Source organism: Candidatus Acidiferrales bacterium (assembly GCA_035934015.1).
In the GTDB taxonomy this organism is placed as follows: Bacteria; Acidobacteriota; Terriglobia; order Acidiferrales; family UBA7541; genus DAHUXN01.
In genome coordinates, this window is the sequence record DASYYH010000020.1 from 1 (window position 1) to 57,671 (window position 57,671).

Genomic DNA, 57,671 nt, shown 5'->3' on the forward strand with positions numbered 1-57,671 from the left:
ATTTGCCCTCAAAAACTCAATTCTAATCGCTTGTCCTATGAAGAATTAGAACTGACCGTAACTCGCACAAAACAAACAACCGGACATCGTTCTAATCGCTTATTCTTTCGATTTTTTGAAAAATTTTACGATTTCGGACACTGCCCCGAGGATGGGCGGAAGCTAGGCTTTCAGGGCGTGGCGATGGATGAAATCCTAAGCCGTGACTGGGCTGGCTTGAAGCGGCAGGTTCGCCGATTCCCACGCAGCTATCCCGCCGGCGATTTCGCTGACGCGGCTGAAACCCCCGCGCTGCAGCAAGCTGGCGGCGATGGACGACCGGTAGCCGCCCGCGCAAAAAACCACCAGGTTGCGATCCTTCGGCAGCTTTTCGAAATTCTCCGCCAGGTGATTCAGCGGAATGGGCATGCTTCCTTGAATGTGTTTCTGCGCGCGTTCGGTGGGCGTTCGAACGTCGATAGCCAGCGGCGGTTCCTTCGAGGACAAAAGTTCAGCAGCAAATGGGGCGCTCAGGCGCTCCGTCGAGACAGTCAGGTCCGGCCGCGATTTCAGGCTCTGCAGTCCATCCTTCAAATAGCCGACGATGTGATCGAAGCCGATTCGGCCCAGCCGCGTGGCCGATTCGTTTTCCCGGCCCGGGTCCGCGATGATGACGATCGGATGATTTTGATCCAGCACCGTCCCCGCCCACGTGGCGTATTGCCCGCTGAGGCCGATATTGATGCTGCCCGCGAGATGCGCCGATGCAAATTCGCCTGGGTCGCGCGTGTCGAGGATTTGTGCGCCGGAAGTTTGCAAGGCGAGCACGCCATCGAGCGTCATCGGATTCAACCGGGCAAGCGCTTCATCGAGCGTGGGCCGCTCCTGGCTGTTCAGTACGGCGTCATACGTGAAATACGCGGGAGCTTCCGGCTGATCGGCTGTCACAACTTTGATGAACGCTTCCTTGCTCATCGGCTGCAATGCGTAATTCGAGCGGCGCTGTTCGCCAAGTGTCGAAACCGTTTCCTTGCTGAGCGCCTTGCCGCAGAGCGAGCCGGCGCCGTGCGCGGGATAGACAAGGCTTTGGTCGGGCAACGGAAGCAGTTTCCTGTGCAGCGAATCGAAAAGCATGCTGCCGAGGTCCGCGGCGGACCACCCAAGCGCAACGCGCAAATCGGGGCGTCCAACGTCGCCGATGAACAAAGTATCGCCGGTAAGAACCGCGTGCGGCTGAGTATCGCTTGCATTGAGATCGTAGACGAGGATGGAGACGGATTCCGGCGTGTGGCCCGGTGTTTCGAGCGCCTTCAACCGCACGCGGCCGAATTCAACAATGTCCCCATCGTGAAGCGGAGTGAATTCATACGCGGCTTTCGCGGCGGCGCCGAGATAAATTTTCGCGCCCACTCGATCGCGCAACTCCAAATGTCCGGCGACAAAATCAGCGTGGAGATGCGTGAGAAACACGTGCTGGATCTTGAGTCCGTGCTCGGCGCAAAAAGCGATGTACTGATCCGTGTCGCGCTGCGGATCAACGACGGCCGCTGTGCCTGTCGCTTCGTCTCCGATGACGTAGGAAGCGTGCGCCAGGCACGGCAGATAAAACTGCTTCAGGATCACGCAACACCGTCCTTGCCCGCTGGCCTTTTACTTCGGTTGCGCAACGATCCGCAAATACGGCCGCGGGGACTTCCACCCACCCGGATATTTCTGCTTGGCTTCCTCATTCGAGACGCTGCCGCTGATGATGACATCGTCGCCGGGTTTCCAGTTCACGGGAGTAGAAACCTGGTGTTTCGCTGTGAGCTGGATCGAATCGAGCACGCGCAGCACCTCATCGAAATTGCGGCCAGTGCTCATCGGGTAGCTCAGCATCAGCTTGATTTTCTTGTCAGGCCCAATCACAAAGACCGTGCGAACTGTGGCGTTCGTCGCCGCCGTGCGTCCTTCGCAACTGTCGCCCGCGTCCGCCGGAAGCATATCGTAGAGCTTGGCGACTTTCAGTTGCGGATCGCCGATCATCGGATACTTCACTTTGTGGCCCTGCGTTTCTTCGATGTCCACGGCCCATTTCGCGTGGCTGCTCACAGGGTCCACACTCAAGCCAATGATTTTGCAATTGCGTCTTTCGAATTCCGAGTGTAGCCCGGCCATGTAGCCGAGCTCCGTCGTGCACACCGGAGTGAAGTCCTTCGGGTGCGAAAAAAGGACGGCCCAGCCGTTTCCAATCCACTCGTGGAAATTAACCGGGCCTTGCGAAGTTTCGGCCGTGAAGTTCGGAGCTTCATCATTGATTCGTAATGACACCGCGTTTCTCCTTAGTTTTGATTCACGTTCCTGCGATGCTGCTTTTTTCTTAGATCGCTTGGCCCGACTGTGGATTCGAGGTTACCAAATTTTCTTATCCCCGAAAACGGAAATCGAAATTGCGATGAGACCAGGCGGCTTATGTGGAATTCGGAGATTCCCTGCGCACCAGAGCTCGCGGTTGACTGGCCGTCGCGAATTCTTCACACTCCCACAAAATATCTGCGCCGCCCAATCGTCTACAACAGTAGATGACGCCAGCGCTGAGCACAGGCGAGATGGCAGAAGAACAGGATCGGCGGATCTCGGAAACCTTCGTGCGAGAGCAGGCTCGGCTGCGAAGCTTCATTCGCAGGCGAGTTCCGGACCGCAGCGACGCGGAAGACATTCTTCAGGATGTCTTCTCCGAATTCGTGGAGGCCTACCGCCTGATGAAGCCGATCGAACAAGCCGGCGCGTGGTTGTTTCGCGTGGCGCGCAATCGCATCATCGATTCGTTCCGGAAGAAGAAGCCGGAGGCGCTCGCGGACCAAGCGAAGCAATCAGCCAATGGCGAATCGCTCGCACTGGAGGATTTGCTGCCGTCACCAGAGGCCGGGCCGGAAATGGCCTATGCGCGAGCGATCTTGTTCGAAGAATTGGAGGATGCGCTCGATGAATTGCCGCGAGAGCAGCGCGAAATTTTCATCGCGCACGAAATCGAAGGGCGCAGTTTCAAGGAGCTCGCAGCGAAAAGCGGACACAGCGTGAATACGCTGCTTTCGCGCAAGCATTACGCAGTGATGTATTTGCGCGAACGGCTCCGGGATATTTATGACGAAATCAGCGCGCAATCCAATGCGCGAAGGAGATAAGACATGACACCACAATCGGCGGAAGACTTCACGCGCGATGCCACACATCGCGCCACGCATCGGTTGACCAGGCTGGTGATGTTCGGCATCTTTGCCACCGCCGCATTTTTTCTGTTCGGCGAATTTGTGCACCTTTTGTGGAATTGGCTGATGCCGGCGCTCTTCCATCTTTCAAGCATTACGTATTGGCAGGGGCTCGGCGTAATCGCACTGAGTTGGATATTGTTCGGAGGACTGCGCGGCCACCGCGGGCGGTGCGGCCATGGCCATAGCCACAGCGATCCGTGGCGTCGCCGCATGCAGGAGCGCATGCGCGAGCGGTGGCAACAAATGACTCCCGAAGAGCGCGAAAAGTTCCACGAATGGATTCGCGGCCAAGACGCGCAGGCCAAGGCGTGAATGAAAGGAAGCACGGCGATTTGACAGGAGAAACTTGGGCAGATATGCTGCATCTAACTGAGTTGAGGCATGAGCGAAATATGCGACCTCAATAACAGAAATAACAGAAATGTCTGCCGCATTCTATTAGCGCTCCCACTTAGACCCTTCCCAGGGCCGTTGGCGTAGTCTTTTCAACCGTTGTTTGCCGTTTCTGAGGTTTCCATTTTCCACTCCAATTCCCGCTTCATTTTGCGGGATCGCGTTTCACGGGAGCTCGCGATGAGCAATCTGAATATGTTTCAAAAACTCGAGCAGATCGAGGCGCGCTTCGAGGAACTGACAAAGGAACTTTCTTCGCAGGAAATCCATGCGGACTCGGGCCGCTACCAGAAAGTGGCGAAGATGCACGCGGAGCTTTCCGCCATCGTGGAAAAATATCGCGAGTGGAAGCAGGTCGAAAAAGGGATCGCGGGCGCGAAGCAACTGATCGCCGAAGCAGAAGACCCGGAAATGAAACAGATGGCGCACGAAGAGGAACACGCACTCGAGGCGCGGCGCGAAACCGTGGAGCGCGAGCTGAAAGTGCTGCTGCTGCCGAAGGATCCCAATGATGAGAAAAACGTCATCGTGGAAATCCGCGCCGGCACCGGCGGGGACGAAGCGTCGCTTTTTGCCGGCGAGCTGTTCCGGATGTACTCGCGCTATGCGGAAACGCAAGGCTGGCGCGTCGAGGTGCTCGAAAGTTCGGCTTCGTCGATTGGCGGCGTGAAGGAAATCATTGCGTCGATCCAAGGGCAGAAAGTTTACTCGAAGCTGAAATACGAAAGCGGAGTGCACCGCGTGCAGCGCGTCCCGGCGACGGAGCAGCAAGGGCGGATTCACACTTCGGCGGCGACGGTTGCTGTGCTGCCGGAAGCAGATGAAATCGACATCAAAATCGAGGCTAAGGATTTGCGCGTTGACACGTTCTGCTCGTCGGGGCCGGGCGGACAATCGGTGAACACGACCTATTCGGCCGTGCGCATCACGCACATTCCCACGGGGCTCGTGGTTTCGCAGCAAGATGAAAAATCGCAGATCAAGAATCGGGGAAAGGCCATGCGCGTCCTGCGCGCGCGGCTCTACGAAATGGAGCAGGAAAAGCAGCACCAGCAAATCGCGGCGGAGCGGCGCGGGCAAATCAAGACGGGAGACCGCTCGGAAAAAATTCGCACGTACAATTTCCCGCAGAATCGCGTCACCGACCATCGCATCGGACTGACGATTCACCAACTGACCGAAGTGATCGATGGAAAACTCGGGCCGCTGGTCGACGGGCTTGTGACGTACTACGAAGCGGAGCGATTAAAACAGGAGTTGAGCGACAACGGCGATAGCGGTGGAAAATCCGGCGGAAAGAGTGAATGACGGCGAACGCAAAAATTGATGCAACGTTGACGGTGCGCAGCGCGCTGCGGGACGGGATAGCGCAATTGCAGCACGCAAATACGCCGTCGTATGCGCTGGCGGCAGAATTGCTGCTCATACACGCGATCGGGCAGAACCGCACGTGGATCTACGCGCATCCGGAAGAGCCGCTTGCAGCGGAGACGGCTCGAAGATTTTTCGAACTCGTGGCGCAGCGCGGGCGCGGAGTGCCAACGCAATATCTGACTGGCAAGCAGGAATTCTGGGGAATTGAATTCAAAGTCACGCCCGCGGTGCTGATCCCACGGCCGGAAACCGAACACGTCATTGAAGTGGCAATCGAACGGATAGGAGAGCGACGAAAAGCGGAACGGCTGCGCGTTGCGGATATCGGCACGGGATCGGGCTGTATCGCAATCGCGCTGGCGCAGGAGTTGCCGCACGCTGAAATTATCGCGACGGATATTTCTGCTGCGGCTCTGGAAGTCGCGCGGCAAAATGCTGCGCGGCACGGGACGGCTGAGCGGATTCGCTTTCTCAAATGCAAATTGCTGGATGCAATCATCCGCGAAGCGCATGAGAAAGGTGATGATGCCCGGCTCTTTGATCTCATCGTCAGCAATCCGCCATACGTTGCGCGCGACGAAGAATCGCAATTGCCGACGGACGTTCGCGAACATGAGCCCGCGCGCGCGCTTTTCGGCGGAGCATCGGGTACGGAAATTTATGCGCCACTTGTGGCGCAAGCTGCGGAGTTGCTGCGCAGCGGCGGTTTGCTTGTCGCCGAAATCGGCTATGGGCAAGCAGAACGCGTGCGCGCATTGTTCGATGACACAGTGTGGAGCGGCGTTCGCGTGACGAACGACTTGGCCGGGATTCCGCGAGTTCTCTCCGCCGAGCGCGTGTAAGAGTCCGCCTGCCCTACAGCGCGACAGCTGCGCTTCCCTGCGTGTATCATTTTCGATAAGAGTTCATCGTGCCGAAACTTGCGCAATATCGCGCCAAGAAAAATGCAGCGATCGGTAGAGCGCCTGAGAATGTTTCGATTCTGCACGTCGATATGGACGCGTTTTTCGTTTCGGTGGAGCTGCTTGACCGGCCAGAACTGCGCGGCATGCCCGTGGTGGTGGGCGGACAGAAAAATCAGCGCGGAGTGGTGACTTCGGCGAGCTACGAAGCGCGCAAGTACGGGATTCATTCGGCGATGGCGCTGCGGACGGCCGGAAAACTCTGCCCACACGCGATTTTTCTCGACAATCGGCACGAACTTTATTCGCAGTGGAGCGACCGCGTGGCGGTGATTCTGGCGAAATTTTCGCCGGTGGTCGAAATGGCGTCGATTGACGAGGCGTACATCGATCTGAGGGGCACAGAGCGGTTGCTTGGGCCTGCGTTTGCGGCGGCGGACAAGCTGCTGCGCGAAATCACGCGCGCGACGGGACTGCCGTGCTCGGGCGGCCTCGCGAGCACGCGGCTGGTGGCGAAAGTCGCAAGCGACCAGGCGAAGCCGCGCGGGCTCGTCTGGGTGCCATCGGGGAGCGAGGAGATTTTTCTCGCGCCGCTCAGCGTGCGCAACATTCCGGGCATCGGGAAAGCGACAGAAGCTGCGCTCAACGCGCTGGGCATCGAAAAAGTGCACCAACTCGCAGCGGTTTCTCTCGAGCGGCTGGAAGAACTTTTCGGGCGATGGGGAACGGCGCTGCACCGCAAGGCGCTGGGGCAGGATACGTATGAATTTTTCGTCGACGCCGAGCCGAAATCGATTTCGCACAATTGCACTTTTGGGGAGGACACGGCGAATCGCGACGCGTTGGAATCGATGCTCAGCCTGCTGACGCAAAAGGCGGGCAAGCGGCTGCGCGATGCGGGACTATTCTGCCGCACGATTACGCTGACGCTGCGCTACACGAATTTTCAGACCATTACGCGCGGCCACACTCTGACGGAGCCGACGAATCTGGATGCAGCGATCCTCGCAACGATCCAAGAATTATTTCGCGCAACGTGGAACGGCACGGCGAAGATCCGCCTGGTGGGCGTGGCACTGACTTCGTTTCTTGCCGCTTCGTCGGCGACGGGGCAGCTCGAATTGCTGGACACGGGACGGCGCGAAAAGCTCGAACGGCTGGCAAAAACGGCTGACCGATTGCGCGACCGTTTCGGTTTTTCGAAGATTCAGCTGGGCGGCTCGCTGCGTGCGTCACGCGACGATTAATTCTTTAATCCATCGGCGAAAACGAGGCGCCGGAAAACGCGGACTAAACGTTCCTTCAAAACACGAAGATGGCGAAAGTTTCGCACCGAGGAATCACGTATAATCGCTCGACAATGAGTGCCACAGGAACAAATTATTCCGCGCCCGGGAATCGGCCGCCTCAGCGGGGTTCTTTGCGCGATTTTTGGCAGCGCGTCACGGAAGGGATGAAAATCCAGCAGCTCTGGGGGCAGATGAAGGCGGACGCGCGTTCGACGTATTCGTTCTATGCGCACGACGTGGATTGGGAATCGGTAAATAAAGGCGGACGATTGAGGCGATTTTTCCGCGGGGCGTGGGCCCTTTTTCAGGCCATGCTGATGAAGCTTACGCCGGCGCGGCGCGTGCTGCTGCTAATCGCGTGCGTTTTCCTTTTTTTGGATTTCCGATTCAACTTTGGCAATCTGCAATACGCTATCGATTTCGGCGGATTCGGCACATTCATTTTGTTCGTCCTGCTTGCGCTGGAGCTGGCGGATCGCGTAACGATGAAGCGGGACCTGCAAATCGCAAGAGAAATTCAAAACTGGCTCGTGCCGGATCATCCGCCGGTAGTTCCCGGCGTGGACATTGCTTTTGCCACGCGGCCGCAGAATACGGTGGCCGGCGATTACTATGACGCTTTTCTGCGCAGCGGGCCGGAAGGACACGCAGGGCAGTCGCTATTGCTCGTGGTCGCCGATGTCGCGGGTAAAAGCGTGCCTGCGGCGATCCTGATGGCGACGTTTCAGGCCAGCATTCACTCGCTGGCGGCGCGGCCGGGCAGCCTGGACGGGCTTGCGCGTGACCTGAATCGTTATGCCTGCGATCATAGCCTTTCGGGAATGCGCTTCACGACGGCGTTTCTTGCGGAATACGACCCCTCATCGCGGCGCATGGGTTACATCAATGCAGGACATAATGCGCCATTTCTTCGGCGCGCTTCCGGTGCGATGGAACGGCTGAGCCAGGGCGGGGTTCCCTTTGGCATTGATCCGTCTGCCGATTGCCGTTCGCAGGCCGCGGAGGTTGGCCGGGGCGATCTGCTGGTGATTTTCACCGATGGGCTGCCAGAAGCGGTAAATACCGCCGATGTGGAATATGGCGAAGAGCGAATCGAGCGACGCGTCGCGACGCTGGCGCATGAATCGGCAGCTTTGGTGTTGTCGATGCTGATGAATGACGTCGATACCTACGTGGGGCCGGCGCGGCAGCACGACGACATCACCTGCATGGCCGTACGCTTCCTGTAGACATCTTACACACATCCAGATTTGCGTGGGCCGAAGCTCAGGCAGATAATCCGACTATGAATGCGCGCGACACCGCCGAACGGATTTGCGCAAGACTGCGCGAGGCAGGCTATCAAGCGCTGCTCGTGGGCGGCTGCGTGCGGGATCTCATTTTGGGGCGAGAGCCGGCCGATTATGACGTGGCGACGGATGCGACGCCAGAACGCGTGCTGGAGCTTTTTCCAGGCAGCCTGGCGGTGGGAGCCCAGTTTGGTGTCGTGATTGTGGTGGAAGGCGCGGTGCAGGTGGAAGTTGCGACGTTTCGCGCCGATTTGGGCTATGAAGACGGGCGGCATCCGGTCCGCGTGGAATTTTCTTCTTCACCGAAACAAGATGCACTGCGGCGAGACTTCACGATCAATGGGCTGATGATGGATCCGCGCGACGGGCGCGTGCTGGATTTTGTCAAAGGGCAGGAAGATCTGCAGGCGCGGATCATCCGTGCGATTGGAGATCCCAAGAGACGATTTGAAGAAGACAAACTGCGGATGGTTCGCGCCATCCGGTTCGCGTCGCGCTTCGGTTACTCCATTGAAGAAAGCACGCATGCAGCGATCGTCTTGCGCGCGGCACAGATCTTGCAGGTGTCGCAGGAACGGCTGCGCGACGAGCTGACGAAGCTGCTGACCGAAGGCGCGGCGCGGCGGGCGTTCGAGTTGCTGGACAGCACGCATTTGCTCGAACCGCTCCTGCCGGAAATTGCGCGCATGCAAGGAGTCAAACAGCCGCCGCAATTTCATCCGGAGGGAGACGTCTGGACGCACACGCTGCTGATGCTCGAAAAGCTTCCGGCGGGCGTATCGCCGACGCTGGCATGGGGCGTGTTGCTCCACGATGTGGGCAAACCGCCGACATTCACGCCGCCTTCAAATCCGGCGGACCGCATCCGATTCAATGAGCACGTGGAGGTGGGCGTACGGATGGCCGAGCATATCTGCCGGCGGTTTCGCTTTTCGAATGACGACACAGAACAGATCTGCGCGCTGGTGGCAAACCATATGCGGTTCAAGGATGTACAGCAGATGCGCGCGTCTACGCTTAAGCGACTCGTGCGCCTTCCGCAGTTCGAGGAGCACCTCGAACTGCACCGCATTGACTGCCTTTCGAGTCACGGCGGCCTGGAAAATTATGACTTCGTGAAGAAATTCCTCGCACAAACGCCTCCGGAAGACGTGCGGCCGCCACGGTTGCTGACCGGCGAAAACTTAAAGGATTTAGGATACGCGCCGGGGCCGGTATTCAAGGAAATCCTGCAGGCTGTAGAGGATGCACAATTGGAGGGAGCAATCCACAGCCGGGACGAAGCGATCGAGTTCGTAAAGAGCCAATTAAGACGCAAATCCGTCTAAAGCTGGCGCATGGGCATTCCGATGATGGGCGATTGAAGATACGAGAAGAAGGGATGATTTTTTAGAAACATAAAGAAACAACTAGGGTTAGACTGAGGTGGAAAAATATTAGTATAACATGCTAAGATTTATTGATAGCTAGCCTATAGAGCGGTGTAACGCATGGGAGTGTGGATGCATCGAAGTTAAGTGGACCTGCCGCCTCGGGGGAGTTTTCCGAGCCGGCAAGGAAGGTTTGATTTATGGTTAAAAGGCCTACAAAAACAGTCCCGGCGGAACTGCCGATTTTGCCGCTGAGAGACACGGTCTTGTTTCCCGGCGCGGTGATGCCGCTGACGGTGGGGCGAGAGAGTTCACTGGCGCTGCTGGATTCCCTGCAGGGCGACGACAAAGTGCTGGGCGTGGTGGCGCAGCTTGATCCGCGCATTGAAGATCCGGTGGGTACGGACCTGCATGCCGTGGGCACCCTGGGCAAAGTGCACAAGATGGTGCGCACGCCCGGGGGCAATGTAGTGGTTTTCCTGGAAGGCGTGACGCGGATTCGCGTGGTTGAGATTTTGGGGATCAAACCGTTTCTGCGCGCGCGTGTGGAGGAAATGGCGGATGTAACCAATGACGTTCCGGAGGCAGAGCTGACGGCGCTCTATCGCAACTCGCAAGAGTTGTTTCGCGAAGTTGTCGCGCGGTCGTCACAGCTTTCCGATGATTTGCAAGGCGTGGCTGCGAACATGGAATCGCCAGCAGCGCTGGCGGACTTCATTGCGGGAACCTTGCCGTCGCTGACGACGCTGCTGCGGCAAGAACTTCTCGAGACGGCCAGCATTCGGCGCAGGCTGGAAACGCTGATCCGCGAGCTGACCAAGGAAAAAGAGGTTCTCGAGCTGCGCGCCAAGATTCACGAGCAGGTGCAAGAGCAAGTGAACCAGTCGCAGCGTGAATTTCTGCTGCGCGAGCAGCTCAAGGCGATTCAAAAAGAACTGGGCGACGCGGACGACAGCGGAGCGGAAGTTTCCGAGCTGCGCGAGAAAGTGGAATCTTCGGGGATGTCTGCGGAAGCGAAGAAAGAGTGCGAGCGCGAACTCAAACGGCTTTCGCGCATGACCCCGGCTTCCGCAGAATACATGGTTTCGCGGACGTATCTTGAATGGATGACTTCGCTGCCGTGGGCAAAAACCTCTGGCACGGAGGACATCGACATTTCCAAAGCGCAACAGATCCTCGATGAAGATCACTACGATCTCGAGAAAGTCAAACAACGGATTCTCGATTACCTGGCGGTGAAGAAGCTACAGCCGGGGATGAAGGGTCCGATTTTGTGCTTCCTTGGGCCTCCGGGAGTGGGGAAAACTTCTCTCGGCAAGTCCATTGCACGGGCCTTGGGACGGAAATTCGTGCGCATTTCGCTCGGCGGTATGCATGACGAAGCGGAAATCCGCGGGCACCGCCGCACGTACATCGGCGCGCTGCCGGGGCAAGTCATTCAGGGAATCCGGCGCGCGGAGACGACGGACCCGGTCTGCATGCTCGACGAAGTGGACAAGCTCGGTCGCGATTTCCGCGGCGATCCCTCCGCGGCGCTGATGGAGGTGCTGGACCCGGAGCAGAACTCGACATTCCGCGATCATTATCTGGACGTTCCGTTCGATCTCTCGAAGGTTCTGTTCATCGCCACGGCGAACTGGATGGATCCGATTCCCGAACCGCTGCGCGACCGCATGGAGATCATCGAACTTCCTGGCTACACGGAGGAAGAAAAGATTCACATCGCCAAGCGCTTCCTGGTTCCGCGCCAGTGCGCGGAAAACGGACTGAAACCGGGCGAGCAGATCGAATTCAGCGACGAAGGGCTGCGCGAAATCATCCACGGCTATACGCGAGAAGCAGGCGTGCGCAACCTGGAGCGCGAAATTGCGACGCTCGTGCGCAAGCAGGCGCGGCGCATCGCCGAGGGCAAGACGGACAAGCTCATGGTCACGCCGGAAGTCGTGCGCGATGTGCTGGGCGTCCCCAAGATCCGCAACGAGAAAGAAGTCGAGGAGCGTGTGGCGCGGCCAGGCGTTTCGGTGGGACTGGTGTGGACACCGGTGGGCGGAGATATCGTCTTCATCGAAGCGAGCACGATGCGCGGCGGAAAGCAGTTCACGATGACCGGGCACCTGGGCGAAGTGATGCAGGAGTCCATGCGCGCGGCGCTATCGTGGGTGCGGTCGAACGCCGAGATGTACGGCATCGATCCGGACTTTTTCCGCAAGCAGGACTTGCACATCCACGTGCCGTCGGGGGCGATTCCGAAAGATGGGCCGTCGGCGGGCGTGGCGATGGTGACGGCGCTCGTGAGCCTGCTGAGCGGACATGCAGTGCGGCCGCGGGTGGCCATGACTGGAGAGATTTCGCTCACGGGAGTCGTTCTGCCGGTGGGTGGGATCAAGGAAAAAGTGCTGGGCGCGAAGCGGGCGGGAATCAAAGAAGTGATCCTTCCCGCGGAAAACGAGGCGAACGTGAGCGAGGATCTGCCCACTGAACTGCTGGGAGATTTGCAGATTCACTGCGTGCACAACATCGACGAAGCGCTGCGCATCGCCCTCGGGCCGATCGAGCCGTGGGCGCAGCCGGTATCCGCGCCGCGCGAGAAGCGGCCAGCAGCAAGCCCGGTTCACTGAGCACAAAAAAATAAGCGGAAGCGTTGCATAATGAGGAGCCCGGAGGACGTTTGCCGGGCTCTTCCTTTTTTTAACAGAGTTCATGGGAGTCTTCTTGGCGTCGCGAAAGCACAAGCTTCGACGTAAACGCGCGCTGCGCACAAAGCGCACGGGGCGCATGCGAAAACGATCTCCCTCGAAGAGAATCTCTCCACGGAAAGTCAAAGCGCGAAAGCCTGCAAAGCGAAAAACAGAATTGCACCAGCGGGGATTGCCCGCGAAACGCAAGGTGCGCGCGGCAGCTTTGCTTCGTCCACGGCAGGTGGCGATTCGCGCGCAGGAAACGGCGTTTTCGGTGCTGGCGGCGCTGGACCGCGGCGGGCTCGTGCCGGAATTCTTGCGGCGATACGCCATCGAAAACCAGCGGCCCGGGCGCATCGCCAATCCGCTGCGCTACCGCGAACTGGTTGAAACGGTTCGCCGGGAAGCGTTGCTGGTTCTGGCACTACAGATCGACGATGAAATGCCGCAACGGCTTGGCGTGCGCATCGCACAAAAAATTACTCCCGCACAAAAGGAGCTGGTGAACCTCTTCCGCGATGAGTTTTTCGTAACGCTGGGCCGCAGCCTCAACTGGGGGGACGAGGAATTTCAAGCGTTTTGCAATGACCTTGAACTTTACCTTTCGCTGCGCGCGGCTGTGGCGCGGTCTTCGCGACATCGAGAAGCTTCGACTCCACCCGCCGGGCCGTTCGCCGACCGCTGCGGATTCCTGATTGACGCGCCGATGCTCGACCAAGGGCGGCGAGCCGCTGCGCGATTCGAAGCGGAACTGATTGCCACAGCCTCGCGAGTCCTGAAGAAAATCTTCTCCCAGCGCGGTTTCTGAACCGTAATCTCACCTGTCCGAAAGAACAAATGACTCATTGACGTCGCCCGAGCTGTTGACCATTGGCTGAGGCAAGGAATCCGCTATGCTGAGGGCAGATGCTGACGCTTTTCTACATTCTCGTCTGGCAGCAGATCGCACAGGGCCTGGTCTCGCTATGGGACGGCTGGAAATGGTTCACATCGGTACGCGGGCGGCTGACCGCGCATTCGGGCTTTTATGCTCCTCGCGTGGCCGTGATTTGCCCATGCAAAGGGTCGGAGACCGGCCTAGAGCCTAATCTTTCGGCGCTGGTGAATTTTGACTATCCGACGTACGAGGTTTTCTTTGTGGTGGCGAGCGCGCTGGATCCGGCGCGGATGGTCATTGACCGCGTTTCCGCGACTGCCAAAAAACCGACGCACATTCTTGTCGCCGGATCGCCCAAGGAATGCGGCGAAAAGGTGAACAATTTGCGCGCGGGAGTGCGTGAAGCAGGCGACAAGTTCGACGTGTATGTTTTTGTGGATTCCGATGCGCGGCTTTCGCGCGGATGGCTGACGCACCTGGTCGCGCCGCTGGCCGATGCGCACGCGGGCGCGGCCACGACGTATCGCTGGCTTTTCCCGAACCACGGAGGTTTTGCCAGCGCGCTGCTTTCCACGTGGAACGCGGCGATCGCCACGCAGCTCGGCGACCACGACCACAATTTCTGCTGGGGCGGGGGCACGGCCATACGCCGCGAAGCATTCACAAAAGCCGGTATTCTCGAAGCATGGCAAGGCGCCGTGAGCGACGATTGGGCGGTCACAGCGGCACTGGAGCGCGCCGGACTGCGTATTCTTTTCGTGCCGGAATGCCTGGCGCCAACACTCGTGGACGTCAATCCGGAGCAACTTATCGAATTTACGAACCGGCAGATGATCCTGACGCGCGTTTATTCACCGCGACGCTGGGGAATGGCGGCGCTCACGCATCTTTCATACTGCGTTACGGTGCTTTTTTCGATCTTCTTTATTTTCTATCGCATGCTCACGGGCGATTCCTGGACGGGGATTCTGCTGCTGGCGTTTTTTGTGGTCCTGCTAGCCGCGGGCAAAGGCGCGATGCGCGCCGTGGCGATTCAAGACCTGCTGCACGAATGGCGCTCGAAATGCGAAAGCTGGAGCTGGGCGTGGATCGCGCTTGCGCCGGTCGTGCCATTTCTCTTCCTTTGGAACTTCTCCATCTCTGCGTTTGAGCGCCAGATTCGCTGGCGCGGCGTGCGCTATGAGCTCATCTCCGAGACGCAGACGCGCGTCCTTTCGCACTAGATTCAGATTCAAAGTTCAGCGCGCAATGCTGCTGAGAAATGGGTAGTGCTCCGCAGCGGCCATGAAAAAAAGCATCGGAAACGAAAGCCAGAATGCCGTGCGCGAAGCGAAGCTCGCAAACTCCATCATCTTGGCCGCTTTCCCCGGAATGGGTGTGCCGTTTTCGGCGTTGGCGCGCGTCCACTGAATCATGCGCTTCTGCACGCGCCAGACGATGCCCCAGACGTTCATCATCATGATCAGCCCCAAACCTCCGCCGATGCTGATGGAGAGATGCGCGTTGGACACGCTGGAACCGGCATTCCACTCCAGCATCAGCCACGATGCCGCAACAACGACCACAGCGATCAGCATTGCACGCAGCCAGCCGCTCCCGGCTGGCCAATTCAGTGGCATTTGCAGAGCGTAGACGACGGCGTAAGCGAGAATCCAAACCAGGAACCATTCGCCGAACCAGCGCCACAGAAGGCCCGGATCACCGGCATTGTCGGCATCGGCTTGAAGCAGAATCGTGTAGTAACGCAGACCGACAAGAACGGTTACGAGAGCGGACCAGCGGAACCACGCCATCCCGCGAGATATCAGCGCAGGATAAATTTTTGAACGCGTGGCGCTGTCGAGAGTTTTCATAGCCGGCGTGCCGACCAGATTGAAAAAGTAGAGCAGGCCAATCCACAGGATGCCGGACACGATGTGGATCCAACGCAGGACGATTTCTTCGTTGGAAGTGGCGTTTTCGGGAAAGCTGAAGTGGGGATGAAATGCGATGGGATGAAATGCCAGCGAACTCGCAGCGATCATGATTCCTCCAAAAAGGCGTACTATCGCCAGTGCAAAATAGTCTAAAAATTCCGCTAAGACAATCCATCCGAGCGCGGCGCGGAATCTCGCAAACGCAATTGTTCGAGCGCCCAGCGAGCATGCTCGGCGATGATTGCATCCTCCAATTTGGAAAGCGCTTCCAGCCGCGCGGAGATTCCGGCGAACGCGGGACTTTTGCGGGTCAGATGCGAATTCCCGGCGGCGATACAGGCATTGCGGATCAGACCGCGAAACTTGGCGCGCTTCACGGGACTGCCGTGAAGGGCGATTCGATATTCTTCTTCGGTCAGCGAAAGCAGCCAATCAAGGCGTGGAGCAAGGAGCGTTTCGGAAGAACCCGGTGAAACGGCGCGCGGCTGAAATTCAGGAATCGTGGCTGCGGGCGCTCTGCGATTCCACGGACAAACATCCTGACAAATATCGCAGCCGAAGACCATCGATCCCATGGAAGCGCGGAATTCCTGAGGAATCGGGCCGCGAAGCTCAATGGTCAAGTACGCAATGCACCGGCGCGCATCGAGGACATAAGGCTCGACGAAAGCGTTCGTCGGGCAGGCATCAATGCAGCGGCTGCACGTGCCGCACATGTCGCGCGGCGGCGCCTCGGCCGGCGCCAGACTGGGAGTCAATTCAAGATCCGTGAGAATGACGCCCAGGAAAAGCCACGAGCCCATGCGCTGATTGATGAGACAGGTATTTTTCGCCAGCCAGCCGAGGCCCGCGTATTTCGCGGCAACACGTTCGAGAACCGGACCTGTGTCCACATATTCGCGCGCAAGAAAATCCTCGCCGAATTCGGCGCGCATCCAGGCTAGAAGAGTTTTGAGTTTGGGGCCAAGGACATGGTGATAATCGCTTCCCCATGCGTAGCGCGAAATCCAACCGCGAGGACTGTCAGCGTTTGCTTCGCTGCCAGCGCCCGCCGAAGCGGAATCTGCGGCAATGGCTGTCGAATATGGCGCCGCGGTATTATAGTTCAACGCGCAGACAATCACGGAGCGTGCGCCGGGCACGACGACTTCCGCGTGCATGCGCCGGTCATCCTGCAAATAATGCATCTCGCCCGCGTAGCCCCGCGCGAGCCATTCGGGCAGCTTTTGCAGCTCGGGAAATTCTTCCGCACGCGCAACGCCGCACAAATCGAATCCAATGGTTCGCGCCTGCTCGATAAGGCGCTCGGTCCTTTCGCCGCGCATGGCTTTTGCCAGCATGAAACTATCATGCACTAAAATTCGCGTGGCTGCTCTGGAATGCCTCGCCGAGCGTTGATACAATTCGCAGATATGGCAAACTGGCGGCAGATTCAAGGACGCATCCGGCGGGCGCGCACGAGCGGAGACCCCGTCGCCAAGCTCACCGAACTATTTCAAAAGACGCGCGACGCGATGGTGGCATTCGAGGTCGGCTCGCTCGAAGAGAAGGCCGGCCACAACGATGAAGCAATTCGCTGGTTCAAAGCCGCTGCGGAACGCTTCCGGCGCGCGGATTGGAAAAAGAAAGCTGCGGACGCACTGACGCGTCTGGGCGCGGCAGTGCCCGAAGGACTGTCCGCGCGCGCGGCGGTTTCCACCGAGGCGACTGAACACGCGGCAAACGAAGGCGGAGAAAGCCTCGTTGAGGAAGAGGACGTGCAAAATTCGGAAATGATGGGAAATTTGGAAACGGAGAAACTAGGCGTGAATCTTGAGCCGGAAGTGATTCACGAAGATCCGCAAGATCAGATCTTCAACCGCGAGCAGCCGCCGAGCGCCGTAGCGCGCGCGGCAAGCCAACGGCAGCCCGCCACCGAGCGCCGGGGACGGAGGCGCGGGCGGCGCGGAGGCCGAAGGCACAAGCGCCACGGAGAGGCTGGCAAGCCGGGAATGGAGCGTCCGACCGTGACGCCCGCAAGACCACCGGTGGAGCGAACATCCCGCTCCGGCATGGACGAGCGCGTGTATGCGCAGTCGGGCCGTCAGTCGCCGGCGGCACAGATTTCCGCATCTGCCCCTGTAGAAACTCCAGAGAGCGCGGCGACGCCCGCTTCGCGGTTTGTGCCGGAACCGAGCGGACCATTCGTGGAACGCACTACGTTCATCCGCGCGGGCGATCCGGCGCTTGCTTCGCGCTTCGCGCAACTGGAATCGCTTTTGCGGCGGTTGATTTCCGCGCCGCTGCATCGCATCGATGAGATCGCTGAAGCGCCCGCCGGACCCGGCGTCTTTCTTCTTTCGGATTCTGATTTGATGACCAATTACTACGTTGAGGCATGCCAGACGCTGCGCATCGGGACGAGCCAGCTGGCGCGCGCAGGACGCGCCGGGCGAGGGGCGCGCGCGGAAGGGAAAGCTTCCCTTCGGGCGCAACTTGCTGAACATCTGGAAATCAACGACACGCAAGTGAACGACTACCTGAAGAAGCACTGTGTGGTCCGCTGGCTGCAGCTCGATGAAGACGCACCGCACGTGGCGCATTTTGCCATCGCCGTGCTGCGGCCGGCGCTGAACACGCAATGAGGGGAATGATCTGACAATACAAAGTGAAAGGCGGCGCTGTGAATGCACAAAATAAAAAAGGCCCCCGCGGGGACTGCTGCAGGGGCCTTTTGATCTTCTGTGCGCTCTTTGCGCTGCGGAACGCGCTCCTTAGAACGTCAAATGCAGAGCCATGGAAATAAATCGTGGGCTTCCGAGCGCGTTTTGAATGAATCCTTCCCCCGGAGGCACCATGTTATTCCCAATCATCCCGGAGCTGCCAACTCCTGCCGTCGCTCCATACCACTGACAAACAAAACCATTTGAAATCAAGAAGTTGTTGGGGCTTGACTGGATGTTCGGCCCAAAACAACCGTCGAGGCTGAAGTTGTTCGAAGGTGCGTCAAAGCTGGGATGATTGAAGAGATTGAAAAACTGCGCGTCGTAACGCAGGCGGAAGCGTTCATTGATCTTGATGTTCTTGAACACGCCAAAATCAAAGCGGGTCTGAAACGGTCCGCGGAAGGGGTTGCGAGGTGCATTCCCCGTTGCGAAACCGCTTTCAGAGTAATCGCACGCCGCAGTTGGATTCGCGGGCTCATCCGTGGTGGGACCGCACGGAGGAACGCCGTTCGTTCCCGGAGCATTCAGGTTTGCACCAAACGCCGCCCCGTTAATGACCGGATTATTGGGATTCACGCCCGTCGTGCCCTGGAGCTGGACGCTGTGAACACTGCCGTTGATGATCGTAAGGAGCGGATTGGTGATGAAATTGTCTCCGGCGCCAAAATATTGGGACGCCACGTCGCCAGAGAAGTCATAGATGCTGTACGGATTGCCGCTCTCGGCCACGGTGACGCCACTAATTCCCCAGTCGTTGAGCGCCTTCGCCGCAAAACCTTCTGACTTGATCAAATTGGGCACGTTGTAAACGTAATTGATGGTCAAAACATGGGTACGGTCATAACCTGCGCTGCCGTAACCAGATCGGGGGTCCAGAGGGTTATTGCCGTTATAGAAAAGTCCTTCCGCGAGTCCGCTGCCCTCGTCGAGGGCGTGAGACCAGGTGTACGAAATATTGAGTTGCAATCCATGGCTCATGCGCTTGGTCATATTGAGTTGCAGAGCGTTGTAATTGGAAACCCCCTCCGCTTCCCAATAATCAGAGTTGGGGTTGTAGCCGATGTAGGGCACGCGAAGGGCTGTGTTGCCGTCGGCTCCCGTGAATTCGCCGATGGTGGTCATCACCTGCTCGGTCTGCAATGCGCCAAATCCTCCGTCGGCATCGGTGGCCTGAAATCCATACGAGTAGGTCTGGCCATTGATCGGTTTCCCGGGAATAGCAATCCCCGGCTGATTGAACGGAACCGGGATCAGTTCATGTTGGCCGTGATTCCCAACATAACCAATGTCAAAAAGGAGCGTGTTGTACGGCTGCCACTGCACGTCGAGCGTCCAATTCTCGGAGTAGGGCAACGTATTTTTCGGATCATAGCCGCCAAAAAGGAATGCAAAGAGCGGCGTGCTGGTTGGCGTGCAAGTGGGCGTCACAGGCTCCGGGCAACCGCTCAACCCGGATTGATTATGAACGAGAGATGCGACGGAATTGGGACCCGTCAGTGTATTGGGCGGAGGGGGCAAAGGTGACGTGCCGAATGGATTGTTCTGCAAGCATTGCACGCCGGTACAGCTGTTATGGACCGGAACCGTAAAGGGTTCTTCTGTGGTCACTCCGAACGGGCCGCTGATGCCCAGGCCAGCGCTCGGGGAAAACTCCGTAAAGAACTCTCCGCGGTCGGCGTATATACCGTAGCCGGCGCGAACGGTCACGTTCTTTACAAAGGATGGGCTCCAGGCAAGCCCCAGCCGCGGCTCAAACATCCATTGACGCCCGGTCAGAGTGGAATTATTGGCGCAGTTGCTCGACTTCGTGGCGCAGAACTCCTTGTTATTTCCCGCGATCACCAAGCCAATGTTGTTGACCGTGTCGGAAGCCAGATCATAGGAATAGGAGCTGGGATAGAAGTTCGTGAGCAGTCCGTTCTTTTCATAAAGCGGGCCATCCCAGTCCCAACGCAGGCCAAGATCCACGGTCAGGTTTGACTTTAGCTTCCAATGATCCTGAGCGAAAAGCCCTGCTTGCCGCGAGCGGAAATAGCGGTTCGTTTCGCCGTTTAGAATCGTGCCTCCGCTCCTGCCACCCAGATTGCCCGTAAGGAAATTCGCGAAGTTATTGAAAGTGAATGTGGCAACCTGATTTTCGCGATTGATGACATTGAGCTGGCCGTAATCGAAGATGCCACCGAAAGACAAATCGTGGTGGCCGTGGACCCAATCGTAGTTTGAGGCACCTTCAAATTGATTCTGAAAAACACCGGCATTTGCAAAATTGTTCGCCGGACCAATACGCAAGCCGTCGAATGTTCCTGAACCCGCGTTGCTAATCGTGATTCCGGGGAAGAAATTGCTGCCGAGGAGGTTGATTCCCGCCGTTGTGGGCGAAAGCTGCTGGCTCGTACCTGCATCCGCGATTTCGCGAATGAAACCGAGGCGCTGCTCCCAGGTCGAATTCGCATTCACGACCGTTGTGTTATCCAAGGACAGGACCTGGCTGCCGGCATGAAGAGTTTGCGGAAATCCAAGGACCTGGCTTACAGCAAAGGGACTCGTGGAAGGGTTCCGTTGATAATAATACTTGCCAGACATGCGATCCCTGGCGCTGAATTCGTAATCGATATTGGCATTGATCTGGTCTGCATGGAATGTACTTGAAGGACCCTGCTCCACGGCGTTGCCGCCAAGCTGACTGATCTCACTCACATTCGTGATGTTCTGCGAAGGAATGAGGTACTGCCCGCTTGGAGTCTTTGCCTGCATGACGGCCAAGGCGACATTGTCGATGTTCCCTTGGGGAACGCCGGCCAAAGTTGCGAGTGTTGCGGCGCTGCGGTCATTTGTCAGACCGCTAGGTACATTGACGATTGCTGTCGCGCCATTGGATGCGTCCGTTACTCTCACACCTTGATACGATCCAAAGAAAAATAGCTTGTCGCGAATAATGGGGCCGCCAAGCGTGCCTCCGAACGTGTTTCTGTGAAGCGCAGGGCGCGGCAGCAGCGGTTCTCCGGTGTTCGGATCGACTCCCGCAGCGTTAAAGAAGAAAGGCGCCGCATTCCAACCAGTGGTCTGATGATATTCGTAGAGCTGTCCGTGCAAATCATTGGTTCCGGACTTCGTGGTCAACTCGACGTGCGCGCCGCTGTTGGCTCCCTGCGAAGCGTCGTACATAGAGGTATTCACATGGAGTTCCTCGATCGTCTCCTGTGGCGGCGTGGGGAGGCCCTCGCCGATCGCGTCGTAAACGGAAGTGTTCGTCTGGATTTGACCGCCCGCCAGGAACTGCTCATTGGTGTTCAGGACGTAACGCGCCTCGCCAACCTGACTCGAAGACTGCCCATTGAACAAATTGTTCGCGTTGACGGAATTAAAGCTGAAGCTGTTGCTGGTGTCTCGCTGGCCATTCGCGAAAATATCCTGGTTGCCCAGTCCCGTGTTGGTTCCCGAGCCGCCGAGCAGATCGGCATTGACGCCGGGGGCCAAAATAGCGAGCTGAGTAAAACTGCCAGTGCCGAGAGGAATCGTCTGAATCACCTCAGGCCCGAGCGTGTAGCCGTTGGTCGTGTCCGTCTGGTTCATCAGCGGCGTTGCGCTCACGGTGATCGTTGTTGTTACTTCGCCGGCCTGCAATGTGACGTTCACAGTCGAGGCCAAATTTCCGCGAACCAAAATGTTCGAGTGGACCTCGGTCTTGAAGCCTTGCTTGGAAATCGTGACGGTGTACGTGCCAATGGGAAGATCGACGATGTTGTAGGAGCCGTCATTTTGCGTGTTGGCGCTGACGGTTAGCCCTGTGTCGACGTTCTTCGCTTGAACCTGCGCTTTGCCAACGACCGCGCCGGAGGTGTCCGTGACTGTGCCGTTGATGGAGCCGAGCGTTTGCTGTGCGCGAAGCGTCAGCGGGACGAGAGCGCTGAGGCATAGCGATACGCACAAGAACACCAAACCACGCAGAAAATTATTCAGCTTCATAAGTTTTATCTCCCACCACTTTAAGATAGTGACTGCTTCTACTACCAGTGCGATGGAGCGTCAAGACGACCTGTGAATATCTCTGGGACAAACACCCTCCAAGGCAGGTCCAAAGCCTCATCGAATAGAGACGAAGAATCTTGCGGACCTGACATTGCAGCTTCATATCTAGCGTGTTACGAGATAATGAAAGGCCAAGGGAAAGCTAACGGAAACAGGATCCTGATTACGCATGATGAGCTGAAATTGAGATGTGATTCAGCGGCAGAAGCGATTCAGCCACCTGGACTCGCACGACCACACCTTTTGGGAGAAGGAGTAGACCGGATTGAGATAGCAGGCAAAACTGACTTTGCCCAGCTTCCTAGGGCTGTTTATTCAGGCTTTCGACCGGCTGGGGCTTCGGATTAGCGTCCCACTGGCTGCCCCAGAGCGCCACTTAACCTCGAAAACAACCGTTTGGCTGTTTGTGCTGGACGAGCACCGGAAAAGCCTGCAAACTGTGGTGCGGTAAAGATTTAGGAGCTTTCTGTCCAGGGGATACGGGGATGGATGGCTTCGCTGGGATAATAAAAATACAGGGCAATCAAGAGTCTTCTTAATTCTGAGGAAAGCGAGGTTCGAGCCATGTCTCTTACGGTTCGCAACCGCATCTGGAAATCAATCGATTGGGCAGCATGCAAGGCTGCCGGCGCGACGTTCAACACGATTCAGTTCTTCAACAAGTACAATCCGAATCCTTCCTTCACGCCGAAGTGGTCGGACAAACCCATCCTGAAGTCATGGGAAAAGAGCAAGCCGACGCTCGGCTGGCCGCGGACGACCGATTCCCTCTGCCCAGGCTGTGTGAAGGAAGCACGCGAAGCCATCATCAATGGCAAAAAGGACTGGACGGATCTCGTCCACGAGAAGGTCGGCGAGATCAAGGCGCAAATCATCGAGCGCGATGGCCAGGTCTGGATGGTGAAAGAGTGCCCCCTCCACGGCAAGTTCGAAGACCTGATGGCCGTCGACGCGAAATTCCTCGAATGGATCGAGAAGAATTTCCCCGGCCGCGACATTCCGGCGCACAACGATGAGGATCTGCACAAGCATGGTTCCAGCACGGTTCGTTACGGCCGCGGCGCAGTCTTGACCGTGGACCTCACCAACCGGTGCAACATGATGTGCGATCCCTGCTTCATGGACGCCAACCAAGTTGGCTATGTGCACGAGTTGAGCTGGGAGGAAGTGCAGGAAATTCTGGACAATGCGCTCAAAATCAAGCCGCGCCGGCAGATGTCCGTGCAGTTCTCCGGCGGCGAGCCGACGATGAGCCCCTATTTTATCGATGCAGTGCGCTACGCCCGCAAGGTCGGATACAACAGCGTGCAGGCGGCGACGAACGGTATCGAGTTCGCCAAGAGCAAGGAGTTCTCCAAGAAGGCCTTTGAGGCCGGCCTCCGCTATGCCTACCTGCAATTCGACGGCATCGGCAACGACGCGAACAGCCACCGGCAGGTCGGCAACTTGTTCGATGTGAAGCTGCGCGCCATCGAGAACATGCACGAAGCGGGCATTGAAATCGTTCTCGTGACGACCATCGTCAACAACGTGAACAACGACCAGGTGGGACCGATCGTTAAGTTCGCGATGGAGAATCCGAAGAAAATCGCGTTCGTATCGTTCCAGCCGGTTTCGTTCACGGGCCGCGACGAAGACATCACGCCAGAACGGCGCATGCGCCAGCGCTACACACTTTCGCATCTGGCCAAGGACGTTAGTCATCAAGTGGGGCAAATCGAGCCGACGCGCGACTGGTTTCCGCTGTCGTTCATCGCGCCGTTTTCAAACTTCGCGGATCACGTTCATGGCCCGGATGCCATGTGGGGTTCACTTTCCTGCGGATGCCATCCGAACTGTGGCGTGGGCACGGCACTGATGGTTCACAAGGAAACCAAGGAGTGGGCGCCGATTTCCCGCTTCTTGAACGCCACGCAACTGGCAAAAGATGTGAACGCCATCACCGATGCGGCTCGCGGCAAGAAGTTTTCTGCGTTCATGCTCGCGCTGGCGATGCTCAGGAACTACAGCCCGTTCCAGGCGCCGCCGAACCTGCGCATCAAGGACATCCTGAAGAAGTTCGACAAGACGTGGGCCGTTTCGGAGAACTCGGACAAAAAGTACGGGCGCACCAATCCAAACCGCACCTACGAAGACGCCATGAAGCGCCGCAGCGAAGATCCGTGGAACATGCTGTTTATCGCCGGCATGTGGTTCCAGGATCTTTTCAACTACGATTTCCGGCGCACAGAGATGTGCATCATCCCGTACGCGACGCAGCAGGGCGAAATTTCTTTCTGCGCGTACAACACGGGAATTGGCTGGCGCAAGATCATCGAGAACATGCACAAGAACGCGACCGTGGCGCAATGGTACAAGGAACACGGTCGGCACGAAATCTACGCCAAGGGCAAGAAGGTGAACCTCGAGCATTACGAGCATTCGCTCAAAGTCGACTCCGCTGACGCCGCGCGCGTTCGCCATCTCGAGCACGACATTCCTCTTACCGCAGCCGAGGAAGACCGCGCACGCCGCCGCAAGGCCATGGAAGAGGCGGCCAAGGTTCGCGCGATCTACGAGGAATTGGTCCTCAAGAAGCCTTCGACGACCGAGGGCGTCGTGCAAATTGGCACGCTTTCGGCGATCAAGGAGGCTGTGCCTGGCGGCACCAAGCCTGTGCAGATCACGGGCGCAAACGGGAACGGCAACGGGGCGAACGGCCACGACGCTGCGAAACGCGAAGTCACCGAGGCGGAAACCGTCGCAGGCGACTAGGTCGTTCGAAGCAATTTCAACCTGAATTTCAAAACGGCTCCGGTTCCTGCTGGAGCCGTTTTTGTTCATGTGAGAAGGCTATGCCGAGCGTGTGACTTTGCGGCGCGGCAAATCTCTGATAGGATTATAGTTTCATTAAATGCAAAGCCTTTGAATTGGAGCATTCATGTCACTGGCATGTGAAATTTGCGGCAAGAAGCCGAGCTACGGAAATGTTGTGAGCCATGCGAACAACCTGCGGAGGCGCCGATGGAATCCGAATCTGCGCCGCGTGAAGGCGCTCGTCGGCGGTGCGCGCAAACACATTCGCGTGTGCACAGCGTGTATCCGAGCCGGGCGCGTCAAGAAAGCTGCCTGAACCTGTCCTCCCATTTCGCCAATCGAAGGAGTTCCTCCGTGTTGAAACGAACAGCTCTTTTCGCCGCCTTCCTGGCGTGCGCTCTGACGATTTCGTGCAGGAGCCAGCAGGCTCCGAACCAGAACGTGTGGGCTACGGTGAACGGAGCGGAGATCAACCGCGCGGAGGTCGACAAATACTACCGCAGCAGAGTGCAGGCGCAGGGCGCCGTGCCGTCGCACGACGAGGCGCTGTCGCTCAAGCTGAGCATTCTCGATCAGTTGATTGACAACGAGCTTTTGTATCAACGCGCGAAAACGCTGAATTTGATCGCGACGGACAGTGAAGTCCAGGACAAGTTCAATCAGTCAAAGGCACCCTTCACCGAGGATGAATTTCAAAGTAAGCTCAAGGAAAGCAGCCTGACAGTGGACGACCTGAAGAACGAAATTCGGCGCGAGCTTTCGATTCAAAAGCTGATGAACCGGGAAGTGGTGGCGAAGATTACCGTCTCTGACGCGGACGTGGCCGATTTTTACGCGAAAAACCAAGCGCAATTTAACGTGGCTGAGCCGCAGTACCACGTCGCGCAGATCGTCGTCACTCCACACCCCGACCCGGGAATTCACAATCGTAAAAACGACAACGCCACAACTCCCGAGCAGGCGAAGCGTAAAGTGACGATGATCGAACAGCAGCTCGGTGCCGGGGCGGATTTCGCCCAGGAAGCGATGGACTACTCCGAAGATACCAACTCCTCAAACGGCGGCGATTTGGGCTTTATTCCGCAATCGTCGCTCAATCAGACCGATCCTGCCCTCAAGACCGCTGTGCTGGCTTTGCAGCCCGGACAAGTGAGCAAGCCGATCGAGCTCAAGGACGGCTATCACATCATCAAACTGATTGCGCGCGAGCCGGCGGGGCAGCGTTTGCTTTCCGATCCGCAGGTGCAGCAATCGATCCGCACGACGCTGCAAAACAGGCGAGAACAATTGCTCCGTGAAGCCTATGTGAGCTCGGCGCGCGACCAGGCGCATGTGGTCAATTATCTCGCCAAGGAAGTTCTCGAATCGGCGGGCAAGCTTCCGAGCGACGACGCGGGCAACTAGCGAAACGAACGGTTTCAATTTGAAGCGTGAGTTTTTTCCTGCAGATTTATTTGCTCGGTTTCAGGCGATTACAGCGAGAATTTCTCCGGCATTCACTGCCTGACCTTCTTTCACGTCGAGGCGTTCGATTTTTCCGGCTTTCGGCGATTTGATTTCATTTTGCATCTTCATCGCTTCGACAACGATCAGGCCTTGCCCGATTTCCACCGAATCTTCATTCTTGACCAAGAGGCGCACAATCTTTCCCGGCATAGGCGCGATTATGGACTGCTTCCCTTCCGCTCCGGCCACTCCGCGGCGGCCGCGATTCCATCGCCGGGGATCGACAACTTCAAAGGGAAATTCGTGTTCGCCAATCATGACGCGAGAGCTTGTTGAATCGGCCGTGACGCTCGCTTCGAATGCCTGCCCTCCGATAAGAACGGAATAGACTCCCGGCTGCACCTCAACCAAATCCGCTGCGACCTCGCGACCATCGAGAAAATTTAGCACTTTTTCACCGTTACGGGCGATTTCCACGGTCCGATCGCGGCGGCCTATTTTTACATTAAGTTTCATCAGCGCTCGGGAATGCCGGCTAATTGATCTTGCCGACCCTGGATTTTCCATCGCGAGGGAGTTTCCGGCGAACCATTCGCAGGTTTGTTTGGAATAGCGTCGTGATTTGCATACCAAAAAGCAGCAACTAAAGCGGCGGCGTCTTCCGCGAGCGCCGCGCCGGCTCTGTGCTTGCCAAACTCTGGCTGTCCTGCCGCCGGCCTAGCGAGCAATTCGTCGAGCCATTTCGTGTAGATTTCCCCGCGGAGGAATTCAGGCTCGGAAAGAATCCGTCGAAAAAGGCCGATATTCGTCTTGATTCCGCGTGCGTAATATTCGCCGAGCGCACCCTGCAGCCGCGCAATGGCTTCCGCGCGATCTTTGCCCGAGGCAATCAATTTGCCGAGCATGGGGTCGTAATCCGTCGGCACGACCCAGCCGGAATAAGCGCCATTGTCCATGCGAATGCCCGGGCCGGAGGGAACGCGAAGGCCGAGAATCTTTCCCGGCGACGGGAAAAAGTTGTTGCCCGGGTCTTCCGCGTAAATCCGGCACTCGATGGCATGACCGCGCAACTGGACGTCTTCTTGTTTGAAAAGCAGCGGTTTTCCGGCGGCGATTTCGATTTGCAGCTTCACAAGATCAACTGACGCGACCAATTCCGTGACGGGATGCTCGACTTGCAGCCGCGTGTTCATTTCGAGGAAATAAAAATTGCGCTGCGCGTCGACCAGAAATTCCATAGTTCCTGCGTTCGTATAGCCACCCGCGCGCGCCAAGCCGACAGCCGCTTCGCCCATGACGCGGCGCAAATCGGGAGTCATGATCGGCGAAGGCGCCTCCTCGATGACCTTCTGATAGCGCCGCTGGACGGAACATTCGCGTTCGCCAAGATAAATGACGTGGCCATGATCGTCGCCGAGGATTTGGATTTCGATGTGACGCGGATGGAAGAGGAACTTCTCCAGGTACAGCCGGCCATCGCCGAAGGCGTTTGTCGCTTCTGAAGCCGCATCGCGCCAGGCAGATCCCAGTTCCTGTTCCCGTTCGACGAGGCGCATGCCCTTGCCTCCACCGCCCGCCACGGCCTTGAGCACGATGGGAAACCCGATTTCTCGCGCTTTTTCGAGAGCCGCGTCAAGTTGCTCAATGGGATGGAGCGTTCCCGGAACGGTGGGTACACCGGTTTCGCGCGCGAGCTGCCGCGCAGCTGTTTTCGAGCCGAGACGCTCCATGGCGGCGGCCGTGGGTCCGATGAAGGCGATGCCCGCATCGGCGCAAGCGCGCGGGAGGCGCGGATTTTCGGCGAGGAACCCGTAGCCCGGGTGCAGCGCGTCGCATCCGGAGGAGTGCGCGACGCCTATGATTTTATCGATGACCAGATAGCTCTCGCGCGAGGGAGCTGTGCCGATGCGATAGGCCTCGTCCGCCAACCGAACGTGAAGCGAGGCGCGGTCGGCGTCGCTGTAAACGACCACGGCGGGAATTCCCATTTCGCGGCACGCGCGCAGAATGCGCACGGCGATTTCACCACGATTGGCGATGAGAATTTTTTTGAACATGGTCAAAGAGGAATATTGCCGTGCTTCTTCCGTGGAGTTGTGTCTCGCTTATTTTCGAGCGAGCGGAGCGCGGCGATAAGCTTCGTGCGCGTCTCGGAAGGTTTGATGACGGCGTCGATATAGCCGCGCTCGGCTGCGACGTAGGGATTCGCAAACCGTTCGCGGAACTCAGCGACCTTTTCCTCCCGCAGGCGCGTGCGATCAGACTCCGGCGCCTGTTCGATTTCGCGTCGATAAACGATGTTGACCGCGCCCTCGGGACCCATCACGGCGATTTCCGCCGTGGGCCAGGCGAAATTGATGTCCGTGCGAATGTGCTTCGACGACATGACACAATAGGCGCCGCCATAAGCCTTGCGCGTAATCACCGTGATTTTCGGCACCGTGGCTTCCGCAAAGGCGAAAAGCAACTTCGCACCGTGCTTGATAATGCCGCCGAATTCCTGCTGCGTGCCGGGCAAAAAACCGGGCACGTCCTCGAAGGTGACCAGCGGGATATTAAATGCGTCGCAAAAACGAACGAAACGAGCGCCTTTGACGGATGCGTTGATATCCAGCACGCCGGCCAGAAACGCAGGCTGATTGGCGACGATTCCCACTGGCTGGCCATCCAGGCGAGCAAATCCGACCACGATATTTTTCGCGAAATGCTCGTGCACTTCGAAAAAATAGTTGTCGTCGACGATGGCATGAATCACGCCCTTTATGTCGTAGGGCTGCATCGGATCCTCGGGCACGATGGAATCGAGCGCGGTGTCGGCGCGGTTGGCAGGGTCGTTGGTGGTGCGGCGCGGAGCGTCGTCGAGGTTGTTCGACGGTAGGAAACTGAGAAGCTCGCGAATCATCGCCAGGCATTCTTTGTCGTCGTGCGCGACAAAATGCGCGACGCCGCTTTTGGCATTATGCGTCATCGCGCCGCCGAGCTCGTGCTTGGTGACTTCCTCATGCGTGACGGTCTTGATGACGTCGGGTCCGGTGACGAACATGTACGAGGTCTTTTCGGTCATGAAAACGAAATCGGTGATGGCCGGCGAATAGACCGCGCCGCCGGCGCAAGGGCCCATGATGGCGCTAATCTGCGGAACGACACCGCTCGCGAGCGTATTGAGCAGAAAAATATCCGCATAGCCGGCCAGAGACATCACTCCTTCCTGGATGCGCGCGCCTCCCGAATCATTCAAGCCGATGACGGGCGCGCCATTGTTCATGGCCAGCTTCATGATCTTCGAGATTTTTCCGGCGTTGGCTTCGGAGAGAGACCCGCCAAACACGGTGAAATCCTGCGCAAAAACGTAAATCAGGCGGCCATCGATGCGGCCAAAGCCGGAAACAAATCCGTCGCCCGAGGGGCGCTGGTCGGCCATGCCGAAATCCGTGCCACGATGCTTGACGAACTTGTCGAGCTCCTCGAACGAGCCTTCATCCAGGAGCAGTTCGATTCGCTCGCGCGCGCTGAGCTTGCCTTCTTTGTGTTCGCGCTCGCGGCGAGCCGCGCCTCCGCCAGCTTCCGCCTCGGCGCTGCGCCGCCGCAATTCCTCAAGCGGGTCGTGATGATGTTTTCTCATGTTCATAGCCGGAGGGTTAGCGTGCCACAGCCGGGCGGGCGCGGCAAGGTGAGAACGAGAAAATTATTTCTGCGCAGCTGCGAGAAAAACAAACGTGCGCACGGTGAGGTAGATTGCGAGCATGAGCAAGCCGGTTCCGAACACTACATCCGCCGTTCCAGCAAGGACTCGAATGACAGGAGAACTCATCGCGATGACACGCACCGTGGCCTCAAGCAAGAGTGCAACCGCACTAAGAAGAATCGCGAGGCCGAGCGCGACCGAGAGTATTTGCTTGCCGACTTGCCTTGAGGTGAGTGGAGGCAAATTATTGATCATTGTCATTGATCATCGATTGATTGGTCGCAAGCGTTTCAGGATCGAATCGCGCTGAAGGCAATTAACTCAATCCAGACCAATCGTCCGCGAGTAAGATCGAATTGCCGGGATTCGCGGGGTCGTACTTCACGCCCACGGGCTGGCCGGCGACGACGCGTTCGAGGCATGCGCGCTCTTCGAGTCCAGTGATGTCCTGCGCCGCCTCGTAGGTGACTCCGGAAATCGAATAGGTATAAAGGAGGAGTCTATGATTACCAGCATTTCCTTTCCTGTGGCGCTTGCCCATTAAGGCCGCGCTCGAAGCGGCCTCGGATTCCGAAGCTTTTTCCACAATTTCCAGGACCTGGCCGTCGACGATGCGCCCCACGCGATTGACATACGAGCGCCGCTCGCGCTCGATTTCCGCAAAATCCTTCCCACGGCCGAATTTCAGAGCAACGGCCGCCGCTGCAATGAACAACACGGCAACGACGGCGTAGGCGATTTCATGCCAGTCTGCAATCAGGTGTTTCAACGAATGCCTTTGCGCCGGGCGGCTTTTCCTTCAGCGGCCCGCGCACGTCTTTCGCAAGTTCAATTCGCGCACCCACATTCGGCGATCAATCAGCCGCAACAACTCTGTTCCGCAACGTGCCAATACCGCCCACGCTGACTTCGACGACATCGCCTGCAACGAGTGGCCCGACACCTGATGGAGTCCCTGTGGCAATTACGTCGCCGGGCAGAAGCGTCATGACTTGCGAAATCCATCGAATTATAACATCTACGGGAAAAATCATTTCCGCGATGCGCGCGGCTTGCCGTTTCTTTTTGTTAACAAAGGTTTCGACCATCGCCGTGGTTAAATCGAGGTCCGTTTCCAACACTGGGCCAAAGGGGCAGAAGGTGTCAAAGCCCTTGGCGCGCGTGAACTGTACATCCTTTTTTTGCAGGTCGCGGGCGGTGACATCATTCAAGCAGGTATAGCCGAGGATGTAGGGGCGAACGTCGTCGGACGGTTTCAAGCGGGCGCAGCGCTTTCCGATAATGATGGCGAGTTCGCCTTCATAATCCACACGTTCGGAAAGCGGCGTGAGCACAATAGGGTCTTCCGGCGCGAGTATCGCGGAAGGAGGCTTCAGGAAAATAAGCGGCTCCCTGGGGACATCGCTGCCGAGTTCCGCGGCATGTTCCGCGTAATTCCTTCCAACGCAGACGATTTTCGAGGGTTCGGAAGGCGCCAGGAGTTTTACGCTCGCTAGTTGCCAGTTTTTTCCAGTTTTTTGACGCGGCTCAAATGGTCCGAGAATCTCAACAACCTGATCGCCTTCAATCATTCCGTAATGCGCGCGAGCACCGGCATGCTCCGGTGCACTACTCTCGTAATCTGAAATTTGGAAGCGGCAAAGTTTCATCGGGCGGGATGGAAATCGATTGCGCAGCAGAATCGCGCAAAGAATTGGCCCATCATTCCTCCTTATCGTTTGGTACCGGAATCGTTACAGCCACCGGAGCGCTTGGCGCGCTTTCGTTTCCGGAGCTATCCACGGCTGTGACCTGATAAAAGTATTGCTGTTCCGGCAGTGCTGAGATATCGCGAAACACAGGGGTAAGCAACAGGCTGCTATTGAGGCGTGTTCCGGCCCCCGCTTCGGTCTGGCTGCGATAGATATTGTAGCCTGCAATACCGCTTTCCCCCGAAATAGCCCACGAGAGGTCAACTTCCAACGCGTTGGTTCCGGCATTCGAAACCACCGCGGCAACGAGGTCGTTAGGCACCTCGGGAGCAAAGGTATCCCGCGGAGTTATTTCGATTGTCGCCGATTCCTCGGATTCGACCGACATATCTTCAAATTTCGCCACGCTGACCACGTAATACGCGTACGTCTCGCCAAATTTGAAACCTGTGTCGTTATAGAAGGGGGAATTTGTTTCGGCGATCTGGCCGAACGGAAGCGACGCCGCTATGCCTTGTGTATTCGAACTAGATGGCGAAGCGTTCGTCGGTGGATTCGCAACGTTGCTTGAGCGAAATATTCGATAAAGGACCGAGCCGGCGGGCAGCGAACCTGCCGAGGGAATTGGCACCGCAGTCCAGGAGAGTTTGATTGCCGATCGTGTAACTTCCGCGCGCAAGTCCTGAATTGGCTGAGGCGCCGGAAAAATGCGGACACTCGCGACGTTTGAATCAGCCGAGGCGTGGCCGGAAATCCGTGTGCGAACCATGTAGAAAACATTTCCTCCGGTGTGCGCGGCAATGTCGGCGGGCGCTAATGCATCGCGAAACTGAAATTGATTCCCCGCGCGATATTGCGCGGACATTTCAGGAGGAATTTTGACTGCGGGCCGCAAAGAAGATGAGGCAAACACATTCTCTGAAGACGGCGAAGAAGCGCCGCCCGGTAAAAAGCCCCGAAAAACTTGGATTTCCGGCGTCTTTCTGAGCGGGTTCCCCTGAACCGTTTCCGCGGGCAGAGTGAATTCCAGAACAACGGCGTCTCCCGACTGGCGCACGGCAAGGTCCGTGATCGCCTTTGGCGCGGCAGGGCGCCGCGCAACCGGCGCTCCCGGGGCAGCGCAGCCTGCGAGGCAAACGCAGAGCGAAAAAAACGCAACAGATACTCGATGATCTGAGAAAAGCGACGCTTTGCGGGCAAGCGTATCCGGATTTTCTTCCGAGGATCGAATCTCCATCAGCGAAATTCGCACGCTTCAGAGAATATAACGGCTGAGGTCCTGATCCTTGACAATGTCGGTGAGCTGCTTTTGCACATAAGCCGCATCGATTTTCAGGCTGCGCTTCTTCATGTCCGGAGCTTCAAACGAAATCTCTTCAAGAACTTTCTCAAGAATCGTGTGCAGGCGCCGTGCGCCGATGTTTTCCGTCTGCTCGTTGACGAGAGCGGCAAATCGCGCGATTGCCGCCACGCCATCGTCACTGAAAGTCATTTTCAATCCTTCGGTATCGAGCAAGGCGATGTACTGCTTAATCAGCGCGTTCTTCGGCTCGGTCAAGATGCGGACGAAATCCGCTTCCGTGAGCGAACTCAACTCGACACGAATCGGAAAGCGCCCTTGCAGTTCAGGAATCAGGTCGGAGGGTTTCGTGGTATGGAATGCGCCCGCAGCAATGAACAAGATGTGGTCTGTGCGCACCATGCCGTAGCGCGTATTGACCGTGGTGCCTTCGACGATCGGCAGGATGTCGCGCTGCACGCCTTCGCGCGACACATCCGGTCCGTGGCCGGATTCGCGTCCGGCGACTTTGTCGACCTCGTCAATGAAAAGGATGCCCATTTGCTCGGTACGGTCGACGGCGATGCGCGTCACCTGATCCATGTCGAGCAGCTTATTTTCTTCTTCCTGGATCAAGTAATCGTAGGCTTCGGCAACAGTCATTTTGCGTTTCTTTTTCTGCTGGCCAAAGATGCCGGAGAGCATGTCCTTGACGTTGATGTCCATTTCTTCCACGCCCTGGCTTGAAACGATCTCGAACGCCGGCGTCATGCGCTCGCGAACTTCCACCTCGACCATGCGCTGGTCCAGCTTTCCTTCGCGCAACTGGGCGCGCAGCTTTTCGCGCGTGCGCTGCGCAGCCTCTTTGTGCTGGGCTTCCACGGCTGGCGTGGAGCCCTCGATTGTTGGAGGAGGCGGGGAAGAGGGCAGCAGCAAATCGAGCAAGCGTTCTTCTGCCGCTTGTTCGGCGCGTTCGGCTACTTCGTCCAGTTTTTCCTCGCGGACCATGTCGATGGCTACCTCCACAAGGTCGCGCACCATGGATTCCACGTCGCGGCCCACGTAGCCAACTTCAGTGTATTTCGAGGCTTCGACCTTCACGAACGGGCATCCGGCGAGACGCGCGAGCCGCCGCGCGATTTCTGTCTTTCCCACGCCGGTCGGCCCGATCATGAGGATATTCTTGGGGAGAATATCTTCGGCCATTTCGGGCTGTAGTTTCTGCCGGCGCACGCGGTTTCGCAACGCGACCGCCACGGCGCGTTTCGCCGGAGTCTGGCCCACGATGTACTTGTCGAGCTCGGCGACGATTTCTCGCGGCGTCAGCTCGTCAAATGACGGCATCGGTTCTGGCTCCGCCGCAGGCGACTCACCATTGAGATAAATCACCATATTCTTTTCGTCCTTGCCCTTTTCACTCACGGCCTCTGGCCTGCCTGTTCGCTCACAACTCTTCGACGGTGAAATTTGCGTTCGTAAAAATGCAGATTTCGCTCGCGATACGCATGGCTTCCTGAGCGATGTCTTTGGCGCTCATTTTCGTGTGCTTCGCCAGAGCGCGAGCCGCTGAGAGAGCATAAGGCCCGCCGGAGCCGATGGCGCAGATGCCATCATCGGGTTCGATGACATCGCCATTGCCGCTCAAAAGAAACGTGGACTTCGCATCCGCAACGATGAGCAGCGCCTCCAAATGCCGCAGCGAACGGTCCGTGCGCCATTCCTTGGACAACTCCACCGCGGCACGCGCGAGATTGCCATGAAACTCCTGCAGTTTGTTCTCAAAGCGCGTGAAAAGGGAAAGCGCGTCCGCGGTGCTTCCCGCAAATCCCGCTAGAATCTTGTCGCTGAAGAGGCGGCGAATCTTTTTGGCGTTGTGCTTCACGACGCCCTCTCCAAGCGTCACCTGTCCGTCGCCGGCCATCACGACGTGACTGTCTTTTCGCACGCACAGCACCGTCGTGCTGCGTATCTGCGGTTTGCTATGCTTCCTTGGCATCTTGCGATTATACCCGGCATCCGCTCGGAAACGAAAAACCTAAAGGCGGTGGAAGTGAGAATCAAATCGCAGCAAATTTGAACGAGGAAATTGATTGAGTAGACGGTGTTTCTACGGTCCGGAGGCGTCTTTCGCCTTGGCTTCTTTGGCTTTGTCCTTCTTGCTCTTCTTGCCGACCTTTGCCCAGCGCTCGTCCAGCGATGCCTTGGTGAACAGAGAATCCTGAAGGCCGGTATTAAATTTGCAGCCGTCCGGAATGTAGGAAACCGTGAACATCTTTAGCCCATTGCGCATATGGGTTTGGTCGAAGTACATCATGACGCCATCGACAAAATGAAAATTCGAATAGTAATCGACCTCTTCGAGGCGCATGTGCGTGATGGGATCGCGCGAATCAACCTCTTTGCGAATCGGCAAATGATCCAAGCGGCCGATGGCGATGCGGATTTGGTGCCCCTGAGGATCGTCGATTTCAACCCAGTCCGCTTCTTTCAGGTCTACGACGTCAGGCCCGTCGTAGCGGAAAATCATGTTGGGTTCTTTCATGCGATACCGCAGGATGTAATCCAGATCCGTCTGCAACTGACTCTCGTTGTCCTTGATCTGGCTGGCATCGGCGTCACTGACGCCTCCGCGATCGAGGACCCAGCCCTGATTACCATTGAATATTTGAATGATATTGCGTTTCTTGGAGAACTCCGTGCGATCCTTATCGGGAAACTTCACGAAATCCCAGAATTGATCATACGATTGCAGCGCTCCGGAATGGCCGAACTGTCCGAGATAGCCCGTGCAACTTGAATCTTTCACATCCTGGTATGCGTTGCCTCCCAGAGCTTGTATCGTCTGCTGAAGCAATTGTCTGGCTTTCGCCGCGCTCTGCTCGGGCATCAGGATTTGTGCATCATCTTGCGCGCGGGCAGGAACGCAGGCCGCGCAAACGATCGCCGTGGAGATGGCCAGCAGCGAAATTGGGCGGCGCATCAACCGCACAGGACGGCGCCTCCATTGACATTCAAGATTTCTCCAGTCATGAACGTGGCGAGATCGGAAGCGAGAAACAAAATCGGCCCGGCAATCTCTTCCGCTGTTGCGGGACGGCCCAGCGGAATCACGCTAGTCGCGAATTTCCAGCCTTTTTTCGTGTGCAATACGGACTCCGACATTTCTGTGTCCACCCATCCAGGAGCCACGCAGTTTACAAGAATGTTATGACGCCCGAGCTCTGTGGCAAGACTCTTTACGAGGCTGATGATTCCGCCTTTCGACGCGGCATAGTGAGAGTGGAAGGACTCACCGCGCTGGCCCGCCGTGGAGCTGATGGCGATGATGCGCCCGCTTTTCTGCGCGATCATATGTGGGACAACATAGCGAATCGCAGCATAAATGCTTTTCAAATTGACGCGCATCATTTCGTCCCATTCGCGCTCCGACATCCTGGCAATCGATATATCCTCTGCATTCCAGATGCCCGCATTGGCAACGAGGATGTCCAAGCGGCCCAGCCGATCGCGCGCAAATTCCGCCAGTTTTTTCCCCTCGGCCACTTTTCCCAGATCGGCCTTGAATGATTCGATGCGCGTGCCGTGCTTGCGCGCCTCCTGCTGTAATTGTTCGGCGGCTTCCTTATTCTTGTGATAATTGAAGACTACATCTGCACCAGCCTGGGCGAATCTGCGCACCGTTGCGGCGCCGATGCCTCGCGAGCCGCCAGTAATCAGCGCTGCTTTTCCCGCCAGAGAAATCATGATTCTCCCCGGATGAATTCCTTTGATTCAACTTTTCGTTATTGCAAAAAAAATGTATCTCTGGCCTTTGATGCCTCAACTAATCGCGAACAGCCACTTCGCGCGCTGCGGCAATCAACTCCTGAAAGAGAGCGTGCGCCAGCGTATCATCCGCCATTCGCTCCGGATGCCATTGAACGCCCATGACCCAATTCCCGTCGCCAACCCATTCCACGGCTTCAACCACGCCATCCGGCGCACGCCCGACAATGCGAAGATTCTTGCCCAAGTCACGAACTGACTGATGATGCGAACTGTTCAGGCGCACTGCGGATGCGCCCGCGAGCTCTGCAAATCGTGAATCTTCCTCCAGCCGGGCCAAATGAAATGGCTCAGGCTTGCCCTTATCTCGTCCCTTCCAGGCGTGTTCGATCGGGCTATGCAGTTCGCCCGAAATATCCTGGATCAAACTTCCACCAAGATAGACGTTTAGAATCTGCACGCCGTAACAAATCGCCAAAATCGGTTTGCCTTCACCAAAGGCATGTTCGAGCAGCGCAATGTCCGTGCGTTCGCGATTCGGGTCGGCTGCGGCGGATTCGCGGTCGCGCAGCTCGTGATAGAGCGACGGGTCAACGTCCGCCGGGCTTCCGGGAAGAAGGACAGCATCCAGAGTGCGTGCCAGCTCCTGAAGCTCTTGTGTGGGTAAGCTGAGAGAGATTTCGACTGGCGATCCGCCCGCCCGCTCGATGGACTTGAGGTAAGTGTCGTATTTTCCACGACTTCCTCTAACTTCTTCATCGTGTGTACGATACGGGACACCCACGCGCGGGGCAAGCTGCCTTTCGGCAATCGATTGGGCTGGCATAACCATTTTATCCTACCATTGGCATTTACCGGCGGCAACTCAACGAAGCTGTGGAGATGTCTGCAAAACTACCATGCGATAGACGTCGCGAAACGCCGGATGGCATCGCAAAAAGCTTCGGGCTGATCAATATTCGACAGATGGAAAGCCTTTGGGATCACTTCGAGCTTGCCGTGCTGCGCAGCGGCCAGAAATTTTCGCTCATTCAACCGGAAACCAAGATCCCGCTTTCCGTTTAGCAACAAAACTGGTCCGGGAAACAAGGCAAGTCTGAAACAGAATTCTTTCCCGAATATCTGGCGCAGGCCCTGGGACGCCCCGCGCATGAAAAAGCCCGGTGCAATCAGAGGTTCAGCACGCTGCGTGCCGTAAAAGAGCAGGAAAAATGTCCTGCTGATCCAGTCGAGCCACGAGGCCGGCAGCTTGGCCATCAGCAAAGCGGCGATTTGATACGGCACGGCATGCCAGCCGCGAGGCTCGACAGTTGCGCTTGCCACAACGAGTCCGGTCACTTTTTCTGGGTGTGTCGCGGCGAATTCCATGGCAACGTAACCACCGAGTGACAGTCCGACGACTAGCGCGCGACCTCTATCTTCTTGATCAATCACTCGCGCAATTTCTCGCACGGCGCCATCCATTTGGAAAGGGACGGCTTTCAACGCGCCATGTCCGGGCAGATCCATAGCGACAACGCGGTATTCATCGGCCAGCCGCTCCATTTGCGGCTGCCACATGCGCCGCGTGACGCGCATTCCATGAAGAAATAGGATGGGGTGAGCGCCTTGCGGACCCGCAACATCGCAGCTCTGCGAATCTGCCATATTGCCTTCGGGAGATTTTAAACCTGACCGTCTGCCCGCGCGAAGAGATTGCTATTCGGCACGAGAAATCCCTAAGTAGGTGAACAATCTCAGTCAGCGAACTCCATGACCTGCGCGAAGGGCGCAAGCACGTTTTCCTTCATTTCGAGAGGAGCGGCCGGGTGCGTCGCCGGTTTGCGGGGTTGATGTGTCTTCAGCCAGAGAGAATGGTTCTGGCGAATCTGCTCGACGTGATGCGGGATGTGGCGCGCCTGCATTTTCAGCCATTCGTCAAGCGTCAGCGTGCCTTTTTTCGAATGATTCGCTGTGTGTTCCCAGACGCCGTCCGGAAGATAACGAAGGACTTGATAGGTCATGCGCCTGAGGCGAACAATCAATCCCAGGGCTTCCCGTGTGCTCTGGTGGAAATAGCCCAGCATGTTGGCCCAAGCAGCAGGGTCGTACGCTGCCGCGTCTAAGCCTGGTTCGGCGATGAATTGACGGCAACGAATGTAAGATTCAGCCTCGCTGTCTGCCAAATGCAGAATAATCTCGTGGATACTCCAGCGATCGGCCGAGGGCCGATACAGCCACATCTTCTTGGGACAGCGTGAAAGTGCCTCAGAAAGAAATATCGGTCCACGACCGAAAGTTTCCAAACTTTGTTGCCGCTCCTGTGGCTGCATACTGAATTCCCTCACAAGCTCATTAGACGCAAAAAATGCATTTTTGTTGCCTACAAATTCGCCAAAATCGTTATAGGTCCACAATAATTACTAACCTCTAATTTGAATCTGGATTTTCATGGTTCTATGGATGTCCATCATTGGGATTGCGTGTCCGATATTGGGAAGAAGAGTGTCAATTGATATAATTTCGCGAGGGACGATGAGTAGAATTTGCATTTCGATTTGCGACAGCTCGAATGCGGAAACAGTTTATTTTAAGTCGAGCGATGTAGAAATGGTCGATGCGTTCAGTTTCGAACGGCGCTTCGCATGTTCGCGCAGGGCGCCAACCAAATAAAGAGAACCCGTCACAAATATTGCGTCATCGGATGCCGCAGAAGAAATCGCCTCATCAAACGCCTCCGTGGGGTCAGGTACGATTCGGCAGCGACGCGCGAGGTGTGACGTCATTTCCGCTAGCAGTGGAGCGGAAATCGATCGGCCCTGGGAAGGTTCCGTGAAGATGACCTCATAAGCCAGGGGGAACAGCAAGCCTGCTATTTCGTCGACGGCTTTGTCGCGCATTGCTCCGTAAACGAGCCAAACGCGTTTCCCGGTGAGGTGTTCCTGCCAGAAAGCAGCAAGTTCGCGCGCGGCGGCCGGATTGTGTGCGCCGTCAAAATAGATGAAAGGCTCTTCGCAAAGACGCTCCAGCCGGCCGGGCCAGCGAGCGTTCTCAATGCCCCGCGTGATTGCTTCGTCGCTGATGGAAAATCCCCGCGCAGCCAAGAGTTGCGCCGCTGTCGCTGCGGCTAGCGCATTGCGTATCTGGAATTTTCCTCGCAGGGGAATTTTCAAGCTGAGCTGCTTATTCGAATTCGCCGGCGTTGCCGTCACGCGATAAAATCCGTCCAAATCATTTGCCGATTCGATCCTCCACGCCGAATCGATTTCTACGAGACGCGCATCGAGCTCTGCCGCGCGGCGTGCAATCACGGCGCGAGCTTCCGGCCGCTCCGCTGAACTGACCACCCAGCCTCCGGGCTTGATAATCCCGGCCTTCTCCGCAGCGATTTCGGCAATGGAATGGCCCAGGAAATTTTCATGGTCCATGTCCACTTGCGTGATTACGGCGACTTGCGGCTCCAGAATGTTCGTCGAATCCAACCGCCCGCCCATACCGACTTCGTACACCGCAAAATCCACCGGCCGCCGCGCGAACGCTGCGAAAGCCATAGCGGTCATGCACTCGAAGAAAGTGGGATGGGCGGCAAGCTGGCCGGACGCTAGCAGAGTCTCGATGGCCGATTGCACTGTGGAAAATACTCCTGCAAATTCTTCGTCGGAAATTGATTCGCCATTGAATTGAATCCGCTCGTTGATGCGTTCCAGATGGGGCGAAATAAACAACCCTGTTGAAAGGCCCGCTGCCCGCAAAATCGATTCCAGCATTGCCGCCGTGGAGCCCTTGCCATTTGTCCCGGCGATGTGCGCTGAGGGCACGGCGCGATGCGGAGCGCCAAGATGCTTCGAGAGAACACGAATATTTTCGAGGTCGAATTTCTGGACATGCGCTTGCCGCGGCGCTGCGAGCTCCTTGCCGAGGGCGAGGAGCATTCGGACCGCTCTTTCGTAGTTCACATTACCCGACGAAGAAATCGAGGGAGCGCGAGACATAGCGTTTCAGATCCTTGCGGTGCACTATCGCATCGAGGAAACCATGAGACAGCAGAAATTCGGCGCGCTGGAAGCCTTCGGGCAGCTTTTGCCGGATGGTTTGTTCAATGACGCGCGGTCCTGCGAAGCCAATCAATGCGCCAGGTTCGGCGATATTCAAATCCCCGAGCATGGCAAAACTTGCTGTTACGCCACCGGTTGTGGGATCGGTGAGGATGGAGATGTACGGGACGCGTGATTCATCCAGCCGCGCGAGAGCGGCGGAGACTTTGGCGAGCTGCATTAGGCTCACCATGCCCTCCTGCATGCGCGCGCCGCCCGAGCAGGAAACGATAATGAGCGGCATCTTGCGTTCGGCGGAACGCTCCGCCGCGCGCGTGACCTTTTCTCCGACCACCGCTCCCATCGAGCCACCGGCAAAGGCAAATTCCATCGAGCAACAGTTCACCGGGCGCCCATTCATGCGGCCTTCAACGCTGATCACGGCATCGTTGATGCCCAGCTTGTCCTGCGCTTCCCGCAACCGCTTCGAGTAAGGTTTCGTGTCGACGAATTTCAGCGGATCGGTCGACGCCAGGTCTGCGTCGTATTCGGTCCATTTGCCATCGTCCAGCAGAAGCTCAAGACGTCGTTTGGCGTCGAGCCGGAAATGATTCTCGCATTTGGGGCAAACTTCCCAATTCGCTTCGAGGTCTTTTTTCCAGATAATGGCGCGGCAGTTCTCGCACTTTACCCACAGACCTTCCGTCTTCACGCGCCGCTCTTCACTGGGCGGCGTTTCGGTCGGCTTGTTTTCCTTTTTGAACCAGGCCATAGTCGGAAAACTTTCCCGTTCAGTAGTCGATTCCGCGCTGTGCAAGAATTCCTTTGGTGTACGGATGCTTCACTTCGCGCATTTCCGTCACCAAGTCTGCCAGTTCCACCAATTTCGGATGGGCATTCCGTCCGGTGCAGATAACGTGAACATGGCCAGGCCGCTTTGCCAGCGCCCCGACGACTTTTTCCGGATCGAGAATCTTATAACTGATTACATAGTTGATTTCGTCCAGAATCACCAGATCATATTTGCCGCTGTAAATCTGCTCGCGGCCGTAATTCCAGCATTCTTCGCATAACTTCTGATCTTCCGGATCCGTTTCCGCTCCGCCGATCTTGATGAACCCGCGGCCCATGGGACGTATCTCGAATTTGTCGTCGCCCAGCATTTTTGCAGCGTCGAGCTCGCCATAATGCCATGAGCCCTTGATAAACTGCACCATGAGCACGCGTAGCCCCTGGCCCACCGCGCGGAACGCCGTCCCGAGAGCGCAGGTCGTCTTGCCCTTGCCCGGCCCGGTATAAACGATCAGCAGGCCTTTCCCTTCCGGCATTTCACCTCGCAGGATATTTCACCAGTCTGGCCGCTGGCACAGAAAACGTCAAGCATTCGAGGCACAATTTGCAGACAGTCATCCGCAAAAGGCGAATGAGACGACACGCGCGTCTTCTTCAGGAAGTCCCTAAATTCGTTCGCACAGATTCCGCGGCACCGGCCACACGCGCACGAGCCTCAGAAGACATCTCATTTTGTTCGCTGCCAGTCTCGCGCACCACGATCCAGATTCCCGGCCGATGAGCGCCATTGTCGTGACAAATCGCGCCAGTGAGTTGTTCGATCTTAAGGCCATGGTCGGCGAACTCCCGCTCCAGAATCGCGCGCGCTTCGTCAATCAAGTCCTTGAATCCCTGCGAAGCCAGCATGGGATCGACATCGCGCGGCGTCGGCGCTTCGATCTCGATGAGGTCATAGTCCTCTAATGGCCGCGTGATCATCAATTCCACTGATGCGGTCGGCGCGTGCGCGTCGTGGATTATGCGAATGGACATATGCGCTATTCTCGCAAATTGCTTTTGCCGAATCAGCTTATTTCGGATAAGGATGGCCAGCCAGAATCGCAAACGCGCGGTAGATTTGCTCGGCGAGCACCACTCGCGCGAACTCATGCGGCATGGTCAGCGTCGAAAGCGAAATTCGGTTTTTCGCTCCGGAGCGTATCTCTTTTGGAAAGCCCTCGGCATCGCCGCAGAAAAAAACAATTTCGCGCACGCCCCGGTCGCGCAGACTTCCCAGCCAGTGCGCGAACTCTGTGGAAGTGAATTGCTTGCCCGCCGCGTCGAGCAAGACGGTCGTCGCGCTGGGATCGATTTTCAGCTTGTGCAAGGACGTCTGGTTCGGCGCGCGAATTTCTGTGATTTCCATTTCCGCGTAATGGCGAATTCGCGCGACGTAGTCATCCATCAGCGCGCGAATCTCCGGGCGGCGAGTCCGGCCGAGCAGGACGAAGCGTATTTTCATTTTCGTGCCGAGCAAATCAGATGTTTCGCTCGATCTCTCAGACGAGGCCGTATTTCTTGCGTTTTTCGAGCAGCGTCTTGCGGCTGATTCCAAGGATTTCCGCGGCTCGCGCGATTTTGTAGTGCGTGGCGTCGAGCGTCGCGCGGATCGCTTCCTTCTCTAGCTCTTCCAGTGAGGCGAGTTGTCCACCGCTGTCCATTGCGCTGCTTGCTGCCTGCAGAATCGCCGGAAAATCTTCCCGGCACAGCGTGTCGCTCTTGGCGAAAATCAGCGCGTGCTCGACGGCATTCTTCAACTCGCGCACATTCCCAGGCCAAGAGTAAACTTCCAACGCGCGCATCGCGGCCGCATCAATCTTCGCGCCGGCATGCCCGTGCACAGGGCCAAAGCGCGCAAGGAAATGTTCTGCCAGCAAGCGAATGTCGGTTCCCCGTTCGCGCAACGGCGGAATTGGCAGGACGAGAACGTTCAGCCGGAAATACAAGTCCTCGCGGAAACAACCACTCCGCACGGCACGTTCGAGATCCGCGTTCGTCAGTGCGATAAGCCGGGCGTCCATCTCGAGAGTATCCGTGCCGCCGAGGCGCTCAAATTTCCGTTCTTCGAGCACGCGCAACAACTTCGATTGCACGCCGGGCGCGAGCGCAGCTATTTCATCGAGAACGATTGTGCCCTTTTGCGCGAGTTCGAACCGGCCTGGCTTGCGGGCGACCGCGCCTGTGAAAGCACCTCGCTCATGGCCAAAAAGCTCGGATTCCACGAGCCCCGCGGGAAGGCTCGCGCAGTCAATTTTGAGGAATGGTGCATCACGACGCTCGCCAGCTTCGTGAATCCATCGCGCCAAATGATCCTTGCCGGTGCCACTCTCGCCCGTGATGAGAATGGTCGTCGAGGTATCAGCAACTTTCGCGGCGATTTCTAACAATCGCTGAGTCGCAGGATCAGAGCCGGTCCATTCCAGGCGCGCCTCGCTCATGACCCGGTTCCCGGCACCGCCGACCGGCTGGCGTCGAAATCAACACGCTTCGCGGCGCGCCAAAGCCGTTCGATGTCGTAGAACAATCTCGCTTTCTCGCTGAAGATGTGGATCACGAAATTGCCGTAATCGAGCAGCAGCCATTCCGTACCTGCGCGGCCTTCGCGATGTGGCAAACGCATCCCTTGGGCTCGCAGCTTTTCCTCCACGGCATCTCCGATGGCCTCGATCTGCCGGATGCTCTCCGCCGAGCAAATCAGGAAATACTCCGCAAATGCACCCAGGCCGGCGAGGTTCAAAACGGTAACCGCCACCGCCTTTTTGTCCTCGGCCGCTTCGACGGCCCAAACAATGGCATTAGGTAACGAGTTCAGATTCACCGGTAGAGGGCCTGCTTAAGAATGTAATCTTCCACGGGCGCGGGCACAAGGGCATGAATCGATTGGCCGCGCTTGCGCCGCCTGCGGATGTCCGTTGATGAGACATAGCTGGACACAGCCGTGAGCAAATACGCAGTCGATTTGCGCAGCGAAATCGCGTCACGATCAGCTGGCTTCGCGGCGCTCAGCATTTTCGGAGGAATCACCTCTCGCAGCTTGTCCAATTTGAATCCCGGCCGGCTTGCGATGATGAAATCGCAGGAGTCGAGGAACTCTTCATAACTTTTCCAAGCCGAAATTTCGAGAAACGAGTCCGCACCCACGATGAAGTAGATCTGCTCATGCGTGTGCTCCCGGTGAAAACAGCGGACCGTGTCTATGGAATAAAACACATTCGCTTTTCCGGTCTCTGGAGGCGCTTCGGCCAGCGAAGGCACAAATCGCGAATTTCCGGCGCACGCAAGGCACACCATTGCGTAGCGATGAGCGAATCCAGCCAATTCCTGCGGCTTTTTATGAGGAGGCCGTGAAGATGGCAGGAAATAAATCTCGTCCAGACGAAAACGCTTCGCGGCTGCCTTCGCGACCGCCACATGGCCATTGTGAATGGGATCAAACGTGCCGCCGAAGATTGCGATCGCGCGCGATCCGCGCTTACGAATTCCTCGCCGCGACCTCAACGCTCCTCCGGATGGGGCAGCGTTTCGCTCTCAACTCCTTCGGGAATGCCTCGTGCGAGCTGTCCTTCCGCTTTTGCGGAGATCTCTCCAGTGGAGCGCTGCGGTCTCGGTAGACGATCCAATGCATCGGCCATGGCGCGCACCAGCGGCTGGACGCCTGCGCCGGTCGCAGAAGATATCGCAAAAAATGGCAGCTTTTTCTGCTCCGCAAAGTTCCGCAGGCGATCCAGTCGTTCGCGATTGGTCGTCGCATCAAGCTTGGTTGCCACAACAAACTCGGGCTTCAAAAGCAGCGCTTCGCTGAAGGCGCGCAGTTCGTTTTGGATAATCTCGAAGTCGCGCACCGGATCGCGGTCATTCGCGTCGCTCGTGTCGACAAGATGCGCAATCAGGCGCGTGCGCTCGATATGCTTCAGGAATCGAATCCCAAGTCCGACGCCTTCGTGAGCGCCTTCGATCAAACCTGGCAGGTCCGCCACGACAAATGTCCGGCCGGTTCCCGGCGCGGCATCCGGATCGGCCGAGACGACGCCGAGGTGCGGCTCAAGCGTCGTGAACGGGTAATCCGCAATCTTCGGCCGGGCCGCGGAAATGCGCGAGATAAATGTCGATTTCCCGGCATTCGGAAATCCGACCAGTCCCACGTCCGCCAGAAGCCGCAGCTCCAAACGCAGATGACGCTCCTGTCCTGGCTGGCCATCCTCGTGTTCTCGCGGCGCCTGATGCCACGGCCGCACAAAGTGCGGATTTCCATTGCCTCTTCCGCCGCGGCCGCCGCGCGCCGCCAGATATCTCTCATCAGGCGCCACAAAATCGTGGAGTTGCTCGCCGGTTTCTTCGTTAAACACGACCGTGCCAACAGGCACCTGCAAAATCAAATCTCCGCCCGATTTGCCATGGCAGTTCGAGCCTTCGCCATGGCGCCCCCGATCCGCTTTGAATTCCCGATTGTAGCGATACCGCAGCAGCGTGTTGTCATTCTCTGTGGACTCAATATAGATGTCGCCGCCGTTGCCGCCATCGCCGCCCGATGGCCCGCCGCGGGGCACATACTTTTCCCGTCGAAACGCGACGCAGCCGTTTCCGCCGTTGCCACCCCTCACAAAGATCTTCGCTTCGTCGACAAACACTGCTGTGCCTCTTTTGTTCTCAGGGAAAGGATACGCCAGCACTTACCGGAAATACAAAGGAACAGAACGGGAAGCCACCACATCCACGGAAGCAATACCCGGGATTCAGGAAGGCCGTCTACGCAGAGGTCGTCTTAGGCGACGCTTTCGTTTCTTCCACAGGCAAAACGCTGATAAAGCGGCCCTTCTGACCCTTGTCTTCAAATCGCACAATGCCCGTAATCAACGCAAAAAGCGTGTCATCCTTCGCGCGGCTGACGTTTTTGCCGGGCTTATAGCGCGTTCCGCGCTGGCGTATCAGAATGCTTCCGCCGTTCACGAGCTGTCCGCCGAAGCGCTTCACGCCCAGCCGCTGCCCGTGCGAGTCACGTCCGTTTACCGATGAACCGCCGCCCTTCTTGTGTGCCATGCCGAAAACCTCTATTCGATCTTGATGTCGCCGACTTCCACGGCCGTGTAGCTCTGCCGGTGTCCGCGCGTAATCTTGTATTGGCCGCCCGTCTTGTATTTCATGACCAGGCGTTTCGTCCCGCGGCCTTGTTCCACGATTTTGCCCGTCACCGTGGCCTTTCCGGCCTTGACTCCCGCAAGCAGCTTCTTATCGTCTCCTTGCACGGCCAGCACTTCGTGAAATGTCACTTTGCCGCCGACTTTCCCGGCCAGCTTCTCGACACGTACGGTCTCTCCCGGCGCGACCCGGTACTGCTTGCCCCCGCTGCGAATCACCGCGTACATACAGCCTCCTGAAGCAAACGCGAATTCTTGATTATACGAGTTTCCCGGCTTATTCGTCAACGAATACACGGCATCCCCGGCCTATTTTCGCAGCCCGCAAATGCGTCGAAGACGCACATGAGACGCCACATCGTAAATCAGTTAGACATGCTGCAAACTCGTCTTGGCGGCGAAGAATTCAGGCGTGAGGGTGCGATTTGTCGTAAACCGCCATGAGCTGATCGATGGTGGCATGAGTATAGCGCTGTGTCGTCGAAAGCGATGTATGCCCGAGCAGCTCTTGAATGGAGCGCAAATCCGCGCCATCGGCCAGGAGATGCGTGGCAAATGCATGCCGCAAAGAATGCGGATGTAATTCGCTATTCTGCAGCAGCAATCGGGCGTATCGCTTCACGACGTTCAAAATCGTCCGCTTCGTCAATCGGCCGCCATTGAGGTTTAAAAAAACGGCTTTGAAATTCTCTCGATCGCCCGCGCGCGCCAGGATCTCCTCGCGAGCAGGCCAGTAATTTTCTAGCGCCTTGCCCGCCTTCCCTCCATACGGAACCATACGCTCCTTGCGTCGTTTGCCAAACACGTGCAGCATTTCCTCTTCGCGATTGATGCTGGTCATATCCAGGCCGGTGAGCTCGCTCACGCGCAATCCTGAGGAATAAAGAAGTTCCAAAATCGCCCGGTCGCGCGCAAGGATCATTTCCGCATTCCGCATCTGCCGCGCGGTTTTTGGCTTCACTCTGGTGGCCGAAACTTCTGTGGCCGACGCCGTGGTCATTTCGTCCAGCATTCGATTGATCTCTTCCGCGGTCAATACGCTGGGCACGCGCTTTGGCAGTTTCGGTCTGGCCACCAGCCGGGCGGGGTTTTGCTTCAGCGTCCCTTCGCGAACGCAATACTGCAACATCGATCGCAGAGCGGAAAGCTTCCGTGCGACGGAAGTTTTTTGCAAATTCCGGTCGTAGAGTTGGCCCAGAAATTCCCGGATCACGAGATGGTCAATTTGCGTGAGGGCCATCGGCCGCTCGCCGGGCGGCGTAACGTAGGCCAGGAACTGCTCAAGATCGATCTTGTAATTTTCAATTGTTTTGGGCGAAGCATTCCGCACGTATTCCAGATAGTGCAAATACTTGCCGATCATCGTCTTTAGAGTCGCCATGAGGGTCTTGATGATTATACGCGCTGCGGCGAGGTGCACTGCGAAAGCGCGCGTCGAACAGCCTCGCCGAGGCTCACGTCTTGGCAGGAACTTCCATGGCCGGCTCCAAAGCCGGCGATGGAGATGCGTTTGCCGCTTCTTCTTGCACCGCAACTTCGTAGTCGCATCCCTCGTTCAAGCACGCTCGGTATGTGCCCTGTTTCGTCCGCTTCATCACGGTGAATGGTGCGCCGCACTTTGGGCATGGCCCTGGAATCGGCTCATGGGGCGTTGTAAAGTCGCAATCCGGATAGCGGCTGCAGCCGTAGAAAATGCGGCCTCGGCCGCGACCTTTCGCCGCGCCGCGCCGGACAAATTCTCCTTCACCGCACTTGGGACACTTGATGCCCAGCGTGATGGGCCGCGTGTACTTGCACTTTGGATACTTCGAGCAACCGATGAATTCTCCAAACCTTCCGTGGCGTTTTAAGAGCTGCTCGCCGCACTTCGGACACTTCTCGTCCAGCGGCTCGTCTGGCTGTCGCGCTTTTTTCGTACCCGCGGCCAATCGCCTCGTGGTCTTACAATCGGGATAGCCCGAGCATGCCAGGAATTGCCCGAACCGTCCGCGCTTGATTACCATCTCGCGCCCGCAATTGTGGCAATACTCGACGGTATTTTCGCCCTCGACCTCTTCCGTCCCCGTGTCCGAAATATCGCGAATGTAATCGCACTCAGGATAGCGCTCGCACCCAAGGAAGAATCCATGGCGGCTGATGCGTTCGAGCAATTTGCCTTTCCCGCATTTCGGGCAAACTTCATCCGTCGGTATTCCGGCCTTGTAGGACTCCATCTCGCCTTCGGCCTTTTCCAGGTCGTCTTCGAAATGCTTCCAGAAACCCTTTACTGATTTTCGCCAGGGCAATTTGCCCTCTTCGATTTCGTCGAGTTCGTCTTCCAGGCGCGCCGTGAAGCCCACGTCGAAGATGTCCTCGAAACTTTTCACCAGCAGCGTGCTGACCTTCTCGCCGAGCAGCGTGGGCGTGAATCTGCCCTGATCTTTGGTCACGTATTCGCGCTCGACAATCGTCGAAATAATCGTCGCGTAGGTCGAGGGCCGTCCAATCCCTTTTTCTTCCAGCTCCTTGACCAGCGTCGCTTCCGTGTAGCGCGGCGGCGGCTCGGTGAAATGTTGTTCAGGACGAATTTTTTCTAGTCGCAGCTTCTCTCCTTCGCTCACGCGCGGCAGACTTCGGCCTTCGGCATCCGCATCATCTTCCGCTGCAGGCGCAGCGCCTGGCACAGCATCCGCCGCTTCCCCTTTGTCTTCATCTTCTCGTGACGCCGAATAGGCCGCCAAATAGCCATCGAACTTCTGCACTGATCCGCTGGCCCGGAACACATAATCGCCCGCGGCAATATCAATGGTTGTCTGATCGAAAACCGCCGGGACCATCTGCGAAGCGACAAATCGCTGCCAGATCAACTGATACAGCTTGAACATGTCCTCATCGAGGCAGCGCTTCACGTCTTCCGGTGAGCGCGACACATCCGTCGGGCGAATGGCTTCGTGCGCCTCTTGCGCTTGTTTTTTCGACTTAAAGAAGTTCGGCTTCTCCGGCAAATAGCCCGGGCCGTAGCTCGTCCCGATGAAATCGCGCGCTTGCGCCAGCGCCTCGTTCGAGACGTGCACGGAATCCGTGCGCATATAGGTGATCAGCGCAACGGAGCCTTCCTCCCCAAGTTCGACACCTTCATACAGGCGTTGCGCCAGCGTCATCGTGCGCTTAGCGGAAAATCGCAGCCGGTTGTACGCCGCCTGCTGCAGCTTTGAAGTCGTGAACGGCGGCGGCGCCCAGCGGCGCTTTTCCTTCTGCACAACGCTGGAAACCACCCAATTGGCCTTCTCCACGGCGCCGACAATTTCCTGCGCCTTGGCTTCGCTGGGAATCTCGATCTCCTCGCCCTTATAGCGCCATAGCTTGGCCTCAAACGCGGGCGGTTCTCCGGCAGCCAGCAGAACGTGAATCGTCCAGTACTCTTTTGGATTGAATGCGCGAATTTCGCGCTCGCGATCGACAATCAGTCGCAGCGCCACCGTCTGCACGCGCCCGGCCGAAAGCCCCCGTCGCACTTTGTCCCACAACAAGGGCGAGATCTTGTAACCGACCAGCCGGTCAAGCACCCGCCGTGCCTGTTGCGCATCCACGAGGTTCGTATTCAATGTGCTCGCGTGTTCGAACGCCGCTTTGATGGCTTTCGGTGTGATTTCATGGAACATCACGCGAAAAACCTTGCGTTTGTCGACCTTGCTCTTCGGCACCTTCTTGGTCGTGACGTTCCCATTCGACTTGTTCTTCTTTTGGCCTGTGCCGTTTGACCTTTCCTCGCCCTCGGGCTCCACAGCGATTTCGCTGCCCGTAAGGAATTCGACCAGATGCGCCCCGATGGCTTCTCCCTCGCGGTCCGGGTCGGTCGCCACGTAAATCGCATCCGCTTCCTTCCCGATTTTCTTGAGTTCGTTCAGAATTTTCGACTTGCCCGGGAGCACGGTATACGTCGGCTCGAAATCTTTCTTGATGTCTATCCCGAGCTCTTTTTTCGGCAGATCCTTCACATGCCCGTACGAAGCACGCACGGCGTAATTGCGCCCGAGATATTTGTTGATCGTCTTCGCCTTGGTTGGCGATTCCACGATCACGAGTGAACGTCCCATAATCCCTTGTTTTTCCTTCCTGCTCTTCTTTACAGCATCACTTTCAAGAACTGCTTGCCGGGCAATTGCTGCACCAGCCCTTTCATCTCCAACTCAAAGAGCGCCGAGAGTACTTCCGACGAACTCATCCCCGAGTGTTCTACCAAATCATCCACGTGCCTAGCGCTATCGACCTCTAGCATCGCATAAAGTGTCCTCTCAGCCGGCTCCAGGTTCTGTTCCGCCAATGATGCGCGCTCTGCGCTATCCGTTGTTTCAATGGGAACCAGCTCCGCGCGAATCGGTGTCGGCAATTCTTCAATGACATCTTCCCAGCTTGTCACCAGCTTCGCGCCCTGCTTGATCAATTGGTTCGGCCCGAAGCTGACGGGCTGCGTCACGTTCCCCGGCACTGCAAAGACTTCGCGTCCCGATTCCATCGCCAGCCGCGCCGTGATCAGCGACCCCGAATACTGAGCGCCCTCGACCACAACCACTCCCCGCGCCATTCCCGCGATAATCCTGTTTCGAATCGGGAAATTCTGGGGCGCAGGGAACGTCCCCAGAGGAAACTCCGTTATGATGACCCCGCGCTCCTCTATTTCAGCAAAAATTTTTCGGTTCTCTTTCGGATAGATAACGTCTATCCCGCAGCCGAGGACCCCTACCGTCCCGCCGATAGCCGAACTGATTGCTCCTCTGTGTGCGCAGGCGTCAATTCCGCGGGCCAATCCGCTGACAATCACCAGCCCGCGCGCCGCCAGATCCCGCGCCAACCTCTCCGCCATTTGATTCCCATAGGGTGTCGGACGTCGCGTGCCCACCATCGCGATGGCGTGGCGATTTAGAAGTTCAACGTTTCCTTTGACATAGAGCAATGGCGGTGGATCGTAAATTTCTTTGAGCAGTTGCGGATAGCAAGGCTCGTCCCAAGTAACCAGGCGGCATTTCGCCGCTTCTGCCTGTGCCAATTCCTTGGCTGCGGCGCTCATTGGCTGGCGCGAATGAATCGCCTGGGCCACTGCCGCGGGCAACTGTTGCGCTTCGAGCGAGGTCAGTGAAGCATTGAAAATCGCCTCCGGGCTGCCGAACGCACGCAGGAGTTTGCCTGCCATGCGCGCGCCCAATCCTGGGGTGAGCGCGAGCGCCAACCATCCCAAGTATTGGCCGGGCTCCATGGGGTCGAATGCCGACGCGTGAGCCTAGGCGCGGCTATGCGCTATTGTCAAGGATGATGATTTGCAAAGTGGTTATGAGAAGCCGGTTGCGTCCGAGCGAATCCAAGCCGGACGCACTCCGCCGCTTCCTACGCTCGCCTCGCTACCTCAAAAATCTATTGCCAGCCGTCGTCGCCGATGGGATCTCCCGCTGGTGGCGGCGCGGGAAGAGTCAAATGCACGCCGCCTGGATTCTTTTCGAAATGCTCGATCTCCTGCGCAGCGAAAAACAATTGCGCGCGACGACTCTCATTCATCGTTGTTTTGCTCTGAGCTGTAATCCAATCCTTTAGTTCATCGAGTTTGAGCGATGCAATCGCACGCGTCTCTGCGGCCGCTTTCTCATCACTGGCCAGCGCCATCAAATATTCAAGCATAACCGCATCAACGGTTTGCTGAATCGCGCCGCCATATCCTGCCTCAGGCTTGGCTTTCCACGTCGCCGCGAGCATATCGTCCACCAGCTCCGCGAAGCCCGGATACTGCGCGTCGCGGGCATGGTATTCAATCATCCGCTCCGCGCGATTCGGCTCCAGCAGCAGGCTCGCGCTGATTTCTGCCGCCGCTTCAGCCGGCGCCAGCGAATCGAATGCTGGCGACGTGCGCCGCGCGAAATTCTCTTGAGTGTCCGGAAATTCGGGTGGCCGTGGCGGAATCAGCTTCAATATCCGCTCGGGCAGCGCCAGCACGTCCGGCTGCAATGTGTCGAGCACGGCATGAATCGCTTCGCGCTGCTCCGTGCCGGGCACGATTTCAGCGTCCTTCTGAATGTCGCCGCGCACATTAAAAGAATAATCGAGCCCGCCAATCATCTTCGTCACCGCTGTGATCTGGTAACGGTGATAGAGATAGATGGGAACCAGCACATCTTCCAGTGTCGCCATCGGCGCGTTCTCCGGAATTGCACTTTCCGAGAAATTCTTCAACGCCGCCGCGCGAACAGCCATTACTTGCTTCAATCCGTCGAGGTCATTGCTCCCCACGTCCCACAGATGCGCCACAGGGCTCGCCGATCCGAGCGGCCGCGCATCCTGATCGGTCATGTAAATCTGCCCATGCGAAAAAGCGCCATCGAGGATCTTGTTGAGCGCCTGCTTCTCGTTCGCCCCTTGGGGGAACTCGCGATAGCCATAGTCAATCGAAACTTTGTCCCATGAACCAATTCCCGTAGCATACGCGTTAGAAACATCCGGCATCCCATCCGCGCCAACGGTGATGACCGGCGCGGGATAATCCATCACTGAACTTCGATTCACGATGCTTCCTGCAAAATTGTGCATCAGCCCGATTGTGTGGCCTGTTTCGTGCGCTGCCAGTTGCCGAATCCTCGCCAGCGCCATTTCATTTGCTTCGCGCAACTTCGCGGGATCGTTTCCGAATGGGTCGAGCAATCCCTGCGCAATCAAAAACACTTGCCGGATGCGCAGGGCATCCAGATTCACGTGTCCGTTGATGATTTCTCCCGTCCGCGGATCAATGATTGCGCTTCCGTACGACCATCCGCGGGTTCTGCGCGGGACCCACTCAATCACGTTGTACCGGATATCCATCGGGTCCACGCCTTCCGGCAGCAACTTCACCTGAAATCCGTTGATGAATCCCGCCGCGGTAAACGCTTGATTCCACCAGCTCGCGCCTTCCATCAGCGCGGAGCGAATTGGTTCCGGCACCGCGCGGTCGACGTAATAGACAATCGGCTTCACGGGTTCGCTCATCGCCGCCGCCGGATCTTTCTTTTCGATTCGCCAGTGCACGATGTAGCGCTTCTGAATCGATTGGTCCACCGGAGTTGCAAAATCCATGTACTCGATGCCAAAGAAACTCGACCTTGGATCGTATTCGCGCATGTGGAATCCGGGCGGCGGCGCCTGCACAAAGGAAAAATGCTCGTGAACCGTAACCGCAGTTGGGTCCGGCGTGACTTCATCCACCCAGCGGCCCGGATTCTCGCTCGTGAAAGTCAGCGTCGCCTCCACGTCCGTGTTTTCGGGAAAGCTTTTCGTGCGCGGCAAATAGATCGCGCAACGCGACGGATCCAAGTGAAACGAACCCTGATGTATCGCCTGTAGTTTGAGAGCGACGTTATGCGCGTCGTGCAGGGAAAATGACGTCGCGTCCACCAGCACCGTATCGCCGTCTTCGGCCGCCACGTCGAATCCCCATAGCACCGACTGTGCGAACGCCTCCTTGACCGCCTGTTGCTGAGTCGCATCGTCGGTCACGGCCCGATAGCCTTCATTCTCCGCCACCAGCAGCACGCGCGGCCCGCTGCGCTCGAAGTGCACGACCTGCGTTTCGCCGGGTTGGCCGCGATCGAGTCCGATGTCGTTTGAGCCCACGCCATATGGCAACGATTCCACATAGAGAAACTGCATATTCCACTTGTCGATTTGCAGCCAGATTTTCCCCGCGCGTGCATCCCAGTAGTCCGTAAAAAATCCCGGCATCTTCTCCATGCCGGCGGTCTTTTCCTCAATGCTCGGCAGCGCCTTCTCTTGTGCTCCTTGTGCGGCGCTTCGTTTGGCAGCGGGAATTGCAAAAACGAAAAGAAATAGCGAACACAAAATGAGAGCGCGTTTCATGAATCTCCTCCGTTGAAACAATTGGCCGTTCGTCTTTATATCAGAATCGGGGTGGCTCGGAAGAACGTTTCTGCGGATTCTTCAAAAAGGAATTCGCCGGTTCGGATGGCGGCGCGCCGATGGTTATTGATTGGAAACCGAATAGACAATCCGCCCCTGGCGGAATGTGTAGGTCACATCGGCGAGATTGGAAATATCCTGCTGCGGATCCTTTCCCAGGACGACCAAGTCTGCTTCCATCCCCACCCGAATTTGTCCGCGTGTGGCCGATTCGTCCAACCGCTTTGCCGGCGCAGTCGTCAGCGAATCCAGAATTTGGTTAAGCGTCAGTCCGGCTCGCTGCAGAATGAGATATTCGTCCGTCGGATTGAAGCTCGGCAGGAAGCCCGCGTCGGTTCCGAACAAAATGGGCCCGTGCATGTCGGCGTAGTCGTCCACTTCTTCCATGATGTCCGCGATATTCGAATCATGTGAGAAAAGGGCCAGCGTGGGAATCATCCACATGCCCTGGTCCTTCATGCGCTTCAGGTACGACTCCTTCCATCCGCGCAGATCCTCGACCGCGTGAGCCAGCACATCCACGTGCGCTTGCAGCGCGATCTGGAAGCCCGCCACATTCGACGGATGAGCCCAGACGAGCTTGCCGTGTTTGTGCGCCTCCGCGACGGCCGCCTCCGCCACATCGAGAGGCATTGTCACGGCCTGTCCTTTCGCCACCCACGACCCCGTAAATAGCTTGATGATGTCGGCTCCATCAGCGATGCGTTCATCCACGATGCGGATCGCTTCCGCCGGCGTCTTCGGCTGCGCCAGTTGTTTCCAGATCTCCTCGGGGATGGAATTTTTCAGATAGTAAGGAAAGCCATTGGGAGGATAAAGCGGCGAGCCGGAAGTCAGGATTCGCGGTCCGGCAACTTCTCCCGAATTGATTCGATTCCGAATTGCCTCCGTGTTGGCGAGGTCCGAGCCGGTATCCACCACGGTCGTAAATCCGTACCGGACCAAATTCATTTCCAATAGTTGCGTCAGTTGCGCGGCGGGCAGCTTCGCCGCGTTATTCCATATTGGCTGCGTGAAGTGCACATGGCTGTTTTGAAATCCCGCCATGACGTACATTCCCCGGCAATCCAGCTCTCCGGTTCCTTCCGGCACGTCTGCTTTTGCGTGCTTTCCGACCGCAGCGATTTTCCCGTCGCGAATCAGGATGACGCCGTTTTCGATCGGTGCGACAAGAGGCGAGATGTAGATCCGCTCGCCCACCAACGCGATTGGGATGTTTGTGCTGCCAACCTGCTGAGGCTGCGCGAAGCTCTTTCGGGCCACGAGAATCGCGAGGACCATCGTGACGGCAATCGCCACGAAGACCATCGGCCAGGTTACGCGCTTCAACAACGCTTCGCTCATCGTCCTCTGAGCAGGCTCATTCCCGTTTTCTTGTCGTGAGCCGCTTCGTTGGATCGCATGCATTCCTGGCATCATATGCTGCGCCGCCCGTCCGTTTCAATCTGCATACGCGCTTTGTGCTATATTGGCAATTCGGCTCTTCCACAAAATGCCCATGAGCAAACTCCGAATCTCCATCGTGGAGTATTTGAACACCGCGCCGCTCGTGTGGGGCTTCACAGAAGGCTCCCTCGCGGGCAAATACAACCTGTCGTTCACGGTGCCGTCCCAGTGCGCGGAGTCCTTGCGCGTCGGCGACGTGGATGTCGCGATCATTCCTGCGATCGAATACCAAAGGATCAACGGCCTCGTTGCTCTGCCGGGAATGGCTATCGCCGCCAAGGGCGAAGTGCGCAGTATCCTGGTCGTGTCGAAGAAACCAATTGACATGGTCAAGCGCCTCGCGCTGGATACCAGCTCGCGCAGTTCCGCCGCACTCGTCCGATTGCTCGCCGCCGAAGAATGGGGCATCCAGCCCGAATTCATCAACGCCGCTCCGGATCCTTCCGCAATGCTTTCGGAAGCCGATGCCGCACTCGTAATCGGCGATCCGGCGCTTCGCATCGCCGTGAAGCTCGATTATCTGGCGGAAAAGAAGCCTCGCGAGGGCGCATGCTGCCAGGGCGATCCCGAAGACATGCCCGTTCCTGGCTATCCCACGCTGTTCGTCTATGACGTTGCCTACCAGTGGCGCCAAATGACCGGCAAGCCGTGCGTTCTGGCTATCTGGGCCGGACATCGCGACAGGCTCACGCCTGAAGTCGTCGCCGATTTCCAGGCGTCGAAGCAATTCGGCCTTGCCCATATCGAAGACATCGCCGAGGCTGCCTCCGTCAAGCTCGATCTGCCGTCGAAGTCCCTGGAAACCTATCTTCGCGACAATATCGATTTTTCTCTCGACGAGCCGAATCTCGAAGGCTTGCGTTTGTACTACGAGAAGTGCGCCGCAGCCGGTCTGATTCCTGGCGCCCGGCCGCTCGAATTTGCTTCAGGTTCCACGGTCCTACCGGCTCAATCCACGGCCCGGCAGGGAGCCTGATTTTTTGGATTCCCAAGCAACTTCCACAAAGCTCGGTAGTCTGGAAATTCTTCGCCGCTATCCCTTTAAGGGTATGCGTGGCGAGGATATTGGCGAAGTATTCGTCACGTATCCCGGCCTCATCGGTGACCGCGCCTACGCCTTCGTCGATCCCAGCCGCCCGGCGAATCTTCCGTGGATGACCGGCAGACTGGCGCGCGAAATGATTCTTTTTCAGCCGCGCTTCCTGACTGCTCCCGACCCAAAGCAAGAGCGTCCCTCACCCAGGGATTTCCTTGCCGAGGTCACCACGCCCGAAGGCGAAAAGCTTTCTCTGCAAGATTCCGGCTTCACGGCATATTTCGAAAAGCGTTTTGGCCGCGCGCTTGAACTGCGCTTTTCCGAGCGCGCCATGCAGGATGCATGCCCGGTTTCCTTGCTTGGCCTCGATAGCGTCGACAAACTCTCCGACGAAGCGGGCTTTCTGCTGGATCATCGCCGATTTCGCGCCAATTTTTACGTCCGCTGGGAAAATCGCAAGCCGTTCTACGAGCACGAACTTGTCGGCGCAAAACTGCGCATCGGCGAAAAACTGATCATCACGGTTGTCAAAAACGATCAGCGATGCGTTATCATCAATCTTGACCCCGCGACGGCAGAAGC

General features: G+C 57.3%; 51 protein-coding genes (1 of these 51 running past the window's edge). 16 read left to right on the forward strand and 35 right to left on the reverse strand.

Going from position 1 to position 57,671, the window contains the following annotated elements; translation table 11 throughout:
- Positions 1-195: 195 nt before the first annotated feature.
- Together VGR81_09610 and VGR81_09615 are read right to left on the reverse strand one after the other, a co-directional pair.
- The gene (locus tag VGR81_09610) at positions 196-1,602 is read right to left on the reverse strand and encodes an MBL fold metallo-hydrolase (GenBank protein ID HEV2289194.1); all 1,407 of its coding nucleotides are present in this window, start codon (positions 1,600-1,602) and stop codon (positions 196-198) included.
- Between the two features lie 27 nt (positions 1,603-1,629).
- Positions 1,630-2,289: a peroxiredoxin gene (locus VGR81_09615; GenBank protein ID HEV2289195.1), complete on the reverse strand. Its 660-nt coding sequence runs from the start codon at positions 2,287-2,289 to the stop codon at positions 1,630-1,632.
- A 317-nt stretch (positions 2,290-2,606) separates the two neighbouring features.
- Between VGR81_09615 and VGR81_09620 the strand changes: the two genes are divergently transcribed.
- From VGR81_09620 to VGR81_09665, 10 genes are all read left to right on the forward strand, one after another.
- Positions 2,607-3,143, forward strand: coding sequence for a sigma-70 family RNA polymerase sigma factor (locus tag VGR81_09620; protein ID HEV2289196.1), 537 nt, complete (start codon positions 2,607-2,609; stop codon positions 3,141-3,143).
- Between the two features lie 3 nt (positions 3,144-3,146).
- The gene (locus tag VGR81_09625; GenBank protein HEV2289197.1) at positions 3,147-3,542 is read left to right on the forward strand and encodes a hypothetical protein; all 396 of its coding nucleotides are present in this window, start codon (positions 3,147-3,149) and stop codon (positions 3,540-3,542) included.
- Positions 3,543-3,812: 270 nt separating this feature from the next.
- Positions 3,813-4,931, forward strand: coding sequence for a peptide chain release factor 1 (gene prfA / locus VGR81_09630; protein ID HEV2289198.1), 1,119 nt, complete (start codon positions 3,813-3,815; stop codon positions 4,929-4,931).
- On the forward strand, positions 4,928-5,839 hold the full coding sequence (prmC, locus tag VGR81_09635) for a peptide chain release factor N(5)-glutamine methyltransferase (protein ID HEV2289199.1): 912 nt from the start codon (positions 4,928-4,930) through the stop codon (positions 5,837-5,839). The genes prfA and prmC overlap by 4 nt, the downstream gene beginning before the upstream one ends.
- Positions 5,840-5,907: 68 nt before the next feature.
- On the forward strand, positions 5,908-7,146 hold the full coding sequence (dinB, locus tag VGR81_09640) for a DNA polymerase IV (protein ID HEV2289200.1): 1,239 nt from the start codon (positions 5,908-5,910) through the stop codon (positions 7,144-7,146).
- 173 nt (positions 7,147-7,319) lie between these two features.
- Complete coding sequence (locus VGR81_09645) at positions 7,320-8,417, forward strand: PP2C family protein-serine/threonine phosphatase (protein ID HEV2289201.1); 1,098 nt, start codon at positions 7,320-7,322, stop codon at positions 8,415-8,417.
- Positions 8,418-8,473: 56 nt separating this feature from the next.
- The gene (locus tag VGR81_09650) at positions 8,474-9,805 is read left to right on the forward strand and encodes a CCA tRNA nucleotidyltransferase (GenBank protein ID HEV2289202.1); all 1,332 of its coding nucleotides are present in this window, start codon (positions 8,474-8,476) and stop codon (positions 9,803-9,805) included.
- Positions 9,806-10,047: 242 nt separating this feature from the next.
- A complete protein-coding gene (lon, locus tag VGR81_09655) occupies positions 10,048-12,465 on the forward strand; it encodes an endopeptidase La (protein ID HEV2289203.1) in 2,418 nt (805 codons plus the stop codon).
- Positions 12,466-12,700: 235 nt separating this feature from the next.
- Positions 12,701-13,333: a hypothetical protein gene (locus VGR81_09660; protein ID HEV2289204.1), complete on the forward strand. Its 633-nt coding sequence runs from the start codon at positions 12,701-12,703 to the stop codon at positions 13,331-13,333.
- A 98-nt stretch (positions 13,334-13,431) separates the two neighbouring features.
- Entirely contained in the window at positions 13,432-14,625 is a 1,194-nt protein-coding gene (locus VGR81_09665) for a glycosyltransferase (protein HEV2289205.1), read from the forward strand.
- A gap of 15 nt (positions 14,626-14,640) precedes the next feature.
- On the opposite strand, the gene VGR81_09670 is transcribed toward VGR81_09665, so the two are convergent.
- Complete coding sequence (locus VGR81_09670; GenBank protein ID HEV2289206.1) at positions 14,641-15,426, reverse strand: urate hydroxylase PuuD; 786 nt, start codon at positions 15,424-15,426, stop codon at positions 14,641-14,643.
- A gap of 53 nt (positions 15,427-15,479) precedes the next feature.
- Positions 15,480-16,658: a tRNA epoxyqueuosine(34) reductase QueG gene (gene queG / locus VGR81_09675; GenBank protein HEV2289207.1), complete on the reverse strand. Its 1,179-nt coding sequence runs from the start codon at positions 16,656-16,658 to the stop codon at positions 15,480-15,482.
- Between the two features lie 72 nt (positions 16,659-16,730).
- On the opposite strand from queG, the gene VGR81_09680 reads away from it, so the two are divergent.
- Complete coding sequence (locus tag VGR81_09680) at positions 16,731-17,942, forward strand: hypothetical protein (GenBank protein HEV2289208.1); 1,212 nt, start codon at positions 16,731-16,733, stop codon at positions 17,940-17,942.
- Positions 17,943-18,071: 129 nt separating this feature from the next.
- Here VGR81_09680 and VGR81_09685 read toward each other — a convergent pair whose 3' ends face one another.
- The gene (locus tag VGR81_09685; protein HEV2289209.1) at positions 18,072-21,989 is read right to left on the reverse strand and encodes a TonB-dependent receptor; all 3,918 of its coding nucleotides are present in this window, start codon (positions 21,987-21,989) and stop codon (positions 18,072-18,074) included.
- Positions 21,990-22,616: 627 nt separating this feature from the next.
- Between VGR81_09685 and VGR81_09690 the strand changes: the two genes are divergently transcribed.
- The 3 genes from VGR81_09690 to VGR81_09700 all read left to right on the forward strand — a co-directional run bounded on the left by VGR81_09690 (position 22,617) and on the right by VGR81_09700 (position 26,252).
- Positions 22,617-24,806 (forward strand): radical SAM protein, encoded by a 2,190-nt coding sequence (locus tag VGR81_09690; protein ID HEV2289210.1) that lies wholly within the window; start codon positions 22,617-22,619, stop codon positions 24,804-24,806.
- Between the two features lie 166 nt (positions 24,807-24,972).
- Entirely contained in the window at positions 24,973-25,164 is a 192-nt protein-coding gene (gene rpmB, locus VGR81_09695; GenBank protein HEV2289211.1) for a 50S ribosomal protein L28, read from the forward strand.
- 38 nt (positions 25,165-25,202) lie between these two features.
- Positions 25,203-26,252: a peptidylprolyl isomerase gene (locus VGR81_09700; protein HEV2289212.1), complete on the forward strand. Its 1,050-nt coding sequence runs from the start codon at positions 25,203-25,205 to the stop codon at positions 26,250-26,252.
- 60 nt (positions 26,253-26,312) lie between these two features.
- Here the strand turns inward: VGR81_09700 and VGR81_09705 are convergent, their stop codons facing one another.
- From VGR81_09705 to VGR81_09850, 30 genes are all read right to left on the reverse strand, one after another.
- The gene (locus tag VGR81_09705; protein ID HEV2289213.1) at positions 26,313-26,744 is read right to left on the reverse strand and encodes a biotin/lipoyl-containing protein; all 432 of its coding nucleotides are present in this window, start codon (positions 26,742-26,744) and stop codon (positions 26,313-26,315) included.
- 65 nt (positions 26,745-26,809) lie between these two features.
- Positions 26,810-28,351 (reverse strand): acetyl-CoA carboxylase biotin carboxylase subunit, encoded by a 1,542-nt coding sequence (locus VGR81_09710; GenBank protein HEV2289214.1) that lies wholly within the window; start codon positions 28,349-28,351, stop codon positions 26,810-26,812.
- A gap of 2 nt (positions 28,352-28,353) precedes the next feature.
- Positions 28,354-29,916 carry an acyl-CoA carboxylase subunit beta gene (locus tag VGR81_09715; protein HEV2289215.1) on the reverse strand — a complete coding sequence of 521 codons (1,563 nt, stop codon included), beginning with the start codon at positions 29,914-29,916 and terminating at the stop codon, positions 28,354-28,356.
- Positions 29,917-29,979: 63 nt separating this feature from the next.
- A complete protein-coding gene (locus tag VGR81_09720) occupies positions 29,980-30,234 on the reverse strand; it encodes a hypothetical protein (protein ID HEV2289216.1) in 255 nt (84 codons plus the stop codon).
- 61 nt (positions 30,235-30,295) lie between these two features.
- Positions 30,296-30,748 (reverse strand): hypothetical protein, encoded by a 453-nt coding sequence (locus tag VGR81_09725; protein ID HEV2289217.1) that lies wholly within the window; start codon positions 30,746-30,748, stop codon positions 30,296-30,298.
- An 85-nt stretch (positions 30,749-30,833) separates the two neighbouring features.
- Positions 30,834-31,628 carry a fumarylacetoacetate hydrolase family protein gene (locus VGR81_09730; protein ID HEV2289218.1) on the reverse strand — a complete coding sequence of 265 codons (795 nt, stop codon included), beginning with the start codon at positions 31,626-31,628 and terminating at the stop codon, positions 30,834-30,836.
- 52 nt (positions 31,629-31,680) lie between these two features.
- Positions 31,681-32,907, reverse strand: coding sequence for a hypothetical protein (locus tag VGR81_09735; protein ID HEV2289219.1), 1,227 nt, complete (start codon positions 32,905-32,907; stop codon positions 31,681-31,683).
- A gap of 18 nt (positions 32,908-32,925) precedes the next feature.
- A complete protein-coding gene (gene hslU, locus VGR81_09740; protein HEV2289220.1) occupies positions 32,926-34,371 on the reverse strand; it encodes an ATP-dependent protease ATPase subunit HslU in 1,446 nt (481 codons plus the stop codon).
- 22 nt (positions 34,372-34,393) lie between these two features.
- The gene (gene hslV, locus VGR81_09745; protein HEV2289221.1) at positions 34,394-34,945 is read right to left on the reverse strand and encodes an ATP-dependent protease subunit HslV; all 552 of its coding nucleotides are present in this window, start codon (positions 34,943-34,945) and stop codon (positions 34,394-34,396) included.
- Positions 34,946-35,056: 111 nt separating this feature from the next.
- The gene (locus tag VGR81_09750) at positions 35,057-35,932 is read right to left on the reverse strand and encodes a hypothetical protein (GenBank protein ID HEV2289222.1); all 876 of its coding nucleotides are present in this window, start codon (positions 35,930-35,932) and stop codon (positions 35,057-35,059) included.
- Positions 35,929-36,693: an SDR family NAD(P)-dependent oxidoreductase gene (locus VGR81_09755; GenBank protein HEV2289223.1), complete on the reverse strand. Its 765-nt coding sequence runs from the start codon at positions 36,691-36,693 to the stop codon at positions 35,929-35,931. Before VGR81_09755 ends, VGR81_09750 begins: the two co-directional genes overlap by 4 nt.
- Before the next feature lie 79 nt (positions 36,694-36,772).
- Complete coding sequence (locus VGR81_09760; GenBank protein HEV2289224.1) at positions 36,773-37,540, reverse strand: gamma-glutamyl-gamma-aminobutyrate hydrolase family protein; 768 nt, start codon at positions 37,538-37,540, stop codon at positions 36,773-36,775.
- A gap of 68 nt (positions 37,541-37,608) precedes the next feature.
- Complete coding sequence (locus VGR81_09765; protein ID HEV2289225.1) at positions 37,609-38,361, reverse strand: alpha/beta hydrolase; 753 nt, start codon at positions 38,359-38,361, stop codon at positions 37,609-37,611.
- Between the two features lie 89 nt (positions 38,362-38,450).
- The gene (locus tag VGR81_09770; GenBank protein HEV2289226.1) at positions 38,451-39,026 is read right to left on the reverse strand and encodes a DinB family protein; all 576 of its coding nucleotides are present in this window, start codon (positions 39,024-39,026) and stop codon (positions 38,451-38,453) included.
- 252 nt (positions 39,027-39,278) lie between these two features.
- The gene (locus VGR81_09775; protein HEV2289227.1) at positions 39,279-40,685 is read right to left on the reverse strand and encodes a folylpolyglutamate synthase/dihydrofolate synthase family protein; all 1,407 of its coding nucleotides are present in this window, start codon (positions 40,683-40,685) and stop codon (positions 39,279-39,281) included.
- Positions 40,651-41,499 (reverse strand): acetyl-CoA carboxylase, carboxyltransferase subunit beta, encoded by an 849-nt coding sequence (accD, locus tag VGR81_09780; protein ID HEV2289228.1) that lies wholly within the window; start codon positions 41,497-41,499, stop codon positions 40,651-40,653. The genes VGR81_09775 and accD overlap by 35 nt, the downstream gene beginning before the upstream one ends.
- 19 nt (positions 41,500-41,518) lie before the next feature.
- Complete coding sequence (gene cobO, locus VGR81_09785) at positions 41,519-42,055, reverse strand: cob(I)yrinic acid a,c-diamide adenosyltransferase (GenBank protein ID HEV2289229.1); 537 nt, start codon at positions 42,053-42,055, stop codon at positions 41,519-41,521.
- A gap of 118 nt (positions 42,056-42,173) precedes the next feature.
- Complete coding sequence (locus tag VGR81_09790; protein ID HEV2289230.1) at positions 42,174-42,551, reverse strand: hypothetical protein; 378 nt, start codon at positions 42,549-42,551, stop codon at positions 42,174-42,176.
- Positions 42,552-42,588: 37 nt separating this feature from the next.
- Entirely contained in the window at positions 42,589-43,020 is a 432-nt protein-coding gene (locus VGR81_09795) for a 23S rRNA (pseudouridine(1915)-N(3))-methyltransferase RlmH (GenBank protein ID HEV2289231.1), read from the reverse strand.
- A 37-nt stretch (positions 43,021-43,057) separates the two neighbouring features.
- Positions 43,058-43,996, reverse strand: a complete 939-nt coding sequence (locus VGR81_09800) for a sigma-54 dependent transcriptional regulator (GenBank protein HEV2289232.1) — start codon at positions 43,994-43,996, stop codon at positions 43,058-43,060.
- On the reverse strand, positions 43,993-44,376 hold the full coding sequence (gene rsfS / locus VGR81_09805) for a ribosome silencing factor (protein ID HEV2289233.1): 384 nt from the start codon (positions 44,374-44,376) through the stop codon (positions 43,993-43,995). Before rsfS ends, VGR81_09800 begins: the two co-directional genes overlap by 4 nt.
- Complete coding sequence (gene nadD, locus VGR81_09810) at positions 44,373-45,056, reverse strand: nicotinate-nucleotide adenylyltransferase (GenBank protein HEV2289234.1); 684 nt, start codon at positions 45,054-45,056, stop codon at positions 44,373-44,375. Before nadD ends, rsfS begins: the two co-directional genes overlap by 4 nt.
- The gene (obgE, locus tag VGR81_09815) at positions 45,053-46,186 is read right to left on the reverse strand and encodes a GTPase ObgE (GenBank protein HEV2289235.1); all 1,134 of its coding nucleotides are present in this window, start codon (positions 46,184-46,186) and stop codon (positions 45,053-45,055) included. The genes nadD and obgE overlap by 4 nt, the downstream gene beginning before the upstream one ends.
- Positions 46,187-46,304: 118 nt before the next feature.
- Entirely contained in the window at positions 46,305-46,595 is a 291-nt protein-coding gene (gene rpmA, locus VGR81_09820; GenBank protein HEV2289236.1) for a 50S ribosomal protein L27, read from the reverse strand.
- A gap of 11 nt (positions 46,596-46,606) precedes the next feature.
- Positions 46,607-46,921 carry a 50S ribosomal protein L21 gene (rplU, locus tag VGR81_09825; GenBank protein ID HEV2289237.1) on the reverse strand — a complete coding sequence of 105 codons (315 nt, stop codon included), beginning with the start codon at positions 46,919-46,921 and terminating at the stop codon, positions 46,607-46,609.
- Positions 46,922-47,099: 178 nt separating this feature from the next.
- Positions 47,100-48,074, reverse strand: a complete 975-nt coding sequence (locus tag VGR81_09830; protein ID HEV2289238.1) for a tyrosine-type recombinase/integrase — start codon at positions 48,072-48,074, stop codon at positions 47,100-47,102.
- Between the two features lie 73 nt (positions 48,075-48,147).
- Entirely contained in the window at positions 48,148-50,769 is a 2,622-nt protein-coding gene (topA, locus tag VGR81_09835; protein ID HEV2289239.1) for a type I DNA topoisomerase, read from the reverse strand.
- Positions 50,770-50,798: 29 nt separating this feature from the next.
- Positions 50,799-51,926, reverse strand: coding sequence for a DNA-processing protein DprA (dprA, locus tag VGR81_09840; protein ID HEV2289240.1), 1,128 nt, complete (start codon positions 51,924-51,926; stop codon positions 50,799-50,801).
- Positions 51,927-52,081: 155 nt separating this feature from the next.
- The gene (locus VGR81_09845) at positions 52,082-54,547 is read right to left on the reverse strand and encodes a zinc-dependent metalloprotease (GenBank protein ID HEV2289241.1); all 2,466 of its coding nucleotides are present in this window, start codon (positions 54,545-54,547) and stop codon (positions 52,082-52,084) included.
- 123 nt (positions 54,548-54,670) lie between these two features.
- A complete protein-coding gene (locus tag VGR81_09850; GenBank protein HEV2289242.1) occupies positions 54,671-55,951 on the reverse strand; it encodes an amidohydrolase family protein in 1,281 nt (426 codons plus the stop codon).
- Between the two features lie 154 nt (positions 55,952-56,105).
- On the opposite strand from VGR81_09850, the gene VGR81_09855 reads away from it, so the two are divergent.
- Complete coding sequence (locus tag VGR81_09855) at positions 56,106-57,029, forward strand: menaquinone biosynthesis protein (GenBank protein ID HEV2289243.1); 924 nt, start codon at positions 56,106-56,108, stop codon at positions 57,027-57,029.
- 4 nt (positions 57,030-57,033) lie between these two features.
- Positions 57,034-57,671, forward strand: partial view of an MOSC domain-containing protein gene (locus VGR81_09860; GenBank protein ID HEV2289244.1) — the 5' portion only. It continues 115 nt past the right edge of the window; the window shows 638 of its 753 coding nt (coding positions 1-638); the start codon lies at positions 57,034-57,036; its stop codon lies off the right edge, out of view.

Bases quoted from the DNA above. Each gene is read 5' to 3' on its own strand.
- VGR81_09625 (HEV2289197.1), top strand. From the start codon at position 3,147: ATGACACCACAATCGGCGGAAGACTTCACGCGCGATGCCACACATCGC.
- prmC (HEV2289199.1), top strand. From the start codon at position 4,928: ATGACGGCGAACGCAAAAATTGATGCAACGTTGACGGTGCGCAGCGCG.
- VGR81_09650 (HEV2289202.1), top strand. From the start codon at position 8,474: ATGAATGCGCGCGACACCGCCGAACGGATTTGCGCAAGACTGCGCGAG.
- lon (HEV2289203.1), top strand. From the start codon at position 10,048: ATGGTTAAAAGGCCTACAAAAACAGTCCCGGCGGAACTGCCGATTTTG.
- VGR81_09665 (HEV2289205.1), top strand. From the start codon at position 13,432: ATGCTGACGCTTTTCTACATTCTCGTCTGGCAGCAGATCGCACAGGGC.
- VGR81_09670 (HEV2289206.1), bottom strand. From the start codon at position 15,426: ATGATCGCTGCGAGTTCGCTGGCATTTCATCCCATCGCATTTCATCCC.
- queG (HEV2289207.1), bottom strand. From the start codon at position 16,658: ATGCTGGCAAAAGCCATGCGCGGCGAAAGGACCGAGCGCCTTATCGAG.
- VGR81_09680 (HEV2289208.1), top strand. From the start codon at position 16,731: ATGGCAAACTGGCGGCAGATTCAAGGACGCATCCGGCGGGCGCGCACG.
- VGR81_09685 (HEV2289209.1), bottom strand. From the start codon at position 21,989: ATGAAGCTGAATAATTTTCTGCGTGGTTTGGTGTTCTTGTGCGTATCG.
- VGR81_09690 (HEV2289210.1), top strand. From the start codon at position 22,617: ATGTCTCTTACGGTTCGCAACCGCATCTGGAAATCAATCGATTGGGCA.
- rpmB (HEV2289211.1), top strand. From the start codon at position 24,973: ATGTCACTGGCATGTGAAATTTGCGGCAAGAAGCCGAGCTACGGAAAT.
- VGR81_09710 (HEV2289214.1), bottom strand. From the start codon at position 28,351: ATGTTCAAAAAAATTCTCATCGCCAATCGTGGTGAAATCGCCGTGCGC.
- VGR81_09715 (HEV2289215.1), bottom strand. From the start codon at position 29,916: ATGAGAAAACATCATCACGACCCGCTTGAGGAATTGCGGCGGCGCAGC.
- VGR81_09720 (HEV2289216.1), bottom strand. From the start codon at position 30,234: ATGATCAATAATTTGCCTCCACTCACCTCAAGGCAAGTCGGCAAGCAA.
- VGR81_09730 (HEV2289218.1), bottom strand. From the start codon at position 31,628: ATGAAACTTTGCCGCTTCCAAATTTCAGATTACGAGAGTAGTGCACCG.
- VGR81_09735 (HEV2289219.1), bottom strand. From the start codon at position 32,907: ATGGAGATTCGATCCTCGGAAGAAAATCCGGATACGCTTGCCCGCAAA.
- hslV (HEV2289221.1), bottom strand. From the start codon at position 34,945: ATGCCAAGGAAGCATAGCAAACCGCAGATACGCAGCACGACGGTGCTG.
- VGR81_09755 (HEV2289223.1), bottom strand. From the start codon at position 36,693: ATGATTTCTCTGGCGGGAAAAGCAGCGCTGATTACTGGCGGCTCGCGA.
- VGR81_09760 (HEV2289224.1), bottom strand. From the start codon at position 37,540: ATGCCAGCCCAATCGATTGCCGAAAGGCAGCTTGCCCCGCGCGTGGGT.
- VGR81_09765 (HEV2289225.1), bottom strand. From the start codon at position 38,361: ATGGCAGATTCGCAGAGCTGCGATGTTGCGGGTCCGCAAGGCGCTCAC.
- VGR81_09770 (HEV2289226.1), bottom strand. From the start codon at position 39,026: ATGCAGCCACAGGAGCGGCAACAAAGTTTGGAAACTTTCGGTCGTGGA.
- VGR81_09775 (HEV2289227.1), bottom strand. From the start codon at position 40,685: ATGTCTCGCGCTCCCTCGATTTCTTCGTCGGGTAATGTGAACTACGAA.
- accD (HEV2289228.1), bottom strand. From the start codon at position 41,499: ATGGCCTGGTTCAAAAAGGAAAACAAGCCGACCGAAACGCCGCCCAGT.
- cobO (HEV2289229.1), bottom strand. From the start codon at position 42,055: ATGCCGGAAGGGAAAGGCCTGCTGATCGTTTATACCGGGCCGGGCAAG.
- VGR81_09790 (HEV2289230.1), bottom strand. From the start codon at position 42,551: ATGTCCATTCGCATAATCCACGACGCGCACGCGCCGACCGCATCAGTG.
- VGR81_09795 (HEV2289231.1), bottom strand. From the start codon at position 43,020: ATGAAAATACGCTTCGTCCTGCTCGGCCGGACTCGCCGCCCGGAGATT.
- VGR81_09800 (HEV2289232.1), bottom strand. From the start codon at position 43,996: ATGAGCGAGGCGCGCCTGGAATGGACCGGCTCTGATCCTGCGACTCAG.
- rpmA (HEV2289236.1), bottom strand. From the start codon at position 46,595: ATGGCACACAAGAAGGGCGGCGGTTCATCGGTAAACGGACGTGACTCG.
- rplU (HEV2289237.1), bottom strand. From the start codon at position 46,921: ATGTACGCGGTGATTCGCAGCGGGGGCAAGCAGTACCGGGTCGCGCCG.
- VGR81_09830 (HEV2289238.1), bottom strand. From the start codon at position 48,074: ATGGCGACTCTAAAGACGATGATCGGCAAGTATTTGCACTATCTGGAA.
- topA (HEV2289239.1), bottom strand. From the start codon at position 50,769: ATGGGACGTTCACTCGTGATCGTGGAATCGCCAACCAAGGCGAAGACG.
- dprA (HEV2289240.1), bottom strand. From the start codon at position 51,926: ATGGAGCCCGGCCAATACTTGGGATGGTTGGCGCTCGCGCTCACCCCA.
- VGR81_09845 (HEV2289241.1), bottom strand. From the start codon at position 54,547: ATGAAACGCGCTCTCATTTTGTGTTCGCTATTTCTTTTCGTTTTTGCA.
- VGR81_09850 (HEV2289242.1), bottom strand. From the start codon at position 55,951: ATGAGCGAAGCGTTGTTGAAGCGCGTAACCTGGCCGATGGTCTTCGTG.
- VGR81_09855 (HEV2289243.1), top strand. From the start codon at position 56,106: ATGAGCAAACTCCGAATCTCCATCGTGGAGTATTTGAACACCGCGCCG.